54 protein-coding genes and 2 pseudogenes (2 of these 56 cut by a window edge) are annotated in these 55550 nt (G+C 56.5%); 35 read left to right on the top strand and 21 right to left on the bottom strand.

Annotated elements, in window-relative coordinates:
* The 3 genes from ACYZUA_RS20340 to ACYZUA_RS20330 all read right to left on the bottom strand — a co-directional run.
* Positions 1-326, bottom strand: partial view of a DUF488 domain-containing protein gene (locus ACYZUA_RS20340; RefSeq protein ID WP_461960346.1) — the 5' portion only. It extends 61 nt beyond the left edge of the window; the window shows 326 of its 387 coding nt (coding positions 1-326); it begins with the start codon at positions 324-326; the stop codon falls past the left edge of the window.
* A gap of 15 nt (positions 327-341) precedes the next feature.
* Positions 342-1061, bottom strand: a complete 720-nt coding sequence (gene pcsA / locus ACYZUA_RS20335; RefSeq protein WP_056741835.1) for a phosphatidylcholine synthase — start codon at positions 1059-1061, stop codon at positions 342-344.
* Between the two features lie 202 nt (positions 1062-1263).
* Positions 1264-1689, bottom strand: a complete 426-nt coding sequence (locus ACYZUA_RS20330) for a GNAT family N-acetyltransferase (RefSeq protein ID WP_461960345.1) — start codon at positions 1687-1689, stop codon at positions 1264-1266.
* A 170-nt stretch (positions 1690-1859) separates the two neighbouring features.
* Here ACYZUA_RS20330 and ACYZUA_RS20325 point away from each other — a divergent pair, with 170 nt between their 5' ends.
* The gene (locus ACYZUA_RS20325; protein WP_461960344.1) at positions 1860-2585 is read left to right on the top strand and encodes a tellurite resistance TerB family protein; all 726 of its coding nucleotides are present in this window, start codon (positions 1860-1862) and stop codon (positions 2583-2585) included.
* 42 nt (positions 2586-2627) lie between these two features.
* Here the strand turns inward: ACYZUA_RS20325 and ACYZUA_RS20320 are convergent, their stop codons facing one another.
* Positions 2628-3080, bottom strand: coding sequence for a cupin domain-containing protein (locus ACYZUA_RS20320; protein ID WP_461960343.1), 453 nt, complete (start codon positions 3078-3080; stop codon positions 2628-2630).
* A gap of 194 nt (positions 3081-3274) precedes the next feature.
* Here ACYZUA_RS20320 and ACYZUA_RS20315 point away from each other — a divergent pair, with 194 nt between their 5' ends.
* The 3 genes from ACYZUA_RS20315 to ligD are packed head-to-tail and all read left to right on the top strand — an operon-like array spanning position 3275 to position 8254.
* Complete coding sequence (locus ACYZUA_RS20315; protein WP_461960342.1) at positions 3275-4657, top strand: iron-containing redox enzyme family protein; 1383 nt, start codon at positions 3275-3277, stop codon at positions 4655-4657.
* A 10-nt stretch (positions 4658-4667) separates the two neighbouring features.
* A complete protein-coding gene (locus ACYZUA_RS20310; protein ID WP_461960341.1) occupies positions 4668-5666 on the top strand; it encodes a methyltransferase in 999 nt (332 codons plus the stop codon).
* Positions 5663-8254: a DNA ligase D gene (gene ligD, locus ACYZUA_RS20305; protein ID WP_461960340.1), complete on the top strand. Its 2592-nt coding sequence runs from the start codon at positions 5663-5665 to the stop codon at positions 8252-8254. Before ACYZUA_RS20310 ends, ligD begins: the two co-directional genes overlap by 4 nt.
* A 93-nt stretch (positions 8255-8347) precedes the next feature.
* Here ligD and ACYZUA_RS20300 read toward each other — a convergent pair whose 3' ends face one another.
* The 3 genes from ACYZUA_RS20300 to ACYZUA_RS20290 form a co-directional block, all read right to left on the bottom strand.
* Positions 8348-9022, bottom strand: coding sequence for a DUF3313 domain-containing protein (locus ACYZUA_RS20300; RefSeq protein ID WP_461960339.1), 675 nt, complete (start codon positions 9020-9022; stop codon positions 8348-8350).
* A 49-nt stretch (positions 9023-9071) separates the two neighbouring features.
* A complete protein-coding gene (locus tag ACYZUA_RS20295) occupies positions 9072-10340 on the bottom strand; it encodes an OmpP1/FadL family transporter (RefSeq protein WP_461960338.1) in 1269 nt (422 codons plus the stop codon).
* 360 nt (positions 10341-10700) lie between these two features.
* Positions 10701-11102, bottom strand: coding sequence for a hypothetical protein (locus ACYZUA_RS20290; RefSeq protein ID WP_461960337.1), 402 nt, complete (start codon positions 11100-11102; stop codon positions 10701-10703).
* A gap of 118 nt (positions 11103-11220) precedes the next feature.
* Between ACYZUA_RS20290 and ACYZUA_RS20285 the strand changes: the two genes are divergently transcribed.
* From ACYZUA_RS20285 to ACYZUA_RS20260, 6 genes and pseudogenes are all read left to right on the top strand, one after another.
* Positions 11221-11991 carry a DUF2092 domain-containing protein gene (locus ACYZUA_RS20285; protein ID WP_461960336.1) on the top strand — a complete coding sequence of 257 codons (771 nt, stop codon included), beginning with the start codon at positions 11221-11223 and terminating at the stop codon, positions 11989-11991.
* A gap of 1 nt (position 11992) precedes the next feature.
* Positions 11993-12586, top strand: coding sequence for a hypothetical protein (locus ACYZUA_RS20280; protein WP_461960335.1), 594 nt, complete (start codon positions 11993-11995; stop codon positions 12584-12586).
* 45 nt (positions 12587-12631) lie between these two features.
* The gene (locus ACYZUA_RS20275) at positions 12632-13024 is read left to right on the top strand and encodes a GFA family protein (RefSeq protein WP_461960334.1); all 393 of its coding nucleotides are present in this window, start codon (positions 12632-12634) and stop codon (positions 13022-13024) included.
* Between the two features lie 33 nt (positions 13025-13057).
* Positions 13058-13516 (top strand): metallophosphoesterase family protein, encoded by a 459-nt coding sequence (locus ACYZUA_RS20270; RefSeq protein ID WP_461964057.1) that lies wholly within the window; start codon positions 13058-13060, stop codon positions 13514-13516.
* Between the two features lie 83 nt (positions 13517-13599).
* Complete coding sequence (locus tag ACYZUA_RS20265; protein ID WP_461960333.1) at positions 13600-13980, top strand: RidA family protein; 381 nt, start codon at positions 13600-13602, stop codon at positions 13978-13980.
* Positions 13981-14214: 234 nt separating this feature from the next.
* Positions 14215-14873, top strand: a pseudogene (locus tag ACYZUA_RS20260) (GMC oxidoreductase); the annotation flags it as partial.
* A gap of 92 nt (positions 14874-14965) precedes the next feature.
* Here ACYZUA_RS20260 and ACYZUA_RS20255 read toward each other — a convergent pair.
* Entirely contained in the window at positions 14966-17251 is a 2286-nt protein-coding gene (locus tag ACYZUA_RS20255; RefSeq protein ID WP_461960332.1) for an Orn/Lys/Arg family decarboxylase, read from the bottom strand.
* A 2-nt stretch (positions 17252-17253) separates the two neighbouring features.
* Positions 17254-18657 carry a putrescine-ornithine antiporter gene (gene potE / locus ACYZUA_RS20250; RefSeq protein ID WP_461960331.1) on the bottom strand — a complete coding sequence of 468 codons (1404 nt, stop codon included), beginning with the start codon at positions 18655-18657 and terminating at the stop codon, positions 17254-17256.
* 184 nt (positions 18658-18841) lie between these two features.
* Here potE and ACYZUA_RS20245 point away from each other — a divergent pair, with 184 nt between their 5' ends.
* Positions 18842-19171 carry a hypothetical protein gene (locus ACYZUA_RS20245; RefSeq protein ID WP_008146735.1) on the top strand — a complete coding sequence of 110 codons (330 nt, stop codon included), beginning with the start codon at positions 18842-18844 and terminating at the stop codon, positions 19169-19171.
* Between the two features lie 101 nt (positions 19172-19272).
* Here ACYZUA_RS20245 and ACYZUA_RS20240 read toward each other — a convergent pair whose 3' ends face one another.
* Complete coding sequence (locus tag ACYZUA_RS20240; RefSeq protein ID WP_461960330.1) at positions 19273-19989, bottom strand: glycosyltransferase family 25 protein; 717 nt, start codon at positions 19987-19989, stop codon at positions 19273-19275.
* A 198-nt stretch (positions 19990-20187) separates the two neighbouring features.
* Between ACYZUA_RS20240 and ACYZUA_RS20235 the strand changes: the two genes are divergently transcribed.
* The 6 genes from ACYZUA_RS20235 to ACYZUA_RS20210 all read left to right on the top strand — a co-directional run bounded on the left by ACYZUA_RS20235 (position 20188) and on the right by ACYZUA_RS20210 (position 26209).
* Complete coding sequence (locus tag ACYZUA_RS20235; protein ID WP_008155786.1) at positions 20188-20841, top strand: peroxiredoxin; 654 nt, start codon at positions 20188-20190, stop codon at positions 20839-20841.
* 434 nt (positions 20842-21275) lie between these two features.
* Positions 21276-21758 (top strand): hypothetical protein, encoded by a 483-nt coding sequence (locus ACYZUA_RS20230; RefSeq protein WP_461960329.1) that lies wholly within the window; start codon positions 21276-21278, stop codon positions 21756-21758.
* 371 nt (positions 21759-22129) lie between these two features.
* Positions 22130-22687, top strand: a complete 558-nt coding sequence (locus ACYZUA_RS20225) for a polysaccharide biosynthesis/export family protein (protein ID WP_461960328.1) — start codon at positions 22130-22132, stop codon at positions 22685-22687.
* Positions 22688-22773: 86 nt separating this feature from the next.
* Complete coding sequence (locus ACYZUA_RS20220; RefSeq protein ID WP_461960327.1) at positions 22774-23829, top strand: hypothetical protein; 1056 nt, start codon at positions 22774-22776, stop codon at positions 23827-23829.
* Between the two features lie 20 nt (positions 23830-23849).
* Entirely contained in the window at positions 23850-25409 is a 1560-nt protein-coding gene (locus ACYZUA_RS20215; RefSeq protein WP_461960326.1) for a GumC family protein, read from the top strand.
* A 68-nt stretch (positions 25410-25477) separates the two neighbouring features.
* Positions 25478-26209, top strand: coding sequence for a CpsD/CapB family tyrosine-protein kinase (locus tag ACYZUA_RS20210; RefSeq protein ID WP_256667305.1), 732 nt, complete (start codon positions 25478-25480; stop codon positions 26207-26209).
* A 44-nt stretch (positions 26210-26253) separates the two neighbouring features.
* Here the strand turns inward: ACYZUA_RS20210 and galE are convergent, their stop codons facing one another.
* Positions 26254-27231 carry a UDP-glucose 4-epimerase GalE gene (gene galE, locus ACYZUA_RS20205; RefSeq protein WP_461960325.1) on the bottom strand — a complete coding sequence of 326 codons (978 nt, stop codon included), beginning with the start codon at positions 27229-27231 and terminating at the stop codon, positions 26254-26256.
* Between the two features lie 231 nt (positions 27232-27462).
* Between galE and ACYZUA_RS20200 the strand changes: the two genes are divergently transcribed.
* Entirely contained in the window at positions 27463-29091 is a 1629-nt protein-coding gene (locus ACYZUA_RS20200) for a phosphoethanolamine transferase (RefSeq protein ID WP_461960324.1), read from the top strand.
* A 65-nt stretch (positions 29092-29156) separates the two neighbouring features.
* On the opposite strand, the gene ACYZUA_RS20195 is transcribed toward ACYZUA_RS20200, so the two are convergent.
* Together ACYZUA_RS20195 and ACYZUA_RS20190 are read right to left on the bottom strand one after the other, a co-directional pair.
* The gene (locus ACYZUA_RS20195) at positions 29157-31775 is read right to left on the bottom strand and encodes a glycosyl hydrolase family 5 (RefSeq protein ID WP_461960323.1); all 2619 of its coding nucleotides are present in this window, start codon (positions 31773-31775) and stop codon (positions 29157-29159) included.
* Positions 31776-31780: 5 nt separating this feature from the next.
* On the bottom strand, positions 31781-33304 hold the full coding sequence (locus tag ACYZUA_RS20190) for an O-antigen ligase family protein (protein WP_461960322.1): 1524 nt from the start codon (positions 33302-33304) through the stop codon (positions 31781-31783).
* 95 nt (positions 33305-33399) lie between these two features.
* Here ACYZUA_RS20190 and ACYZUA_RS20185 point away from each other — a divergent pair, with 95 nt between their 5' ends.
* The 11 genes from ACYZUA_RS20185 (at position 33400) to ACYZUA_RS20135 (ending at position 43989) form a co-directional block, all read left to right on the top strand.
* Positions 33400-34779 (top strand): oligosaccharide flippase family protein, encoded by a 1380-nt coding sequence (locus tag ACYZUA_RS20185; protein ID WP_461960321.1) that lies wholly within the window; start codon positions 33400-33402, stop codon positions 34777-34779.
* Between the two features lie 136 nt (positions 34780-34915).
* Positions 34916-35110: a hypothetical protein gene (locus tag ACYZUA_RS20180; RefSeq protein ID WP_347804475.1), complete on the top strand. Its 195-nt coding sequence runs from the start codon at positions 34916-34918 to the stop codon at positions 35108-35110.
* Positions 35107-36576: an FAD-dependent oxidoreductase gene (locus ACYZUA_RS20175; protein WP_461960320.1), complete on the top strand. Its 1470-nt coding sequence runs from the start codon at positions 35107-35109 to the stop codon at positions 36574-36576. The genes ACYZUA_RS20180 and ACYZUA_RS20175 overlap by 4 nt, the downstream gene beginning before the upstream one ends.
* A gap of 132 nt (positions 36577-36708) precedes the next feature.
* Positions 36709-37326, top strand: a complete 618-nt coding sequence (locus tag ACYZUA_RS20170; RefSeq protein ID WP_461960319.1) for an acyltransferase — start codon at positions 36709-36711, stop codon at positions 37324-37326.
* Positions 37319-38275: a glycosyltransferase family 2 protein gene (locus ACYZUA_RS20165; RefSeq protein WP_461960318.1), complete on the top strand. Its 957-nt coding sequence runs from the start codon at positions 37319-37321 to the stop codon at positions 38273-38275. Before ACYZUA_RS20170 ends, ACYZUA_RS20165 begins: the two co-directional genes overlap by 8 nt.
* Before the next feature lie 8 nt (positions 38276-38283).
* Complete coding sequence (locus ACYZUA_RS20160) at positions 38284-38808, top strand: serine O-acetyltransferase (protein ID WP_461960317.1); 525 nt, start codon at positions 38284-38286, stop codon at positions 38806-38808.
* 43 nt (positions 38809-38851) lie between these two features.
* Positions 38852-39829 carry a glycosyltransferase family 2 protein gene (locus tag ACYZUA_RS20155; protein ID WP_461960316.1) on the top strand — a complete coding sequence of 326 codons (978 nt, stop codon included), beginning with the start codon at positions 38852-38854 and terminating at the stop codon, positions 39827-39829.
* A 7-nt stretch (positions 39830-39836) separates the two neighbouring features.
* On the top strand, positions 39837-40772 hold the full coding sequence (locus tag ACYZUA_RS20150; protein WP_461960315.1) for a DUF535 family protein: 936 nt from the start codon (positions 39837-39839) through the stop codon (positions 40770-40772).
* A 75-nt stretch (positions 40773-40847) separates the two neighbouring features.
* The gene (locus ACYZUA_RS20145; protein ID WP_461960314.1) at positions 40848-42050 is read left to right on the top strand and encodes a glycosyltransferase; all 1203 of its coding nucleotides are present in this window, start codon (positions 40848-40850) and stop codon (positions 42048-42050) included.
* Positions 42047-43234 (top strand): glycosyltransferase family 2 protein, encoded by a 1188-nt coding sequence (locus tag ACYZUA_RS20140; RefSeq protein WP_461960313.1) that lies wholly within the window; start codon positions 42047-42049, stop codon positions 43232-43234. The genes ACYZUA_RS20145 and ACYZUA_RS20140 overlap by 4 nt, the downstream gene beginning before the upstream one ends.
* Positions 43234-43989 carry a WecB/TagA/CpsF family glycosyltransferase gene (locus ACYZUA_RS20135; RefSeq protein ID WP_461960312.1) on the top strand — a complete coding sequence of 252 codons (756 nt, stop codon included), beginning with the start codon at positions 43234-43236 and terminating at the stop codon, positions 43987-43989. Before ACYZUA_RS20140 ends, ACYZUA_RS20135 begins: the two co-directional genes overlap by 1 nt.
* Before the next feature lie 40 nt (positions 43990-44029).
* Here ACYZUA_RS20135 and ACYZUA_RS20130 read toward each other — a convergent pair whose 3' ends face one another.
* From ACYZUA_RS20130 to ACYZUA_RS20110, 5 genes and pseudogenes are all read right to left on the bottom strand, one after another.
* Positions 44030-45454, bottom strand: a complete 1425-nt coding sequence (locus ACYZUA_RS20130; RefSeq protein ID WP_461960311.1) for an undecaprenyl-phosphate glucose phosphotransferase — start codon at positions 45452-45454, stop codon at positions 44030-44032.
* Between the two features lie 445 nt (positions 45455-45899).
* A complete protein-coding gene (locus tag ACYZUA_RS20125) occupies positions 45900-47084 on the bottom strand; it encodes an acetyl-CoA C-acyltransferase family protein (protein WP_461960310.1) in 1185 nt (394 codons plus the stop codon).
* 374 nt (positions 47085-47458) lie between these two features.
* Positions 47459-47587 carry a hypothetical protein gene (locus ACYZUA_RS20120; RefSeq protein ID WP_461960309.1) on the bottom strand — a complete coding sequence of 43 codons (129 nt, stop codon included), beginning with the start codon at positions 47585-47587 and terminating at the stop codon, positions 47459-47461.
* A gap of 108 nt (positions 47588-47695) precedes the next feature.
* The gene (locus tag ACYZUA_RS20115) at positions 47696-47953 is read right to left on the bottom strand and encodes a DUF2790 domain-containing protein (protein WP_461960308.1); all 258 of its coding nucleotides are present in this window, start codon (positions 47951-47953) and stop codon (positions 47696-47698) included.
* Between the two features lie 64 nt (positions 47954-48017).
* Positions 48018-48116 (bottom strand): annotated as a pseudogene (locus ACYZUA_RS20110) (alpha/beta hydrolase); the annotation flags it as partial.
* A gap of 80 nt (positions 48117-48196) precedes the next feature.
* Between ACYZUA_RS20110 and ACYZUA_RS20105 the strand changes: the two are divergent.
* Positions 48197-48415: a hypothetical protein gene (locus tag ACYZUA_RS20105; protein ID WP_461960307.1), complete on the top strand. Its 219-nt coding sequence runs from the start codon at positions 48197-48199 to the stop codon at positions 48413-48415.
* 17 nt (positions 48416-48432) lie between these two features.
* On the opposite strand, the gene ACYZUA_RS20100 is transcribed toward ACYZUA_RS20105, so the two are convergent.
* Positions 48433-49335, bottom strand: coding sequence for a LysR substrate-binding domain-containing protein (locus ACYZUA_RS20100; RefSeq protein WP_461960306.1), 903 nt, complete (start codon positions 49333-49335; stop codon positions 48433-48435).
* A 149-nt stretch (positions 49336-49484) separates the two neighbouring features.
* Between ACYZUA_RS20100 and ACYZUA_RS20095 the strand changes: the two genes are divergently transcribed.
* Positions 49485-50786 carry an NAD(P)/FAD-dependent oxidoreductase gene (locus ACYZUA_RS20095; RefSeq protein ID WP_461960305.1) on the top strand — a complete coding sequence of 434 codons (1302 nt, stop codon included), beginning with the start codon at positions 49485-49487 and terminating at the stop codon, positions 50784-50786.
* A 51-nt stretch (positions 50787-50837) separates the two neighbouring features.
* Complete coding sequence (locus ACYZUA_RS20090; protein WP_461960304.1) at positions 50838-51926, top strand: polyamine ABC transporter substrate-binding protein; 1089 nt, start codon at positions 50838-50840, stop codon at positions 51924-51926.
* A gap of 3 nt (positions 51927-51929) precedes the next feature.
* Here the strand turns inward: ACYZUA_RS20090 and ACYZUA_RS20085 are convergent, their stop codons facing one another.
* Positions 51930-52412 (bottom strand): DUF6644 family protein, encoded by a 483-nt coding sequence (locus ACYZUA_RS20085; RefSeq protein ID WP_461960303.1) that lies wholly within the window; start codon positions 52410-52412, stop codon positions 51930-51932.
* On the bottom strand, positions 52412-52762 hold the full coding sequence (locus ACYZUA_RS20080) for a DUF6152 family protein (RefSeq protein WP_461960302.1): 351 nt from the start codon (positions 52760-52762) through the stop codon (positions 52412-52414). Before ACYZUA_RS20080 ends, ACYZUA_RS20085 begins: the two co-directional genes overlap by 1 nt.
* Before the next feature lie 309 nt (positions 52763-53071).
* On the opposite strand from ACYZUA_RS20080, the gene ACYZUA_RS20075 reads away from it, so the two are divergent.
* The 3 genes in view from ACYZUA_RS20075 to ACYZUA_RS20065 are tightly spaced (at most 24 nt apart) and all read left to right on the top strand, a layout consistent with a single transcriptional unit that may run on beyond the window.
* Positions 53072-54043 carry a tripartite tricarboxylate transporter substrate binding protein gene (locus ACYZUA_RS20075; RefSeq protein ID WP_461960301.1) on the top strand — a complete coding sequence of 324 codons (972 nt, stop codon included), beginning with the start codon at positions 53072-53074 and terminating at the stop codon, positions 54041-54043.
* Positions 54040-54534, top strand: a complete 495-nt coding sequence (locus tag ACYZUA_RS20070; RefSeq protein ID WP_461960300.1) for a tripartite tricarboxylate transporter TctB family protein — start codon at positions 54040-54042, stop codon at positions 54532-54534. Before ACYZUA_RS20075 ends, ACYZUA_RS20070 begins: the two co-directional genes overlap by 4 nt.
* Positions 54535-54558: 24 nt before the next feature.
* Positions 54559-55550, top strand: the 5' portion of a protein-coding gene (locus ACYZUA_RS20065) for a tripartite tricarboxylate transporter permease (protein WP_461960299.1). It continues 517 nt past the right edge of the window; the window shows 992 of its 1509 coding nt (coding positions 1-992); it begins with the start codon at positions 54559-54561; its stop codon lies off the right edge, out of view.

The following is a 55550-nucleotide window of genomic DNA, read 5'->3' as shown; positions in this document are numbered from 1 at the left end:
GCTTCATCTTCGCAATAACAGCCAATTGTCAGTGACGTTTGATGGGACAACGCCGCCAACAAATCGAGTAATTGGCTGGGCGCCGGATGGTTCATTTCGATCTTGAACTTGCGCTTGAAGGCTTCCCACGCCTTGGCGTCTTCCGCCGCTTTGGCTTCTGCGACCAGTTCTGCACTGGGAGACAGCAGCGGCCGCCACACGTCATAAAAATCACGACTGGCGAACTCGGCTTTCGGCACGCCACGCGGCGGACGACGCACCGTGCCCAGGCGCAAGCCTTCATTGGCTGTGCGCGGTGAACCGAGGCGCACGATATGGATGGGCATGCTCGATGTGTTCCCTTATCCCCGCGAGTTTTCGAACCACTCCAGCGCCGTGCGCCAGATGCAGATCCCCAGGAAGTAAGCCGACATCAGTAGCCAAAGCCCCATCACCAGCGGGTTGATCACCGGATGGTTGACCACCAGCGAGAGGCTGCACAGCAGCCAGATGGCCGTAACCGCAATGTTGATCGGCATGAACTTGCGCACGCGGAACGGGTGGAGGAACTTCATCCGGGTCACGGTCAACAGCGCCAGGCCGATAATGGTGAGAAAAGTGATCCACGGCGATGGGGCGATGATGTACAGGCACAGAGCGACCACGTTCCAGGCGGCGGGGAAGCCCTGGAAATAGTTGTCCTTGCTCTTCATGTTGACGTTGCAGAAGCAAAACAGCGACGAGACCAGAATCAGCGAAACGGACAGCAGCAGCGTGTAGTCCGGCAAGGGGATGTAACGATAAATGAACAGTGCGGGGATAAACACATATGTCAGGTAGTCGATGACCAGATCGAGGATCGAGCCATCGAAACTTGGCAGTACCGACTGGACATTGACCTTGCGTGCCAACGCGCCATCCAGCCCATCGACGATCAGGGCGACGCCCAGCCACAGCAGGCAGTTTGTGGCCTGGTTTTCCAGCAGGGCGAGGGTCGCGAGGAAGGCAGTGACCACGCCGGTGGCGGTAAAACCATGGGCGCCCCAAGCTTTGAGCCTGGCGATGTGTAGGGTCGATATCACGGGGGCGTTCTCCAAAAAGTGAAGCAAGCCAGTTATCACCCCTTCAATTGGGGGTGTCGGCAAACCAAGTCAGGTTGCATGTATCGACCGGGAATCCGGGGATAAGGTTCACCCTCCGTAAATCTTAGCTGGGCCGGCGCAGGGCGATACGTTTTACTCAAGCGCAGCGATCGGCGGATTGATCGGCTGCAGACAGGCTCATTCACAGCGCCTTGCTCATGAACACCCGACTCGTGCCTGGCGGGTCGCAAGGCACTTCCCCGAAGCGCTGCCAGCCGTGCTTTTCGTAGAACTGCGGGGCCTGGAAACTGAGGGTATAGAGCACCGCCGAGCGGCAACCGCGACGACGGCCTTCGTCCTCGTACGCTTTAAGCAGTCGAGAACCAAGCCCGGAGCCACGCAGTGACTCGGGCAAGTAGAACAAATCAAGAAACAGCAGACCGAGCGACGTACGCCCGGTAATACCGCCCAGCACCTGATGGGTATCCGGATCGCGGACCGTGACCGCCAGCGACTGGCGGTCGTTGTTCCCGGTCATCTGATCATTGAAGGCACTCAGCCCGGCGCTGAGTACGCGCTCGACTTCAGGTTCGATGACGTCGCTGACGGCAATCAGGTGGCGGTCCATGTGTTCGTTGATCCTGTGGGCATCGGGTTTGCGCGGGTAGAACTCTCGCAGCCGATGGCCACAGGGTCAAGGGCGATAAGGGGTTCACGTCAGCCAAACGGTGGTGGCGCATTTGCCGGCGAGGACTATCGTTGCCTGACTGGATAACTCCACTCGATGAGGACATCGTCATGAACACCAGCGATCTGCTCGAACAATTACTAAAGGGCCGCCAAGGCTCAATGTCGCAACAGGGTGGCAGTGGCGCGTCGGCACAAGGTGGCCTCGGCGGTCTCGGGGGATTGCTCGGCGGCCTGTTGGGCGGTGGTGCCCGTTCAAGCGCCGGGGGCGGTGGCCTGGGTGGTTTGCTTGGTGGTCTGCTGGGCGGTGGCTCAACCATGGGCGGTTCGACCCAGACCCGCTCGGGTGGCGGCACCCATTACGCGGCGCTGGCCTCCTTGGGCATGATGGCATTCCAGGCCTATCAAGCCTGGCAACGCAGCCAGGCCTCGGCGCCGCAACAGGCACCGCGCACGGTCGACCTGTTGTCCGGCCCGGAAGTCGAGGACCACAGCCGTGCGATTCTTCGTGCATTGATAGCGGCGGCGAAGGCCGATGGCCGGATAGATGATGCCGAGAAGCAGATGATCAGCACCGAAATCGGCCGCCACACCGATGACCCAGAGCTCCAGCAATGGCTGGATGACGAAGTTGCACGGCCACTGGACGCCGCCGATGTGGCGCAGTCGGCCACGGATTCCGGCATGGCAGCGGAGATGTACCTGGCCAGTGTGATGCTGGTGGACGATCAGCAGGACGCCGAACGCAGCTATCTGGATGAACTGGCTGCGGCGCTGAGTATCGATCCGGAGTTGCAAGTGCATCTGGAACAACAGGCCAAAGGTGGCATGGCCTGAAAACGGCCCTGCGAAGGCCGTTTTTTTTCGTTAGTCTGGCCTCTACAGGGGGGCTGGGGCTTTCGGCACCAGAAACGTAACGCCGAAGCTCTCGGCGATTGCCAGGATCCGTGGCAAATCCTGCGGCACTTTGAGCTGATCCACCGCGGCAAAGAACTGACCACCGCGCGGGTCAGACACCACACCGATCATCTTCGCCGTCGCACTGATGTTCTTGTAAGCATGAACAGTCCCAGCGGGAATATGCACATAACCACCAGGGAGAACGGTGGTGGCCTTGCCCGCAACCGTCACTTCCACCTGCCCGTCGATGACGTAGAACGCTTCGTCCCAAGGGTGAAGGTGCGGAGGCGGTCCGCCGCCTTGCACGCCTTCCTGGATGTGCATTTCAAAAGGCTTGCTCAGATCCCCACCCGCGAGAATGGTGATGGACTCACCCACGACATTGACCGGGTCGGGGGTTCTTTCGGGCTCGATGACATGAACCGTTCGCATGATTGCTCTCCGAAGGATGAGTCCACACCCGCTGAGTATATTCACTTGACCTGCCGCCGGGTGCCGCGCCACAAGCCCGTCTGTCCGGGCGATTTCAACGTCGATGGAATTTTCTTCCGGGGGTGTCGCTCTGCTGATGAAGAGACGTGCTGATTGAGCGTCCTGCCACTGGCCTCAGACCGAGAGACACGCCTATGACTGCCCTGACACGACTTGAACCCCAGCCGGCCGACGAACGCGCGACCCTGACCGCCGGCAGCCTAAAACCTGTCTACGAACAGTTATTGCTGAGCGACGATATCGAACACCAGCATGCACTCGGCCAATCCTTTCTCGAGGCTCAACTTGCGCAAGCAATGAGCCTGCCTGAGGAGATGCCGCGAGACCTGTCGGCACTGCCAACCTTTGTCGAACAGCACTGCGCCGACGTGGCACGCCAATACGCCGATTACCTGCAACAGCGCAAGGACGGCGGGCCACGGCAGTTCTTCACCAACAAGGCGCACGCGTTGTATTTCCTGCAAGCCGTTGCCCCGACCAAACTGGTGGACGGCGCTTGGCTGTATGGCCTGCTGCGCCACTGGCATGACCCGCGTTTCGAAGGCCTGATTTGCACTTACCTGGAAGAGCTGGGCGACGGCAACCCGGCGCAAAATCATGTGGTGATTTACCGCAAGCTGCTCGCTGAGCATGGCTTGCTGGACAACGCGTTTATCCCGGACCAGCGTTACCTGCAAGGCGCGGTGCAATTGGCGCTGGGTTATTGCAGCGACGATTTTTTACCGGAAGTGATCGGCTACAACCTCGGTTACGAACAACTGCCGCTGCACTTGCTGATCAGCGCCTATGAACTCAGCGAGCTGGGCATCGACCCGTATTACTTCACCCTGCACGTGACCATCGACAATGCCAGCACCGGTCACGCGCAAAAGGCTGTGCAGTCGGTGCTGCAATTGTTGCCGGTGGAAGCCGACCGTGAAGACTTTCTGCGCAGGGTGGCGCTGGGTTATCGGCTCAACGATCTGGGGCAGGGCAGTCGCGCGATTATCGAATCATTCGACTTGTACGGCGAGTTATTGAGCATGCTCGAGCGCAAGCGCCCGTTTGGTCAGCACATGCATTCCGACTACTGCCGGTTTGAAGGCAAGACCGTCAATCAATGGCTGTCGTCGCCAGAGCTGCCAGGCTTCCTCAGCGCCATGGAAAACAAGGGCTGGATCAAGCGTCACCAGGACCCGCAAGCCAGCCGTTTCTGGCAGTTGGTCGAGGGCGACGGCGCGTCCATGTTCGGGGTGTTCAGCCCCTACGAAAAACAGCTGCTGCACGACTGGATCGCCGGAGACTGGCGACCTGAGCGATCGCCGGCCGTGGTTCGACGCGGCAACCGTGCCGCGACCGAACCGCCAGTGCCCGTCAATGACCCGGATGTCCAAAGCCTGCACGCTACACTTAAAGGGCTTGCCGCCGACGAGCAAATGCAGGTGTTGATTCCGTGGATGTCTGCCCATCGGCACGCCCACCCCGCTGGCCTGATGGCCACGCGACGGTTCATCGAACTCAAATCCGGTTTTCGATAGGGAGCCCTCCATGAATCAGGAAGAACACCTTGGCGCCGCCGATCTGGCGTTGTTGCAACTGGGGCGCCGCTTGCAGGCCGACGGTTACCGTTTCATCACGCCAACGCCGCTGACCCATCAGCGGGTCAATGATCGCGTCTTCGGGCAAAGCGCCCGGACCCTGCGCGAAGTATTCGGTTGGTCGCGGTGGTTTGAGCCCGGTCTGTTGTCAGTGGATGAGCAGCGGCAGCTGCAGCAGGCAGGCGTCCTCGAGGAATGCAATGGTCGACTGAAAAGTCAGGTGCGCTGGTCAAGCCTCGATGACCTGTTGTTCGTGCATTCGGGTTACCCCACTGATGCCGCTGACGCGGTGTTCTTCGGCCCCGACACCTACCGTTTTGCCAGGCTGATTCATACCCATCTGCAACAGAGCTTCGCGCCGATCAGGCGCGCCGTGGACATCGGCTGCGGCGCTGGCGTCGGAGCGATTGTGATTGCCCGCGCGCGCCGTGAGGCCGAAGTGCTGGCCGTGGACATCAACCCTTTGGCGTTACGCATGACGGCGGTCAACGTCGCGCTCGCCGAGGTGGCTAACGTCAGCATCGAGGCCAGCGATGTGCTGCAAGACGTCGACGGCCATTTCGACTTGATCGTCGCCAATCCGCCCTACATGGCCGACCCGGCCGAGCGCGCTTACCGGCATGGCGGCGGGGCGCTGGGCGCGCAGTTGTCGTTGCGCATTGTCGAGCAAGCCCTGTATCGGTTGGCCCCCGGTGGCTCCCTGGTGCTGTACACCGGCGTGGCGATGATCGATGGCGTCGACCCATTTCTGGATGCGGTGACTCCGTATCTGGAATCGTCGATGTTCGGCTGGACTTACCACGAACTTGACCCCGATGTGTTCGGTGAAGAACTGTTGACCCCTGGCTACCAGCGGGTGGAACGCATTGCCGTCGTCGCCCTGATTGTCACGCGGGTCGGCCCGGGCATCGGGGGCGCCGTAACCTCCTCGTCAGCCGGTGCGCCATGAACAAGAGCCTGGACGATTACAACCGCATGCGCGATTTCTCGGCGACCTCTGAACCGGCCGCCGGCAAACGTTCGGGCAAGAAAACCGCGAAAGACCATGCCTTGCAGTTCTGCATTCAGAAGCACGACGCCTCGCGCCTGCATTACGACTTTCGCCTGGAGCTCGATGGCGCGCTGAAAAGTTGGGCCGTGCCCAAAGGCCCGTCACTGGACCCCAAGGTCAAGCGCCTGGCGGTACACGTCGAGGACCATCCGATTGATTACGCCACCTTCGAGGGCAGCATTCCCGAAGGGCATTACGGCGCCGGCGACGTAATTGTCTGGGACCGTGGGGTGTGGATTCCTCAGGACGATCCGGCCGAGGCTTACGCCAAGGGCAAGCTCAAATTCGAGCTGAAAGGCGAGAAGCTCGGCGGCCTGTGGAACCTGGTGCGCACGCACATGCCGGGCAAGCAGGAGCAATGGTTTCTGATCAAGCATCAGGACGGCGCGGCCAAACCCGAAAGCGATTACGACGTGGTCGCCGCCGAGCCCGACAGCGTACTCAGTGACCGCATCATCGTTGCCAAAAAGCCCAAAGCCGCTGCCAAACCCAAACCCGTCAAAAAACCCGCCGCCCCGGCGCGCAAGGAAAAATCGGCGCCATTGACGGGCGCCCGCAAAGCCAAATTGCCGGAGCTGCTCAAACCGGAACTGGCGACGCTGGTCGAAAAGGCGCCGGGCGGCGAGTGGAGCTATGAGATCAAGTTCGACGGCTATCGGATCATGGCCCGCATCGACCACGACGAAGTCAAACTCTTCACCCGCAACGGCCACGACTGGACCCACAAACTGCCCAGACAAGCCGAAGCATTGGCGGCGCTAGGCCTCGAATCGGCCTGGCTCGACGGGGAAATGGTGGTCGCCGACGAGCAGGGCGTGCCGGACTTCCAGGCCTTGCAAAACGCCTTTGACTCGGGCCGCAGCGGCAACATCGTCTACTACCTGTTCGACATGCCTTACCTCAACGGTGTGGACCTGCGCGAGGTGCCTGTCGAGGAGCGAAGGGTGGCGCTGTCGACCGTGCTCAATCCCAACAAAGACCCGCTGCTGCGCTTCTCCGATGCCTTTAGCGAAGAACCGGAAGCGCTGCTCAACAGCGCCTGCCAAATGCAGATGGAAGGGCTGATCGGCAAGCGTCTGGGTTCGCCTTACGTGTCGCGGCGCAGCAGCGACTGGATCAAACTCAAGTGCAAGCATCGGCAGGAATTTGTGATCGTCGGTTTCACCGACCCGAAAGGTTCGCGCAATGCCTTCGGTGCGCTGCTGCTGGGGTTGCATGACCGCGACAGCGGTGAGTTGCGTTACGCGGGCAAGGTCGGCACCGGGTTCAACGAGACGACGCTCAAGCGCATCTACGAGCAACTGAAACCGTTGCAGGCCAAAAAGACTTCAGTGGTCAACCCGCCGAGCGGTTTTGACGCCAAGGGTGTGCACTGGCTCAAGCCCACGCTGCTGGCTGAGGTCGCTTATGCCGAAATGACCAAAGAAGGTTCAGTCCGTCATGCGGTGTTCCATGGCCTGCGTGACGACAAACCTGCCGAAGACATTACCGAGGAGCGTCCGAAAACCGTGAAGACTTCAGGCGCGAAAAAAACCACTGCCGAAAAACCTTCCATCCCTGCGAAAAAGAAAGCCGCGCCCGCGCCCTCACAAATCGGCGTGGGCGAGGGCAAGGTGCGCATCACTCACCCGGACCGGGTGATCGACGCCAGCAGCGGTACCACCAAAGTGCAACTGGCGGAGTATTACGCCAGCGTCGCCGAATGGATTTTGCCCGAGCTCAAGGACCGGCCCGTGGCGTTGGTGCGCGCACCGGACGGCATCGCCGGCGAACTGTTTTTCCAGAAGAACGCCGAGCGCCTGGCCATTCCGGGGATCACCACCCTGGACAAGGCACTCACCGGCCAACCGGTGATGATCATCAACAACGCCGAAACCCTGATCGGCGCCGTGCAGATGAGCACCGTCGAGTTACACACCTGGAACGCCACCTCGGACAACCTCGACCAACCCGACCGCTTCGTCCTCGACCTCGACCCGGACCCGGCGCTGCCTTGGAAAAGCATGGTCGAGGCGACTCAACTGACCCTGTCGGTACTCGATGAATTGGGGCTCAAGGCGTTCCTCAAGACCAGCGGCGGCAAAGGGATTCACCTGGTGGTACCGCTGACCCGCAAGCTGGGTTGGGATGAAGTGAAAGACTTCAGCCACGCGATCGTCAGCCACATGGCCAAGTTGCTGCCGGAGCGTTTTTCCGCGGTGTCAGGACCGAAGAACCGGGTCGGGCGGATCTTCATCGATTACCTGCGCAACGGTCTCGGTGCCACGACCATTTGCGCCTACGCCGTGCGCACCCGTGAAGGGCTGCCGGTGTCGGTACCGATCTTTCGCGAAGAGGTGGCCGAGCTCAAGGGCGGCAATCAGTGGAACATCCACACCCTGCATGAACGTCTGGCTGAGGTCGGTGATGAGCCTTGGAAGGACCTGAAGAAAACCCGGCAGTCGATCACCGCCGAGATGCGGCGGCGGGTCGGGATGAAAAAATAGCGATACACACCCTTGTAGGAGCACGGCTGCCGGCGATGGCGCTCTCAAGGGCGCCATCGCCGGCAAGCCGTGCTCCTACAAAAAGCAATCGGACTATTTGATAAATGCCTGTAGGTCACTGGTCAGCTTGTCGATCGCCACTTTGAAATCCTTGGTGGTGATCTTCTGGCTCTCGTTCGACAGTTGGCTGCCAAATACCTTGCGCACCACTTTGGCGACAGTTTGATTGGTTTTTGCGTCGATGAACTCGGCCTCGATGAACAGGTTGGTGTCCTGGTCCCGATGACCGGTGGCGGCCTGTGTCGCTCCGACTACAGCCGCGATCGGCACCACTTCGTACCACTTCATGCCTTCGTTGGAGGCACTCACTCCGGTGATTGCTGCACGCAGGATCAGGGGTTTTGACCCGGCCGGCGCTGCGCTCGCATTCGATACCACCCGATATTTCTGGCCCAGCACGCCTTTGGCCTTGCTGGTCATGTAGCTCTGCAACTCGTCCAGGGTTTGCTGGTTAACCCGCTCAGTAGGCTTGGGCGCCGGGTAGAGCTCCAGCTTGTTGAAGGCCACGGTGTCATAGGCTTCTGGATTCCAGGAAGGGCTCACCCAGCGCATGGCTTTCTCGCCACTGGTGGTCGTCACTTCTTCCAGGTTGTTGTAGTTGGAAAGGAAACCGGAATACTGCTCACGCTCGGTGACTTTCGAGGTGCAACCGCCGAGCAGCAGGCTGGCCAGCGCAGCGCCAATAAACAGTTTTCGGGACACGTTCATAGTGGTGTTTGCTCCATGGATTAATTCGTTTTTTTTCAGTAGCAGGGCATCAGAAGCGCCAGGTCATGTTGCCGGTCAAGGCCTGAATCCAGGCATTGTCGAACTGACCGGAAGTTCGAATGCCAGACGCGGATTTGGTCTGGTCCACTGGCATATCGCCCAACCAGACCATGGCCCAGCTGACATTAATGTCCGTAATCTCGTTCAGAGCATAGGTGGCTCCGGCCGCAATGCGCCAGGATTCTCCCATGGGGACGGTAAAAGTTCGGTTTCCGTCCGAAACGGCGCTGCTGTCGTACGCCACGCCGACGTTCCACAGCAGTTGTGGCGTAGCCTGATACTGCGCGCCGAGCGCCAGTTGCCAAGTGTCTTTGAAACGGGCGTCGACCGTCGTCGATCGAGCGCCAAACGCGGTGGTGTCGACTTGCATCGCGATCTCACCGAACTCTGACCAGTCCTGCCAGTTGACCGAGGCCAGCAGCGCCCATTGCGGGTCGAGTTGCTGGAACAGACTCAGTGTTGCCGTTTGCGGCACGGTCATGTCGAGTTGGGTGTTCAGGCCGTCCAGGCGCTCAAGCGCGGGCCCGTCGCCTTTGATGTCAAGCCCGTCCTCGAACTCCAGATCGACCTTGCTGGTATAGGCCAGGCCAATGCGGGTGCCGGGTTGTGGGGCATAGATCACACCCACATTCGCGCCGAACCCCCAATCGTTGTCTTTGTACTTGAACTGGCCGTCGCTGCGGTCGGTGAAGCCGAAAGGCGAGCGGTCGATCGCGGTTTGCGCTTGCAAAATGCCGTACATGGCTTTCACGCCAACGCCCACCGACCATTGCTCGTTAAAGCGATAAGCCACGCTAGGCAGGAAAGACAAACCGGCGAGGCTGGCGTTCTGCGCGAAGTAACGCCCGGACCAGTCGTTGTCGTAATTGACCGCCAGGCCAAAGTCAGCGTACTGGCCGAAGCCAATGCTCCAGTGGTCGTCGAATTGATGGCTGACGAAGAAGCTGCCGCCGGGAATCGGGTCGAGGGCGTTGCCACTGCCAGTGCCGGTGCCATTGGTGTTTGAGTCGCGATCGAAACTAAGGTCGCCGTAGAGCACCTGCAAACCACCGGTGATCTGTGTGCCAGGCAGATAACTAATGCCGGCCGGGTTACTGGCGATGGTCGAGGGGCCTTGAGCACGGGCCGCGGCACCGGCGTTGGCCAGGCCGGCGTTATCGGTGCCGATTTCGTAGAGCATGATGCCGCCGGCATAAGCGTGCTGACTGCACAGGGCACACAGGGTAATGGCGGGCAGGGCGGATGTTTTTAACTGCATGGGTCACCTCGGCAAATGTCCTTCCCGAACGCAGGTGGCCAGCAACGACCACCCCTAAGCTCGACTGCTCCTGCGCACTAGCGTTAGTACCTGAGACGAGCCAGCCGACCGCCTACGAAAAAATTGGAGCCCTCCGCGAAGAGCGTAGGTACGAATCGTGAAATATCCAGCCATTTGTTTTTCGGCCGCAGACCTTTGTTTCATGGGTTTTATAGCTGGGTCGCGGATTCGGATGATTGCTAACACTTCAACCAGACGAATGCCTCAATCCGTGCCTGGACCGGCCAGAGGGAATGTGTTGTTCGAGGTGCGGGAAGGCATGGAGCGGCGAGCGTGGCTCGTCGCTTCATCAACTATTGCTCACGCATCGCGCAACAGGTCGTTGGCGTTGAGCAGTTCGTAGGCAATCTCCGGGCGTTTCTCCAGCGCGCGACGAATCGCGGCCGGGATCGACTGACGGGTTTTGCGGCATAGCCCCGGTTGTTCGCCGAGGTTGATACCGATACCGCGCATGGTGCGTACTTCGTTGAAACTGGGGACGATGTCTACGCGGATGCCCAACTGCTCGTACATCCGCTGTTGCAGACGCTCGAGGTCACTCAGGCTCTGGAGGTTTTCCAGCCGTTCGACCAAGCGCTTTTCTTCCGAACGGGTCAGAAACAGGATGCGCACATCCGCCCCCGGAGTTTCCAGCAACGGTTCACGCCCGCAGTCGCAGGCGCCGGGCGGGCAGGGTTGGCGAATCGGAGGCGTGGTGGTCATGGGGTTCAATCATAGAGTGCTGCAATCGGGTTTGCCCATAGGGTTTTGAGCCCTTCTGGCGAATGGGGCACGCCGGGTCTAGGCTTAGGAGTCGTGCAAAGGCCAAGGAGCGGGATCAATGAAAGCCAACGCGAGTGTTTTCTGCCTGTTGTTCACCCTTGCGTTGGCCCCGGGCGCTCGTGCCGAGGATCCGTCAACCCCGGATGTCACCCCGACGATCAACCCGCAAGTGGTCGATAAACTCATCGATATGGGCAACCACCTACGCAGTCTGCCGACGTTTCAGGTAGACGCCGACGTGTCCCGGGATACCGTTCTGGAGTCTGGCCAGAAGATCAAGACCGAAGCCTCTACTGTCTTGAAAGTGGTGGGTCGCGATCGAATGTATGCCAAGACGGAAGGCGATGTTCGAACGCGAGAGTTCTTCTACAACGGCAAGAAACTGACCCAGTATTCACCGTTTCTCAAGTACTACACCACTGTGGATGCACCGCCTGACGTCTCCGACACGCTGCACTTGATAGAAAACCATTACGGGATTCAGGTGCCCATGGAGGACCTGTTTCTGTTTGGCAGCGATCAGGCACAGATCGATGCGCTGAAAGAGGCGCTGTATGTCGGACCGTCGACGATCAAGGGGCAACTGTGTGATCACCTGGCCTTTCGGCAGGAGGGTGTTGACTGGCAGTTGTGGATCACCCGATCCGACAAGCCGTTGCCATGCAAACTGGTGATCACTACCACCGATGAGCCGGGTTTTCCGGAATACAGCGCGGTGTATCGCTGGAACCTGAAGCCGGGCATCAAGGACTCGATCTTCACCTTCGCACCGCGTAAGGGCGATGTGGCGATTCCTTTGAAGAAAGTCAGTGATCAGGGAGGGGAATGACATGAACAGGACGATGTCGTGGAGCCTGTTGTTATCGCTCGTAACCACCTCGGTACTGACGCTGAGCCTGGTCGCTTATGTAGACGCCCGACCCCAGCGCGCCCAAGGGCATGCCAGGGCATCGGTCAATCGTGCGCCACCGCCCTCGGCCCAAAGGGCTCAGCGCATCAACACCGGCAATACCGCGCAACGCGCTACCAACGTCAACGCGGGCAATCGGGTTAATGCCGGTAACAGAGTCAACTCTGGCAATCGGACCACTACCGGCAACACGGTCGGCAACCGAACCAATGTCAACAACAGCACCCGTAACGTCAACATCGACAATAGCCGCGACGTGGACATCGACGTAGACGGGCGTGGCCGCTATGGCTACGACGATCACTACCATCCGATCGCCGCGGCGGCGGTCGTCACCGCAACAGTCGCGGTGACCGCGGCAGTGGTCGGATCGATCTTTACACCAGCACAATTGCCGCCCAGTTGCGTGCAAGTCATCCAGTACAACACGGCTTACATGCAGTGCGGCTCAACCTGGTATCAACCGCAGTATCAGGGCAGCGATGTGACTTATGTCGTGGTTAATGCGCCTTGAGTCGGGGATCACATGCCGACTGCTTGATTTTAGAGGAGACGCAGCATGCAGCGATTCACGGGTGGTTGCCTGTGCGGCAACGTCCGAATTGAGGCGTCGGGACTCCCGTATCGGGTCGGCCTTTGTCATTGTCTCGACTGCCGTAAACATCATGGGGCGCTTTTTCATGCTTCCGCGATATTCCCCCAGAGTGCGGTGACGATCGAAGGCGAAACACGCGACTACGCCGGGCGGTTTTTCTGTCCCCGCTGCGGCTCATCCATTTTTTCGCGCACCGACGACGAAATCGAAGTGAACCTGGGGTCCCTGGATGCCCCTGACCAACTGATGCCAACTTACGAAAGCTGGATCGTGCGTCGCGAGTCCTGGTTGCCGCCGTTTCCGCTCGCGAGACGATACGCGCGCGACCGTGATGCCTCGGGTCGCTTTGAGGAGTAGGTTCCGATGCTTGAACCGGGTCTGGAGCGCTGCATGAAAGTGGGCGTGATTTCCGATACCCATGGCTTGCTCCGCGCCGAAGCCCTTGCTGCACTGCAGGGCTGTGAACGGATTATTCACGCAGGCGACATTGGCAACCCCGAAATCCTCGATCAACTGGCGTCAATAGCCCCGCTGCACGTGGTCCGCGGGAACAATGACCTGGACGCCCCTTGGGCAGAAAATCTCGCCGACTGCCTATGTTTCGACCTGAACGGATGGCAGACCTTGCTGGTACATGACAGTGCCGATGTCCCGGCCGTGCTTGATGCAGGCATAAAACTGGTGATCACCGGCCACTCGCACAAGCCCCGCATAGAATGGCGCGGCGAACAGCTCTACCTCAATCCCGGCAGCGCGGGACGCCGGCGCTTCAAGCTACCGGTGACGCTGGCTCTGCTTGAGGTGTTTGAGACCTCAATTGAGCCGCGTCTGGTCTCGCTAGTGGAATGAGCTACCAACCTGGGCGTTCCACACTGAGTTTTCCAGCCGCTATATACTCGACAGCCCCTTACCCCCTCAAGCAAGAGACACCTATGGCAAACCACGACCTCACCTTTCTCCCCGATCCTGATCCGGATTCCATCTCCTCGGATGTCGCCGGTTTCGGCGGCCTGCTGGTCTCCACTCAGATCCCCACCCGCGCCGACGGCAGCTTGGAACTGGGCGACATCACCTTGCAGAGCGAGTGCACGCTGCAGGCGCTCAAGGTTGCGCTGGAGCACGCCGGCAGTTCCATGGACCGGGTTCTGCATCTGACCATCTACCTCACCGACATGGCCGACCGCGCCGCCTTCAACGAGGTCTACCAGCGCTTCTTCGCCAAGCCCTGGCCGGTTCGGGCCGCCGTGGGCGTGGCCTCCCTGGCGGTCAAAGGCATGCGCGTGGAAGTCACCGCGATGGCGGCCAAGGGCTGAGTCCGCGGATTTATCCGGCGGTCCCGCTCAACGAGCGGGCACCACCGTGGATGGTGGGGAAAGACACCTCCTGAGGATGCGCGAAGGCGTTGACAACGATTCGCTCGGTGCGCCGCTCCAGGACCGGCAGCAAGCGATGAGCCAGTGGCATGGCGACGCACGGCGGGAGGCTTTCAAGGGGAATCGAATCCAGCAGTAAGGAGGGACGGTGTTGAACAGCGTGAGGTCTATGTCGGTTTCATCCGCTCGGACAAGGGCCTGCGCTGGCCGGACATTCAGTTCCACTTTCTGCCCGCAGCCATGCGTTACGACGGCAACAAACCGATAAGGGCCACGGCTTCATGGTGCTCACCGGGCCGAACAAACCGAAGAGTCGCGGTTATGTTCGGGTGCGCTCCGCTGACCCTTACGAGCATCCAGAGATTCAATTCAACTACCTGCAACGCGAAGAAGACCGCGAAGGCTTCCGCCGCTGCATCCGCCTACTCCGGGAGATCATCGGCCAACCGGCGATGGACCGCTTCCGCGACGGCGAGATTGCGCCCGGGCCGCAGGTGAACACCGACGAAGAAATCGACGCCTTCGTGCGTGCAAACCTGGAAAGCACCTACCATCCTTGCGGCTCGTGCCGCATGGGCGAGGACGAGATGGCAGTGGTTGATTCCGAGCTGCGTGTTCGGGGCATCGCGGGGTTGCGGGTGATCGACTCGTCGGTGTTCCCGACCGAGCCAAACGGCAACCTCAATGCACCGACCATCATGCTGGCCGAGCGGGCTTCCGATCTGGTTCGTGGGCGCACCATGCTGCCGGCGTCCGATGCGCCCGTCGGGCTAGTCCAGGATTGGGAAACCAGCCAGCGATCATCGTTGCCGGGGCGCAATGTGAGGGTTTAAACCCGACGGGTTAATCGATCAGGAGAAGACATGTAAAACGGGCGCCTTCAGGGCGCCCGTTTTTTTTCTTCGCAGCAGGTACAGGCGCTAGCTCATTTCAACACAAGCAAGCTATAAACCCCGCCCTCGCTTTCGATCCCGTGGGTGTCATGGGTGAAACCCGGGAAGGATTTGTCGAAGGCTTCCAGCGCCTTGAGATAGGCCAGCAACGGCCCATCCGCAGCCCCGGCGTTTTCACCCGGCATCAGCAGTGGAATGCCCGGTGGATACGGCACGATCCCGGTGGCGGCGATGCGTCCGGCGGCTTCTTCGAGTGTCACCCGTTCGATTTCGTTTCTGACCAGTTTTTCATAGGCCTCCACCGGGCTGAATTCGGCTCGCGGCAGTGTGCCGAACGCCTGGGCCATGTTGGCGGTGGTTTTGTGTTTCTTCATGGCGGCGAAGATTTCGTCGGCCAGGTCCTTGAGGCCCATGCCGGCGTAACGAGTCTGGTTGGCGGCCAGCAGATCCGGCAGGCACAGTTCCAGTTCGACGTTGTCGTCATAGTCGCGTTTGAAGTCGAGCAGGGCATTGAGCAAGGTGCCCCATTTGCCCTTGGTGATGCCGATGGAGAACAGGAAGAGGATGGTGAAGTCGGTGGTTTTCTCGACCACGATGCCCTGACGTCCCAGGTAGGCCGTGAGCACACAGGCCGGGATGCCCGAGTCGAGCAGCTTGCCGTCGTCGCCCATGCCGGGGCTGAGCACCGAGACCTTGATCGGGTCGAGCATGCAGTAGCCTTCTTCGATGTCACCGAAGCCGTGCCATACCGCGTTGGGGTGCAGTACCCAGCAGTTCGGCTCGGTTTTCAACAGCACCGGGTCGACTTCATGGAACGGCACAGTGGCCGCGCCAACCTGCACGGTCGGCGGCTGCCAGCAGGTAAAGAACCAGTCATCCTTGCTCAACATCTCGTTGTGCATGCGCGAGACGACCTGGCGGAAACTGATGGCTTCTTCGATCGATTCGGTGGTGAGGATTTGCCCGCTGGGCGCTTCCATCATCGCCGAGCTGACGTCGCACGAAGCCATGATTGCGTAGTTTGGCGAAGTCGAGGCGTGCATCATGTACGACTCGTTGAAGCGCCCGTGTTCGATCGGGTTGCGGCCGTTACGTACGTGAATCATCGAGGCCTGGGACAGGGCGGCCAGCAACTTGTGGGTCGACTGGGTGGCGAACACGGTCGGCTTCGAGTCGTCGTGATCGTCCGGGCTGCCGTGCATGGCGTGACGCTCGCGGTACAGCGGGTTGAAACGCGCATAACCGTACCAGGCTTCATCGAAATGCAGACGATCGACGCTTTGCCCCAGCAACTCTTCGACGCGGGTGACATTGTAAGTCAGGCCGTCGTAGGTGGAGTTGGTAATGATGGCGTGGACGGGTGTCGGGTCGATGCCTTGCTTGACCAGCGGGTTGCTGGCGATAGCGGCTTTCACGCCGTCGCTGCTCAGGGTTTGCGGCAGGATCGGGCCGATGATGCCGTAGCGGTTGCGGGTTGGCACCAGATAGGTCGGAATCGCGCCGGACAGGGTCATCGCATGCTCGGCGGATTTGTGGCAGTTGCGGTCGCACAGGGCGATCTGATTGCGCGTGACGCTGGCCATGAGGATGACGCGGTTGGACATCGACGAGCCGTTGGTGACGTAGTAGGTGCGATGGGCGCCGAACACCTTGGCGGCGTAGCGCTCGCCCTGGCCGATGGGGCCGCTGTGATCGAGCAGCGAACCGAGTTCACCGACTGAAATCGACAGGTCCGAACGCAGCAGGTTCTCGCCAAAAAACTCGTAGAAGGCGCGCCCCGCGGTGCTCTTCAAAAACGCCGTGCCACCGGCATGGCCGGGGGTGTGCCACGAGTACTCATAAGTCCGGGCAAACTTCACCAGCGCACCGAACATGGGAGGGAGTGCGGCTTGGCGATAACGTTCGATGGCCGCCAGGATGCGTCCGCTGAGGAAGCGGCTGGTGTCCTCGGGCAACCAGATGAAGTCATCGGCGTGCTGCATGACCACCAGCGGAATGTTCGACGCGGTACTGCGGTCGCTGATCAGGAAGACCGGCACCCGGGTGTTGCGCTCACGCAGGCTGACCAGCAATTTGATGCATTCCTCGTGGCCTTCGCTTTTGTCCATTTCCCAGCTGAGCAGCACGCATTGAATGGCGGGGTCCGAACACAGGATCGACGTGGCGTCGCTCAAGGTTTCCGACGCCAGCACCCGGACGGCGCGTTCCTCCACATCGTTGATCAACTGATGCAGGGCGCGACCAAAGACGGTGCGTTTGTCCGGCGGGCTGCTGACCAACAGCGTGAGCATCCCGAGCGTCTGTCTATATTCCGTCATGATTAAGCCTCCACTGCGACTGCTTGCAAGTTATTGACCGGCACCGGCTTGCCCGTGATGTGCTGAGCGCTGACGGTCTGTGTCGGTACGCTGTTATTGAGCGCTTCGAGACGGATCAGGCGATTGTTGACGAAGCCGAACAGCGTGTATCCGAAGATGGTCGCCACGCCGCCGAGCATCAATGCCTGCGCGCCCGAACTGTACAGCGCCAGGTAGCTGTAAGCCGCCGCCACCCACGCAATGATGTTGGTTGTCAGCGCCGCGCCTGCCGGAACGTTGGAGACCTTTTGAATGGTCATCAACGCGGCCATGGAGAGGATATAGGGCACCAGGTTGGTGACCACCGCGAGGTTGACGAGTGTGTCGAACTGCTTGCTCAGGTCAGGGCTGATGGTGAGAAAAGCCAGTGCCGTCTGCACTGCCAGCAGCACCAGCATGCCGACAATCGGGGTTCCGGCCTTGTTGGATTTGGCGAAGATCGACAGGAAGTAACCGGTGTCAGCGGAGCTTTTGTAAACCTGAGCGATGGTGAATTGCCAACCCAGCAGCGAACCGATGCACGCCATTACCATCGCGGCCATCACAATATCGCCGACCAGAGGGGTGAACATCTTGGCAAAGACCAGCCCAAACGGCGCTGTGGAGGAGGCCAGTTCCGGGTTATCGACGATACCGGCGATGACGTTGGTGGAGACGATGTAGATCACCGCCGCGCCGAGTGTGCCGCCGAGCACTGCAATGGGTACGTTCCGCTCCGGATTTTCCACGGCATCGGTGTTGGCGCACGCCGACTCCAGGCCGAGGAACGCCCACAAGGTGATCGCCACCGATGCACCTGCAGCTTCGAACGCGCCCATGTTGTGGGGGTTCCAGCCGGCGGCGTAGACACTGCTGTCGAACCAGAACCAGCCAATGGTGGACACCAGCACCACTGGCGCAATGACACCCCAAACCGTAATCGCACCGATCCGGCCGGTAATCCGCGCACCACCGAAGTTGGCGAACGTGGTGATCCACAACAGGGCAATGGTCGCCAGACCCACTTGCAGTGAGCCCAGTTCAACATGGAACAGTTCCTGGATATAGCCGACCGCCGTAATACTGATCGCCACGTTGGCAATCAACAGCGAGAGGCCGTAGGTGTAGTTCGTGATGTAGTTGCCTGCCTTGCCGAAGGTGTATTCGGCATAGCCGCCCATGCCCCCGGTCTTTCGGCTGAGCATCCCGCAGCGCGCAAAGGCATAGGCCAGCGCCAGGGAGCCAGTGGCCGTGATCAGCCAGGAAAGGATGGAAATACCGCCAACCTCGGCAAGTTTTGTGGGGAGCAGCACAATCCCGGAGCCCAACATGTTGACGGCTGTCAACATCGTCAGTTGCCCCACTGTCATTTTCTTTGCGGCTGACATTCCGTTGCCTCATTCGTTGGCGGGAGAGAGTGTTAGCTATAGCAAAAGATTGAAATGTCGCAAGAAACGTCCGTAAGACATGGAGAAACCAAGCTATAGCGCATTTAAGGCATTTTGCTGGCCCCGAAGTCTGAAAGTTTTGACCAAAATCAATTTATTTTCAGATAGTTAGGATCGAATGCAAATGCGGAATGTGATGGTTGCGCTGATTTCGTTAGGCCTGGCGAGCGTTGCCGCCTCTGTCCAGGCCAAAGAGCTGGCATCGAATGATCGTTACATTTGCAGCTGGGGCGCAGGTACTGCGGCGAGAGCCCAGGAACTCAAGCTGTCCGGGGTTTCACTGTATGCAGCGCGGCAGAAGTTACATACCTACAAGTTCAGCAAGCCGTGGATGCACATGATGGCGATGGGCATTACCGAGCAGACCTATGACAGTCATTCGCGGATGAAGCCCGCAGCCCTGCGCGAGAGCTTTTATGAGGAATGCGTCCGGTACAAATTGGCGCGCAAATGAGGAGGGAGGTCCGCCACAATCACCCGGACGCGGCTCCTGCGCCGTGCCGGGTTGGTTACGTCAGGCATTGGATACTTCGTACCTTCCCTGAAGAGCGAAAACTATCGAGTTCTTCTCAGGTTTTTTGCCTTTAATCTCCTGAGCATACCCATTACCGGCCGCAGGAGAGGCACCCTGTCAAAGATCGAAAGCTCATGCAGATCCGTCCGCGAGGGCCTTTGATAGCCGCAATTCCAGGTGAAATAGTAAGCCAGAATTTCTTTATTCTTATGAATAAGTGTATTGAGAGCAGCGTCATAATGCATCGGACCTCCGTCAGGATGTCCCGGTGGCCGCTCCAGAATCTGGAATAAAAAATCCCTCAACTTCCCAAAGCATTTCCCGTTTACTGCATAGAAGTGGGCCAGATGTATTGGCCGGTCAACTGTTTTCCAAGCGGGCAAGTTTGAATTTTCTTCAAACGGATGCCCAAAATAGACGATGTCCCACTCCATGCCTTCCAGAGACTCGATCGCCTCTTTCCCATATTCAGAAATATGTCTGGAAAACTGTATGTCGTCCTCCAGAATCAAGATGTTTTTCAAGTTCAGGCGCATTGCCTCTTCCAGCACCCCCAGATGACTTAAAAAGCAGCCTCTGACCCCGACGCTCGGGAAGCCATTTCCCTCACTGGGCGTAACAGCCTCAAAAAATCCTATCTTTTCATCATCAATGTGAAAGCCGTTGCGAGTGAATTCTTCTACTGTTTCTAAACGGCGATCCTTTCTTGACGAGATATTGATGATTCTTACTCGATCAAAATATTCGATCACATTCATCTGTCAGGTCCTTAGCGCAGACAATCAAGGCAGTTGGATTGGCCAGATTGCAGTATAGGCAGCATTTTCGGAGGAAGTTTTAGTCGCGTAAATCGGCGCGTGGCAGCTCTTCGGCGGGTTGCAAAGCGAAGTCTTCAAGGTCTCCTATACTGGATCGTTCCGAGAGTTTCCCTACCCTTCACAGCGAGGAGAACGCACATGACCATTCGTATTGGTGACGAAGCACCGGATTTCACCGCCGAAACCACCGAAGGCACGCTCCATTTTCACGAATGGATTGGCGACAAGTGGGCCATCCTGTTCTCACATCCGAAGGACTTCACCCCGGTCTGCACCACTGAACTCGGTTATATGGCCGGGCTCAAGCCGGAGTTCGACAAACGCAACACCAAGATTGTCGGTCTCAGCGTCGACCCGGTCGGTAACCATCAGACCTGGGCCAAAGACATCGAAGAAACCCAGGGCCATGCGGTCAACTACCCCATGATTGGCGACGAGAATCTGGTGGTGGCCAAGCTCTACGACATGATTCACCCGAACGCCAGTGGCGGCGCTCGTACTGCCGTGGACAACGCCACGGTGCGTTCAGTGTTCATTGTCGGCCCGGATAAGAAGATCAAGGCGATGCTGGTCTACCCGATGAGTGCCGGGCGCAATTTCGATGAAGTGTTACGGCTGCTCGATGCTATTCAGCTGAACGCCAAGCACACGGTTGCCACGCCGGTGAACTGGCGTCCGGGCGAGGACGTGATCATTCCTACGTCTGTATCCGACGACGACGCAAGGAAGAAGTATCCGGATGGCTTCAAGACGGTGAAACCTTATTTACGTACGGTGGCGCAACCGAAGTAAGGGTCAGTCATTCATCCTGTCTTCAATCGCGATGCCTTTTACGCGCATTGAATTGATTTGTTCAGCGCGGGTGCCAGGGAGGTTGAGCATGGTTCCCTGGCGCAACGCCGAGACGTCTACAGGGCTGGGAATGCACGGGGAGCCTACCTGCCATGCCGTCTTCATGCGTCAAAAACTCTCCGCCGCCGGCTACTTTGGCCGGCATCCTGATACGGGTTGACGCCATGCATGAAGCTATTTCACATGGATAGAGTTCACCGGACTGGCGTGCTGATTGTGTCGTTATTTTGACGTCATCCGCCCTAAAAATAAATTTCGATTTATTATTGTGACGAGCCATTGACGTAATGGCGATGTGCTTATAGGCTCAATTTAGCCGATAAAGATTCCTTCAACCGACAAAAGAATAACCCCCTGCGCAAGGAGGCGGTGTTATGCGCTCAACACTTGTCATTAAATTTGTGTTGTTGTCTGTGATCCTTAATGGTGCTGCCGTTGCTAGTGCTCAAGCGACCAGTTTGGACATAAGCGGCGCATGCGAAGAGTTAGGGCCGCAACTTTGTATGGCTCTCAAAGAGCACACGGGTGGCGCACTGCTTACTTTTGGTAAGGGCCTTGGCTTGCCTTCATTGATAACTGATATATACGTCGATGATGCTCATTCTGCAAAAGTTGACAGTGTCACTCCTCATACTGACTCTGGCGTAGATGCCTCCGTCAATTCTTCTTCGCGTGACGGATTAATGGCGGCGGTTGACAATAAGAAATTCAAGATTGATTCATCTCTCCAGGATAAAAGTCTGGTGGGGGTATCTGAAATCAACCAACCCAATGCAGTACCGCTTTCTGCGGCAGCCTGGTTATTTTCTTCCGCGTTGTTAGGTTTTATTGTGGTCGCCAACCGACGGAAGATATAGGTGGTGGTTGTTAGATTTTCGGCAATAAGTGGTTTGAAATAGTTGATACCTGTTAGTTGCGCTAGCAAACGTAGCCATCGTCGGTTGACAGTGTCGTAGTTGAGCCAGCTCAAGCGGAAATGGTGTAATTAATATTGGCACGTAATACATCGGGGGCAGGTTGCTTGCCCCAAGCCATTGTTAAATAAAACGATTTTGCGGTTTTGCTCTAACGTTCCGGTTTCGGTGTGTTGCATTGGCGGAATTGACCGCCCAGACGCTCAAGGGGAATGCTGTTTAGGCCTTTCTTTGGCGTGAAATAGGCTAGAGTGATTTGACTTGGTTTTTTTGTTCTAGACTCCTTGCATGGCTACTAAGACGGAGGGATCCCGATGTTCCGTTCATTGATACCTGTGCTGTGTGCGCTGGCCGTTTGGCCCAGCATTTCCAATGCCGTCGAAAAGGACGGGGCTTACCGGCTGAATCCGGGAGATAACCTTTCTGTTTCCGTATGGGGCGAAGACAAGCTCAATCGGGATGTACGCGTACTTCCCAATGGCAGCATTACCTTCCCGCTGGTAGGGCGAGTCGATGTTGAGGGGCTTGATACCGCCACTGTCGAGCAGCAAATCGCTGCCAAGCTTGAGAAATTCATACCTGATCCTCAGGTGAGCGTTGTTGTCACCGGCACCGAAGGTAATCTCGTCTACGTCCAGGGCAAAGTGCTGAAACCCGGCACCGTGCATATGTCAGGTCAAACGTCAGTGCTGCAGGTAATAAGCGTGGCGGGCGGGCTCGACAAATTCGCTGATAAAGACGACATTAAGGTCGTGCGGCTCAATGGGTCTAAACAAGAGATCCTGCGCGTCGACTACAGCCAGTTGATGTCAGGGAAAGACATGACCACCAATTTTCTACTTAAAGCCGGCGATACGCTGGTCGTGCCTTAGCCTTGCGCGAGGCACTAAGGATTATCTTGCTTGGATATCGAACTACTGGGGTTGCGACGGCAATCCTGGCTTTGTCGTGTTCGGACATGGCCTATGCCGCTACTTGGCAATCAGCAATAGCAGTGCCTTCGACAGTCGAGTACGACAGCAACCCATTGCTGCTCACGAGTGATGAGAAGGGGGTGACCCGTACTATCATCGCCCCCGATTACAGCCTCGTGGGTACTTCCGGACAGGATGAGTTCCAGTTCGGTCTCGGTGTAAATATCGTGCGTTCGTCGGATACGTCGATCGTTTCGGATCGTGAAGATCCCAGACTAAGACTAGGGTGGCAGCGCGAGACCGAAACAGGTGCTTTTGGACTCACGGCGAGGTATGAGGAAAACTCTACGCTTTCCACAGTGGTTCAGGAAACCGGCGTAGTTGCCTCCGATGGCACGCAAAAGATGTATTTGGTGGGTGGCAACTGGAGCACTGCTCTCAGCGAGCGAAGTACCCTGGTTAACGAGACTGACTACACTCATGTCACTTACGATGTTGATTCACTGACCGACTATGACGAGCTGGCGACCCGCTTCAGCTGGAACTATGCATGGAGTGAGGAAGTCGAGCTGTTCACCCGTTTTGGCGTGAGGCGCTATGAGCCGGAGGAGGGGTCTGAGGTGGCTTCCTCCAACAGCTACACCCCCACGGTCGGCTTGAATGTCGAATTCTCCGAGCGGCTTAGGGGGACGGCCTACGCGGGTCTCAACCAAGTCTCCGGCACCGGTAGCGGCCCCAAAGGCCAGGGCGGTTTACTGTTGCAATATGCCGGTGAGCGTATTGATACCAGCATCGACGCCAGTCGTAGCACTCTCGCCAGCGGGGACGGTGGTTTCGTCGAGGTTGATGCCCTGAGGGGGACATGGAGCTATGCCGTCGACGAGACCCGACGCACCGGTTTCGATGTCTCCTGGCAAGACGCCAAAGGCCGGACGCCGAATACCCTGCAAAATTACAGTGCCTGGTTTAGCCAAGAACTCTCGCCTTTTTGGATTGCACGCCTATCCTACACATACAAACAACGCCAGCAAGATGGCTTGCCGGATGCCACTGCAAACGTCGTCGGGTTGACGCTGACCTATAGTTATCCCGGTCTCTGACATTCAGCTGTGTGAGAAATATGGCCTCTGAATACGAAATGTCGTTCAACGACTACCTAGCTATCATCAAGCACCACGCCCTGCTGTTGATCGTGAGTTTCGTGGTCATACTCGGCGTGTGCATAGCGGTAGCGATCTCCCTTCCGCCGACCTATGAGTCATCCGGCACGATTCTGGTGGAGTCTCAACAGATTTCGCCAGACCTGGTGGCGGCCAACAACAATACCTTTGCCGATGAGCGCATCGAAGTCATTCGCCAGCGCGTGATGACCCGTGAGCATCTGGAAGGGATCATCGACAAATACAATCTTTTTGCTTCGCAAAGTCGGCAGCTGAGCGTTAGCGAAAAGATCGAAGAAATGCGCACTGCGATTGTGGTTTCCCTCGTCAGTGCTGTCGTCAAGGGGCGCGGAGAGGTAACGATTGCTTTCCGTCTTTCCTTTGAGCACAGAGAGCCAGAGATTGCGAACAAAGTTGCCAAGGAGCTGGTGACGCTATTTCTGGATGAAAACATCAAGCAGCGCACCGAGCGCGCCAGTGAAACGACAGAGTTCCTGACGCAGGAAGCGGACAAACTCAGGGTGGAACTGGAAGCTCTTGAGAACCGGTTGGCGGACTTCAAGCAGGCACACAGCAACGCGCTGCCCGAGCATCAAGAGCTGCGCATGAATATGTTGACGCGCGCCGAAACCGAGCTCAAAGAGATCGACCGTGACTACAAAACTGCCCGTGAGGAATTGCGCTTCAATGAGTTGGAACTTTCCGCCGCGAATGCCGGGCTAGCGACCAGGCCTGGAGCACCCGGTGCGGCAGTCGATAAACCACAGGATCTGGCTAGCCTCAAAGCGGAGTACATCCGGTTGCAGGCGCTGTATACACCAGCCCACCCTGACGTGCGTGCCGTCAAACGCAAAATTGCTGCACTTCAGGCTGGCAAAGGTGCTGGTGCAGGGGCTTCGGTCGATCTGGACGTTGCCAGGGCTCAGGCGCGGATCTCCGCAGCAGAAGCACGTATCAAGTCACTGGCCGATCAAAAGCAGCAAATACTCGGAAAAATAGCCGAGTACGAGTCACAAATTATTGAGACGCCGCAAATCGAGCGCGGCTTGGTTACGGTGATGCGTGACCATGACAATGCTCGTAAAAAATATGAGGAGATTCGCACGAAGGAAATGAGTGCGAAAATTTCCGAAAGCCTGGAGCAGGAAAACAAAGCCGAGCGTTTTGTTCTTCTGGAGTCGCCGCTGATGCCCGAAAAGCCGGTACGGCCGAACCGTAAAAAAGTGGTTGCCATGGGTTTCTTGCTTGCCCCGGTGGGGGCTGGCGCGCTGGTGATGCTCCTCGAGATGATGAGTCAGCGTGTGCGCGGTGCCCAGGCTTTGGCCAGCGTGCTGGGTAGACGCGTATTGGTTTCCATTCCCTACATTCACACCAAGGCTGAACTGGCACGCCGCAGGAAGGGGCGAACGCTATTGATCATCTGTGGAGCCGTGACAATCGCGATCTTTCTGGTGCTCCTGCACTTCCTCTACATGCCTCTGGATCTTCTGATGTTTAAAGCTCTGGGCCGGTTTGCATAAGGAATATAGCCATGGAAATATTCAATTCCGATACCGAAAAAGCCGAGCAACAGACCTCGTCAAAAGCCATGACGCCGACCGCGCAGTCTACAGGTCTGAATGCACTCAGTTATGTGCAAACCAAGGTTGTACCTTTGCGACCAGATCACCTTGAGCGCAACCGCATTGTGGCTTACAACAAAAATTCGAATATGGGCGGGGCATTCGATCTACTGCGTACACAAGTGCTAAAAATCATGGAAGAAAATGGCTGGCGCACGCTCGCCATTACCTCGCCTACTCCGGGGGCGGGCAAGACGGTGTTGGCTATAAACCTGGCCATGAGTATCGCGCATCACACGACCAAGACGGCGTTACTGGTGGACTTCGACTTGCGTCGTCCGAAGGTGGGTGAGTATCTGGGTCTGCCGATGGATAAATCGCTTAATGAATTGTTGGCGGATGAAGCTGAACTGCAAGAAGTACTGGTCAATCCGACGTTGCCGCGCTTTGTGGTCCTGCCGACGCGTGAGCCGATTCCTCTTTCCACCGAGGTGTTGTCATCGCCTGCAGTGAGCCATTTGATTGCTGACCTGCGCGAGCGCTACAACTCACGCATCGTGATTTTCGACTTGCCGCCCTTGTTGAGTTCGGATGATGTGATTAACGTCCTGCCCAGGTTCGACTGCGTCCTGCTCGTTGTTGCTAATGGATTGAACAGCAAGAAAGAGATCGAGGAAAGCCTGCATCATCTTGGGACAGCCAATCTGATTGGCACGGTGTTGAACAAAGCCGAGCCCGAAAACCGCTCTTACTACTAGAGCATCACTCGCAGGAGATCGACGCTATTGGCTAGCGCCGAGGGTCAGTGCCAAGGGTACTTCTGCTCCCAGCTCCAGGCATGCGCCACTATCTGTTCAAGTGAGCCAAATTGCGGTTGCCAGCCAAGTAATGTGTTGGCCCTGCCGGGATCGGCCACAAGGCGTGGTGGATCGCCCGCGCGACGTGGCGCTTCGCTGACAGAGATAGCCTGGCCCGTCACATAGCGCGCGGTATCTATCACTTGCTGTACTGAGAAACCTTGACCGTTACCGAGGTTGAACGCCGTGCTTGCACCCCCTGCCAGCAGGTAATCCACGGCAAGCGCGTGAGCGGCAACGAGGTCGACAACGTGGACGTAGTCACGAATGCAAGTGCCGTCAGGCGTGTCGTAATCACGGCCAAAGACGGTGATGGTCGCACGCCGTCCGGAGGCTGCTTGCAGGATCAGGGGCAGCAGGTGGGTTTCCGGTTCATGGCGTTCACCTAACTGTCCTTCAGGGTCTGCTCCGGCGGCGTTGAAGTAGCGCAGGCAAACCGATTTCAGCCCGTATGCGCAGTCGAAATCTTCAAGCATCTGCTCCACCATCCACTTGCTGCGTCCATAAGGGTTGATCGCCGCCTTGGGATGCTCCTCGTCGATTGGTACATACACCGGGTCACCGTAGACGGCGGCGGTCGAGGAAAAAATGAAGTTTTTAACCCCGGCGCGAACCATCGCCTGGAGCAGCGTCAGGGTGGCAGCGAAATTGTTCTGGTAGTACTTGGCAGGTTCAGCGACGGATTCGCCCACCTGTATAAAGGAGGCGAAGTGGAACACGGCATCGAAGCGGTGTCCCGCAAACAGGGCATCCAGCGCCTGTTCGTCGGCTATGTCCAGTTCTACCAATGTCCCGCCCCTCAACGCACTGCGATAACCCGTTGAGAAATTGTCTGCCACCACAAGATCGTGACCTGCACTCAGTAGCTGCTTCACCATGTGCGAGCCGATATAACCCGCGCCACCCACCACCAAAAATTTCATCCTGATCTCCGACTATTGCTGTGCAAGCAGAGGCTGCAACATCAGTGCGATCCGACCTGACCATTACATTAAAGGACAAGTTCGACTTTTCGCTACAAGCTTGCTGGCAATAGCCGAGACTCGCTACGCTTGGAGCGCCAAAGGAGAGAATTTTCGAACGAGACACAGTGAGCGCGCCAATCGGAGCTACTCTTTGAGGAGGTTTGGGCATTCTGCGGGAATAATTATCAAATGAAAAACTCTGCCGGATTTAGCATAAAAGCAGAATGGCCAAATTTAGTATTGTGGTCATTCCTGCTATCACCGTTGATTGTCAGGACGCTAACAAACTATCAATACTCTAAAATTGATTTGTTGGTCTTTTACACCCTTGGTATGTCGGTGTTATGGCTGTTGGCAATTAGATTTATTTCATCCAATCAATTCAAGGTTCACCTTGTTCTACTACCGTTCTATTTAGTAGCAGCCATTGATCTGTTTTTGGTTTTGAATTTCAATTCGAGATTAACAGCTGCCTATATATTTATTGGCTTGACAAATCATCAGGAGGTCGGCGAATTTCTACCGACCTATTGGCAGCCCATCAGTATTGTTTTGGTGATTTTCATATTTTGCTATGGGCTTGGGTTAATAGGCCTGCATAAGCGCGAATTATATAAAAACAAAGGTGTTTTTGTTTTGGTTGTTAGCGCCTTGCTAGTGGGGTATGGGGCGTATTTCTATAAAACCGTCAAGCTTAATTCTTTCGGGAAATCTGCAGTCATGGATCTCCTTGCAAAAGATCAAAGTACGCCAGTAGGCTATTTATCGCAAATGGCCCTTACTGCAAACTTGTATTCGGGGACGGAGGAACTTATCAAACGCCGCCGGGAGTCTGACGTAAAAATAACCAGCATCTCGAATCAATCAAATATAGAAACCATTGTTTTTGTGATCGGTGAGTCATCACGGCCGCACAACTGGTCCCTCTACGGTTACAACAAGGAAACAACCCCGAATCTCGGTAAGCAGGCGGGGGTTTTCAAATTCAATCAGATCTGCACGACAGCCCCCTATACCTCGTTCGCGGTCCCTTCAATGCTGAGCCTTGAGCCTATATCGGATTGGGAGGCCATTGCGTCAACCAAATCATTGGTGAGTATTTATCGCACAGCCGGGTACATGACCTATTGGTTGTCCGTACAGGAGGTTGATAGTTTTGGCGGAATAATTCCACAAATAGCTGCAGAGGCACAATATCGTCAGTATTTTGAGAGAAGTTATGATGGTGCATTGATTGCGGAATATGAAAAAATACTAAATAAAGGCAATACAGAAAGGAAAGCCATATTCATTCATGTCAAGGGGAGTCATTTCGAGTATTCACGCCGATACCCAGAGCAATTCGATAAGTTCAAGCCGTCAACAGACAGCTTCAAAGACAAAATTACCGCCGAATATGATAATAGTATTTTATATACAGACTGGCTATTAAGCATGCTTATTGATCAGTTGAAGGCAAGCAAAAAACCATCCGTCTTGTTTTATTCATCGGATCATGGTGAAAACATGATGGATGATAGTAGAGGACTACTGGGGCATGGAATTGGCAATAAATACGATCTCCCGGTTTCGGCATTTATCTGGGCATCCGATAATATTTCAAACGAGCAATCGCTCAAGCTTCTAAAGTTGAAGGAAAGAGAAAGTCAGAAAATCAGCATATCCTCCTTGCCGCATACTCTTTTAAATATCACCGGGGTTTTCACGAACAAGTATAAAAGTGCGGATGATTTATTAAGTGATGATTTTGTATCGTCGAAATGTCCACATCTTCTCGGCTCAGGCTATGTTCCATCGTTTGATTTTGACGCCCTTTGAATAGCCCTCGCGGAACAACACCGCCAAGGTGTTGTTCCATCTTGTTGAGGTCGGCTGCGCATCGCCTAAGGTTGTGCTTGCGTGACGTCTTTTTTCAAGAACAACCAGTTCGACGCCTGCAAGCCGTCGAACTTGATTGTATAGCGGCCATCAAGGTAGGTCGCGGGCAGCTTCCTCATCTGCCTTTGAATGCCGTGGGTGAACAGTGTCAAGCCTTGCGGCGCCTGGATGGTTAGCGTGCCCTCGAGGGGTTCAACATAAAAAGGTATTTTGTCGCCGTCCTGGGGGATGGCACGGGTGCCTAACGAAATCATTAAGTCCTGCGATCGGCCCAAAGGCGTGTCGTCCAGACTTTGTACCACCACACTGGCGTTGGCGGTCTTCACTTGAACCTTAATGTTGCCAATGCTGATCGATTCGCCGCCGATCCAGCCGGTAGCGGCCTGGGTGCGCGGCGTATTGATGGTGTAAACACCTTGTTTCCAATTGCGCTTTAGCTCTCCCGTGTCGGTCGTGGACTCGCTGGCGTTGGCGTCCAGCAGCGACTGGTCAGGGTCATGAAATTGCTGTGCATTGCCTGGGATAGCGCTTTGTTGCAACCAAGGTAATTCCGGCGTCTGTGGCATCGCGATTTCCAGCTTGCCTTTCTCCATGGCTGTGCGCAGGAAAGCAGAGCTGGCCGGTGTGATCATTCGGTTGAACAGGGTGGCTGGCGTCGGCGCGAAGACGTAGGTCGTTGTTGCTTCGTGAACGTCTGCGCGGCGATAAAGCAAGGCGGCGGCGGGCAGGGTGGCCAGCATTGCAGGGTCGTTATAGGCGTGCCAGTTGTTGGCACTCATCCCTTGGCCCCCGAATGGCTCCTGGCTGTAGGCATATTGCATCAGTGCATCCCAGCCTTGGTGACTGGCGGTGCCGGCGATATAGAGTGGCAGCGAGTGACGGTCTGGAATCGGGAAGGGCTCATTGTTCCATTCGGTGACGGTCAAGGGTTTGCCGATGACCTGGCCGGCGGCAATCCAATTCACTATGCCGTCGCTGTAGAGCGGGTTTTTCTCTATCTGCCCCGAGCCCCCGTAGCTATGGACGTCGATTACGTCGCCGGCAGTAAGGGCCGGCAGGGAGTTCAGACCATTGCGGCCCCAGCTACTGGTCGTGGCGATGGGGACTTTCACGCCTATTCCACGCAGGTGCTGAATCATGTCGATGTTGAAACGCCGCTCCAGATCGTTAAGGAACAGCTTGGAAGGGCCTGGCTCCCAGGAGCGCCAGGTCTGGTTTGCAGACAGGTTGTGCAGTTTGGCAAAGGCCTCGGCCTCCGCCATATAAATGCGGTTGTGCTTGGGCAGATTCTTGTCTGGCAGCAGGGCGTTGCCGAAGTGGTTGGTGACGTCGTTTTCGTTGGTGATCAGTACGGCGGCGATCGCCGGGTCGTCTTTGTAGGCGAGGCCGGTATAGCTGTTTACATGGGTCATGTAGGCTTCGGTAAAGCGCTTCATGGCTTTTTGAATGGTGAGATTCACATAGGAATAGCCCTTGAGATAGGTAAAATTCTGCGCTTCTTTTGGCAATTCATCGAAGCCATAAATGTTGTCGTTTTCAGTAAAGACTCGCTGGACGTGCATGTCGAGCCACACATAAATGCCTTCGTCTTTCAGGCACTTGATCCACCAGTCGATTTTTTTCTGCGATTCCGGGCTCAGTTGCTGGGTGCTGCGCGTAACCCTGCCGTCGCCAAAGATGTTCGGCAAGACCCATGGCGAGTCATGGTGGTGCAGCCGTACAAGATTGAAGCCCAGTGCCGACAGGCGTTTGGCCTGCTGCTTGATTGCATCGTCTGGCGTGAGGAACAGCGTGTAGGCCGAAAGGTTGGTGCCCCAGAAACGCGCCGTAGTGTTGTCGGCAAATAGCAATTGCTCGCCGGATGCTTTGATGAAGCCGCGCTTGCCTGCAGGTTTTTCCTGAGCGTTGAGAAAGGACAAGTCGACCGGCGAGGTTTTCAAATCGAGCTTGTCAGTCGGCCAGCTCTTTGGGTCCGACAGCCCGAAGCGCTCGGTAGTGGTCGGGCCGACCGCTACATCGCCCGAAACGCTCAAGGTGGCTGTGAAATCCTGACGACCAGTTTTGATTGTGTCCTTGTAGAAAAAAGCGCGGATCTCGGATTTGCTGCCCGGTTCAAAGTACACACCCGCCAGTGCGGGCTCGAAGCGCATTTCGATGCGTCGACCTTGTGCATTGCCCCAGGACCAGCCGCGGTTGTCGGGTAGCAAAGTGGGCTCGCCCATTTCTCCAGCGAAAAGAGCGGGGTCGAATTCGAAGACGATGCCACCACCTGAAACGCCAGACTTCCCGCTGTGTGCATCCAGGGCAAAGTTCCAGATCAGCTTTTGCTCGTTTTGCTTCTGAATCTGCGCAGTCAAGTCGAAATCCAGCGCTTTGTTTTTACCAGCAAGGGAGTATCGATAAGGGGTGTTTACCTTGAATTCAGTGTGCAAATACGTCCATTCCCAGTTGCGCCCGAAGAACGAGAATGTCGTAGCAACTACCGGACTGCCACCACGCATCAGCGTTGGCAGGCCGTTGCGCTCATCCACACTGACGACCCAGTCCGACGCCCAGGTACGAAACGGCCAAATAGCAAACAACAGCAGGAGCAGTATCTGGGGGCGGCGCAACAACTGGATCATGGGTTCTACCTGAGTTGGAGATGGGCACTCGCCGTGACAGCCGTCGAGGTGAGCTTGAACCTGCGTGCCATCTGAGCGTAGGCCACGCCCAGTCCAGCCACCGACCAATACACCACGGGGATTACCGTAATACTGCTAACGGTAACGATGGTGATCAGGATCCCGGCCAGTGTCGCCAGAAGTGCACGTCCGAGTCGGCGTGCCTCATCGTCTTCGTTGGGGAACGAATGCATCCCCTTGCGGATGCCCTGCAACACACTGACGAAAAAAACCACGAAAAGCGTTAAGCCAACCAAACCGAACGACAGCGCTATGCCGATATAGGTGTTCACGATATCGATGATCCCCTGGCCCTGAATCATGGATTGCATTTCCGGTGTGCTGCGGAAATTGAAAGAACCCAGCCAAGGGTTGCGCTGAATAACGATCACGGCGTTATCAATCAAGCGCTGCCGATAGGTGATGTTTTCGACTTCCACCGTGCCGATAAACGGTAGCAGATCAAGCACTTTTTGCCCGCCCGGCACGACGGCCAGCAAGGGCAGGGCGAGCACTCCGGCGGCTCCCAGCAGCATCAGGCGTTTGATCGCTTTACGGCCAGTGCCGATGAACACGACGATCATGACGGCTGCACCGATCCAGGGGCCACGCGACAGCGGTGCGTACAGACCACCGGCGAGCAACAGTGCGCCGAGGCTGCGCTGCAATTTGCTACGTACCTCCTCCTGCAAGTACAGGTAAAAGCCGATGGCCACGCTGATGACGAAGCCCAGCGCAATGGCCTGACCGGTAGTGGCGCTGGCGCGTAATGAGCCACCACGGCTCAAGTAGCCGGGATCCCATTGCATGCCCATGGCGTAGACAACCGCGCTGTACAGCTGCCAGTGCTTGGCATATTCGAAGAGACCTATAAGCGACAGCACCATGGCGGCGAGTACAAAACCGAACAGAGCGTCCTTGAAGTCGCTGAGGTTCTTCAGCGCCCGGCTGGCAACGTAGTAAGGCAAAAAAACTTCGATGAACAGGTAGAGCATTTGGCGCAAGGTGTCGGTGACGGTTGTTTCACGCAGGAAAAGCAGACTCGTCAGCAGGAGGTAGGCGGCTAACAGTTTGTCAGGCCAGGTGCGCCCGAAAGGGACCGTGTCGGCGCGTTTGCGCAGAACCAAAAAAGCCGGAAGCAACACACACAGTGCCAGCACACGAATATGGTTAAGGGCAAAAAAATAGTTGACCAGGCCGAAGCCCGGAATCTCCGCCGTGGCCGGCGGGATGAGAAACAGCAGAAGGAAAAATAGCGCCACGGGATTGCGTTCGCGAATTCGTGCGAAGGTCAAAACGATCGCGGCAATGCCTGCGTACACCCAGAAGCTGTGCGACACAAATGCCAGAAGCGTCAATACGAACCACAGATTGCGCCGACGAGTGAAATTACGGTCGGGAATCAGGTCTGCTGCTGGTCGACGTGCCATGGCAAATACGATGCCAGTGAGGACCAGAATGACGATTAACGCTCGGAAGTGCTCAGGCATGTTTGATTGGACTTATTGATTGATGAGCGACGGCTAGTGGAATGGCCAAACGCGACTATAGTTCCTTTTGAGCCATTGAGTCCGGGGATGATGTTATGTCGTTAGCTGATTTTTCACCATCGATGGGCCTTCGTAAGCGAGCGATCTCTGCCGGGGCATGGAATCTGGGGGCGCTGGTTACGTCTCAAGCTTTTCGCTTGGGCGGCAACCTGATAATGGCTCGTCTGCTGATGCCGGAGATGTTCGGCATCATGATGATCGCCATCACCGTTTCGCTGATTCTGCACATGCTTTCCGATGTCGGCTTGCGCCAGAACATCATCCAGAGTCCGCGTGGCGACGATCCGGTATTTCTCAATACCATCTGGACCGTGCAGATCGTGCGTGGCTTTATCCTTTTTGCTTTGACACTTCTCCTCGCGGCGCTGGCCTGGTATGCACAGATCCTCAATCTGTGGTCGACCCATTCCACCTACGCCGCACCCGAGTTGCCGCTGGTATTGGCCGTGACCGGTTTCTCGGCAATCATCGTTGGTTTTCAGTCGACCAAAATCGACCTGGCAGTGCGCGCTTTCCAGCAAAAGAAAGTGGTGCTCACCGAGTTTGCGTCTCAGGTCGTCGGGCTGGTGGTCATGCTGGCCATCGGTTACTTCACCAGGTCCATCTGGTCGCTGGTGATTGCAGGTCTGGTCCAATCGATGGTCAGCACGCTGCTGGGGCATTTCTGGTTTGAGGGCCCTTCTAACCGTCTACGGTGGGAGCGTACTGCGCTCGATGAATTAGTCGGCTTCGGCCGTTGGATATTGTTGTCGTCGGCAGTGGGCGTATTGGCCATGTACGGTGATCGTATCTGGTTCGGCGGCAGCATGACGACCAGCGAACTGGGCGTTTACTCCATTGCCGTGCTGATTTTGGGAGCTGTTCAGCTTGCGCTGCAAAAGATAGCCGGTGCCGTTGCCTTGCCGGCCTTCAGTGAGGCTTCAAGAACTAATGACACCGTGCGGCTCCACGCTTTGTACCACCGCTTGAAATTGATGATCGATCTTGCCTGCCTGTTTCTCTGTGGACTGTTCCTGACCGGCAGTCCACTGCTCATCAGCATTTTGTACGATGAGCGTTACGCTCAGGCCGGCAACATGATGGCCATTCTTTCGCTCTCTTTTTTCACCATGCGCTACATGCTGGCGAATCAGGTCTGGATTGCCTTGGGACTCACCAAGTACCAGGCCATGGATAACATTATTCGCGTGGTCTCGTTGTGGGTGCTGCTGCCCCTGCTGCTGGCAATTGGCGGGGTCGAATATGCGATTTGGGGCGCTGCCCTGTACACGTTTCCTACGCTTATCCTGGTTTTTTATGTCAATTGTCGTCTGGGGCTATTCAGTCTCAAGCGTGAACTGGTAGTGCTGCCAATGCTGGGGGTGGGGGCTTTGTGTGGGGAATTATTGACTGATCTTGCTAAATGGCTGATTTGATCTATTTCTCTTGATGTTTCCAAAGCTGTGGCACCGCGCCGTCATTGAGGTGTTGATAGCGGTTGCCAAAAAAAATGTGACCTTGATGTGCAGTTGAAATTTCCAACGTGATCTCGGTGTCGTGGAGCTTTGAATCATGAGAGAAACTGATTTGAATACCTCTGTGATGGGGCGCAGAGGCTTCCTCCAGGCTTCTGTTCTGTTGAGTATTGGCGGTCTCACATTCGGCTTTTCCAAAGCCGTTGCCCGGCCCTCTGCTGCTAAATCCGAGTTTGTTGTCATCAACGGATGGGTGCTACCTGCCCAGCATTTTCGGCAAACACACGCATGATCAAAGACTACCAATCGCAGAAAGAACTCCGCGACCACTATGACGTCTGCATCATCGGCGGGGGGCCGGCCGGCATTACGCTGGCCTTGCGTTTAGCCGGTAATGGTCGGCGTGTGTTGCTTGTCGAGGGTGGCGGGCACGAGTATTCGTCAGCCTCGCAGAACCTCTACAAGGTCTCATCATCAGGCCTCGAGATGTACGCTCATGAAACACGCCTGCGTTATCTTGGCGGGACCTCCAATCATTGGGCCGGGCGATGCCGTCCATTCGAAAAGTCGGACTTTACCGTGGGCCCTCCGGTGCCCCTGCCGGGTTGGCCCATCACGTTTTCCGAGATCGAGCGCAATCTGTCGGCGGCCATGGATATTGTCGATCTTCCACCGCACTCCGGATTCAAGGCTATCAATGCGACTTTGGACGGCACCGACTTTGACGCTGATCGTTTCCTGCTGAGCCCGCCGACGCGATTTGCACAAAAATATGCCAAGGAACTTAATGAGACCGAGGGGCTGGATGTCTTCATCCATTGCAATTGCGTCGATCTTGAGTTCGACAGCAAGACCGGCCGTATAGCAACGATAGTCGTCTCGGACTACCAGTTGCGTCGAGAGCGAGTCACGGCAAAACAATTCATTCTGGCGACAGGCGCGATCGAGAATGCCAGGCAGCTGCTCAGCAGCGAGTCTCTGGCAGCTGGCGGTATCGTAAGCAAGGATGGTTTCGTCGGTAGATGTTTCATGGAGCACCTGAACGTCGAAATGGGAAACTTCATCCTGAAAGACGAGCAGGGTGCAGAGGCTCGGCAGGAGTTCTTCACGACCGATGCATTCGTGATGGAGCACAAGTCAGGTAAAGGGAATGTGACGGCCACGCTTGTAGCTGAAGTGAAATCTTATGGGCGAATGTCTGCCATCAAGAGCTTTTTCGAGAACCTCATTTGCGAAGTGGGTGCGGAGCGCAAGGTTGAATTTATTGCCAAGTTCGATTGCCCTGGTGATGGGGTGCTTGGCACGCTGATCGAGCAGTTTCCCAACCCCGATAGCCGCATCTCATTGCTCGACGAGCGAGATGCGTTAGGGATGAGGAAGGTCAAGATTCATTGGGAGCTAACGCCTGCAGACAGGGAAACCGTCAAGTCCATAGGGCTCGAAGTGGCAAAGTGTTTTGCCGACACAGGGCTGGGCTTCGTCAAGTTGGAAGAATATGTGTATGACGTCGATTTGCCACTGATGCTCAATCCCCATGCTCATCATATGGGGACCACGCGGATGGCGACTTCGCCTGAGTTTGGCGTGGTCGACGAGAACTGCAAAGTGTTTGGTGTCGAGAATCTTTACGTTGCCGGTAGCAGTGTTTTCTCTACAGGCGGTGCCTGTAACCCCACGATGCCCCTTTTGCAACTTGCTCTAAGGCTGGCAGAGCATCTTGACCATCAGATGGGGCCCGGGGTGGGCAGGTACACATGAAGGGGAGCATGTGTGGATGATTTGAGTGTTGGATTTTAGGAAGCGTCTACTCTTAGGGAAGTGGTATAGAAGAATCAGGGTGTATCTAACCTTGGCACAGATGTCTATCGCTGAATCGATGAGGCTGACAGGATGATTGGTCTACTGAAACGTACGATTGCTTATATTGCAAAAACAACGGGGTATGGGACCCCCCTCTATAAAAAATTCTGTAAACCAGACGGGTATGAATGGGCTAAACATATGGTTCGGTGGGGAGGACTGCACTCCATCGGTCAAGGCGTATGGATCAATCCTGCTGCCAACATACCTGACCCTTCACTAGTACGACTCGGAAATAATGTAGGTTTATCTTGTTGCACGCTGTTCGGCCACGATGGAGTAGTCGGCATGCTCGAGGTGGTCTTTGATAGAAAACTTGATTCTGTCGGTCCTGTCGATATTCTTGATAATTGTTTTATCGGCTATGGCGCTATGATCTTGCCGCGTGTGACTGTTGGCCCTAATTCGATTGTCGCAGCCGGTGCTGTAGTCGTAAAAGATGTTCCGCCTGGGGTGGTGGTTGCGGGTAATCCAGCCAAGGTTATTTGTACGCTGGAAGAGGTGTTGGCGAAAGTCGAAGAGCGTAGTGCCACTTATCCGTGGATTGACCTTATCAAGCAGCGCAGTGGTGTGTACGACCCGGCACTTGAGCCGATGCTTATAAAAATGAGAGCGGAATACTTTTTTGGCGTGCAACCCAATGGTTAGTGCTCCCCTTGATGTGTTGGTAGTTAATTACAATACAGCGGAGCTGTTGCAACCGATGTTCAATGCGTTACGCCAGTCGAATAGTGTGGATCGCACCCGCTATTTGGTGGTGGATAATGCCTCTGTCGATAATTCGCTGGAATGTCTGGCAACTATTTGTCCAGAGGCATTGCAACTGGCCAATGAAAATAATGTTGGCTTTGGGCGTGCCAATAATCAATTGGTTGAACACCTGCAGGGCAAGTATGCGTTGCTCCTCAATACCGATGCCTTTGTGGCTGCGGATACACTGAGCAAGACGCTCGACTACATGGAAACTCATCTTGATTGCGGTGTTCTCGGCGTTCGGTTGGTTGGACGAGAGGGCGATTTACAGCCCTCCTGTCGCTATTTTCCAACGCCGTTGAATGTCTTCCTTTCGCATACAGGGCTTGACCGTTTTTTCCCTGTGGTGAAAAGAGTCGACGACATGGCCTGGGATCATGCTTCGGTGCGTGAGTGCGACTGGGTGCCCGGGTGCTATTACCTGATCCGTCGTGAAGTCATCGACCAGGTTGGCTTGTTCGATCCGCGCTACTTCCTTTACTTCGAGGAGATAGATCACTGCAAGCGCGTTAAACAGGCTGGCTGGAAGGTCGTTTACTACCCGCATACCACGGTGGTGCATATCGGTGGTGAAAGTGCCAAGTCTGTTGACAAACTCAATACGGATAGTCGTCAGTTACCCATGTTACAAATCGAAAGTGAGCTTTTGTACTTTCGCAAGCACCACGGTTTGCCTGGTTTGGCCTCACATATGCTACTGGTGAGTCTGGCTGATCTGATTGTGGCGCTCAAGGCGCTATTGAAGGGCCGCGGTCGGGCCGCTTTAGGGGCGTGTTGGCAGCATACTCGTGTGACCTGGGCGTTGCTGCGTGATACCAAATTCGCTAGCCAACCAACACGGTAGAGCCAGTTATGTTCGAAAACATACGTGCGGATTTACGTGCATACGCCGGAGATTGGGGGGCTCAGGGGTTTTGGGTGATGGTGATTTATCGCTTTGGGCGCTGGCGTTACGGTGTGCGACCGGCACTGTTACGCAAGTTGTTCTCCTTTTTATACAAAGTGCTCTTCAAACTGGTGCAGATCGTCACGGGTATCGAGTTGCCGTGTGAGGTAGTGGTCGGGCGCAACTTCGTCATCGATCATTTCGGCGGAATCGTGATCAGTGGCTATGCGCAGTTCGGCGACGATTGCCGTATTCGCAATGGCGTTGTCGTGGGCCTCAAGAATGTGAGTGAGCCAATTGCTCCGGTGATGGGAAACAATGTTGATATCGGGGCAGGGGCCAAGGTGCTGGGCAATATCCGCATTGGTAACAATGTCGTGATAGGTGCCAATGCTGTAGTGCTGACCGATGTACCGGACGATTCGGTGGCAGTGGGCGTTCCTGCGACCATCAAGAAAAGGAAGTATGCAGAATCGAGGGAGTTCTCATGAACCACCCGATGGATTACTTCAATTGCGTCGCTGAGTGAGCGCCATGGCTATGGGGATAGGTGTCGTTGTTATCGGTCGCAACGAAGGCCTACGGCTTGAGCGTTGTCTGACTTCCCTCGTCGGCTCGGCGCAGAAGGTTGTTTATGTCGACTCTGGATCAACGGACGGTTCAGTGCAGATGGCACTGAGGCTTGGGGTCGAGGTGGTCGAGTTGGACATGACGATCCCCTTTACGGCTGCGCGTGCGCGCAATGAAGGATTTGCCTGCATGCAACGCTTGTTGCCGGCGATGCGTTATGTGCAGTTCGTCGACGGTGATTGTGAGGTTATCGGCGGTTGGCTGCCCCGGGCGCAGGCCTTTCTTGATACACATCCTGACATCGCGGTGGTCTGTGGACGGCGCCGTGAACGTTTTCCGCAGCACTCTGTTTACAACTTACTGTGTGATTTCGAATGGGATACGCCGGTAGGTGAGGCCAAGGCATGTGGTGGCGATGCGCTGATGCGGGCTGACGCCTTCGCCGAAGCGTCCGGGTTTCGACCGGGCCTTATTGCCGGGGAAGAGCCTGAATTGTGCGTACGTCTGCGCGGCAATGGTTGGAAGATCTGGCGTCTGGGCGAGGAAATGACCTTGCACGATGCAACCATGACCCGGTTCGGCCAATGGTGGCAGCGTACCCTGCGCGGTGGTTATGCCTTTGCCGAGGGCGCATTTTTACATGGCGCCGCACCGGAGCAGCATTGGTTGCGTGAGTCGCGCCGTGTCTGGTTCTGGGGATTGGGTGTCCCGTTGGCGACTGTTATCGCGAGTTTGGTGTTGGGAGGGTTTGGGCTGCTTTTGCTGCTGATCTATCCATTGCAGGTCGTGCGCCTCGCCCGCGGGGGCGATAGATCCACGCGCGAAAACTGGCTGCGGGCTTTCTTTCTCGTGCTGGGGAAGTTTCCCGAGATGCTCGGTCAAGTCAAGTTTCTACTGAACAGATTCGGCGCCGGCAAGACCGCGTTGATCGAATACAAGTGAGACTGATATGAATAATTGGGTGATATTAAAAAGCGTGTTTTTTTTACATGCCGGGTATTCCTTAAGAGCATTGAATAATAAATTTAAAATGTTGGTTCTGGTTGCAAAAAACTGGTCCGAGCTAAAGTTGTTTTGCGGGCGTATGTCGAACGCCTTGGGTCAGTCAGGTGTTGAGAAGTTAGGCGGGGATTGTGTTGGCGTTGTTCATTGGCCATACATCAGTAAAAGCTGGAGTCCCAAGAATAAACTTAGTGTTTTAGCCTCGCACTACGAAGTGGTGACCAAAAGCTGTCCGCAGCTATTATTGTTGGGGCGAAGTGACAGCTTGCTGCTGAGTGATTTGTCGGAGTTTGCGGCTGGCTGTTCCCTGGTGCTGGATCGTCCCTTCTGGTTTATGCGCGAAGGGGAGCTGGTGCTGAACTTGTTTCAGGGGGATCTGCGCATTGCATCAATAGCCTTCACCTTGTGTCGCACGGACACTGAGTTATGTATTTTTATCGGCGCCGTACAAGGGATACATAAAGGCGTTGAGAGTGAGTTGTCGTTGAGTATCTACAGGGACCTGACAAAAGACTTTGAAGGCCTTCGGCCAAGAAGCTTTCTGATCGAAGTGATTAAATACATTGCCATCAATATCGGTGTTGAAAAGATTTATGCGGTAGGGGATGGGTATCGCCACCATCGTCATCCGTATTTTGGCGCTCACAAAGCTCTGGAACTGGCGGCAAATTATGATGTGATCTGGTTAGAGCATGGAGCGACGCCATCAGAGCGCGAAGATTTTTTTGAGATTCCCATGATGCTGTCCAGGAAGCCGCTCGACAGTATTGCTTCAAAAAAACGAGCCATGTACCGCAGGCGCTATGAGCTGCTGGACGACACCTTTAAAAAGATAGATGGCGTGTTGATAGGCAGTTATAGCAGCAGCCGTGTGGCTAGTTGACGTTCCTGATACCTGTACTACTGCGGGATTACTTGCAGTAATAATCCACCGCAATGACAACTAAGTCTGGTTCCTATGCGCATCGCTTATTTCATCAATCAATACCCCAAGGTCAGCCATAGCTTCATTCGTCGCGAGATTTTGGCGTTGGAGCGACAGGGTTTTGTGGTGCAGCGCATTGCCCTGCGTGGTTGGGATGCCGAATTGGTGGATGCCGAGGACGTGTCCGAACGCGATAAAACCCAGTATGTGCTGCAGGGCGGAGTCAAAGAGCTGTTAGTGCCTGTGCTTCAGGTACTGCGCGCCCAGCCCCGACGTTTTTTTTCGGCGCTGTGGCTGGCGCTACGCATGGGCCGGCGTGCCGATCGCCCCTGGCCCTATCATTTGGTTTATTTGTCCGAGGCGTGTCGCGTGCTGTTGTGGTTGCAGGCGTTCGGTGCCGAGCATGTCCATGCACATTTTGGCACCAACTCAACCGAGGTGGTGATGCTGGCCAATGTACTCGGTGGGCCGGCGTACAGTTTTACCGTGCACGGGCCGGAAGAATTCGACAAACCGCAGTTTATTCACTTGGGCGAGAAAGTTCGGCGCGCTGCCTTTGTCGCTGCTATCAGTTCTTATGGGCGCAGCCAGCTGTTTCGCTGGGTGGCTTATGCGCACTGGGCGAGGGTAAAGGTGGTGCATTGTGGGCTGGAGCGGGCGTTTCACGATGTGCCGGCCGTTGCCGTGCCATCCACGCCGCGGTTGGTTTGTGTCGGTCGTTTGTGTGAGCAGAAGGGTCAGCTTTTGCTGCTTGAGGCCGCCCGCATTCTGGCGGCACAAGACGTGGAGTTCGCAATAGTACTGGCCGGTGATGGAGAAATGCGCGCGGAAATCGAAACCCTTATTGCACAGCATGGCTTGCAGGCGCGAGTGCGAATTACCGGCTGGATCAGCAGCGATCAGGTGCGGGCGGAGATTCTTGCGGCGCGGGCCTTGGTGTTGCCGAGCTTCGCCGAGGGATTGCCGGTGGTCATCATGGAAGCCATGGCGTTGCGCCGACCCGTGCTGACGAGCTATGTGGCGGGCATTCCCGAGTTAGTGCGACAGGGTGAGAACGGTTGGTTGTTTCCCGCTGGAGCGGTGGATGAGTTGGCGGCGGCACTGGCGGACTGTCTCGCGCAACCTGTCGAGGTGTTACAGCGGATGGGCGAGGCGGCTTATCAAAGAGTGCTTGAGCGACACGACATCGATATCGAAGCGGCCAAGTTGGCTAATTTGTTTAGGGCGCAAGCATGATCACATTACTTGGTTGGCTGTTCAGCTCACTGCTGTTACTCATTCTGCTGCCGGTGTTGGTGCTGTTTGTGCAGGTTTTGATGGCCTGCCTGCCTGCACGGTCGCGCTCGTCGGCGCAAGGATCGCGACCGCGGGTGGCGGTGTTGATACCGGCACACAATGAATCCTCGATCATCGTCTCGTCGTTAAATAGCATTCGACCGCAGTTGCATTTGGGGGATCGCCTATTGGTGGTGGCGGATAACTGTTCTGACGACACGGCGGCGCTGGCCCGCAAGGCGGGCGCCGAGGTGGTGGAGCGCAGCAATGATCAGCAGCGTGGCAAGGGTTATGCGCTGGACTGTGGGGTGCGTCATTTGGCGAGCGATGCGCCGGACGTCATGATTGTTATTGATGCGGATTGCCAGGTGGCCGAGGGTTCAATTGAGCGTTTGGCAATCTGTTGCATCGACTCAGGGCGGCCAGCCCAAGCACTTAATTTAATGCTTGCTCCAGCAGGTGCCGGGCTGAAAGTGCGGCTTGCCGAGTTTGCCTGGTGTGTGAAGAATCGGGTACGGCCGCAGGGTTGGACCCGACTTGGTTTGCCCTGTCAGCTAATGGGCACCGGAATGGCTTTCGTCTGGCGGGATCTGACGTTAATCAATTTAGCCAGTGGCCACATCGTTGAAGATTTGAAGATGGGCCTGGATTTATGCCGAAGCGGCAAACCGCCAGTGTTTTGTCCCGATGCGTTGGTGACCAGTTACTTTCCGCGCAGCGATGAAGGCTTAACTTCCCAGCGTACGCGCTGGGAACATGGTCATCTGGGAGTGATCCTTGGGGATACGCCAAAGTTGCTGGTGGAATCCATTGGCCAGCGTAACGGGAGTCTGCTGGCGATGACGCTGGATTTGATGGTCCCTCCATTGGCCTTGTTGACGTTGGCCTTGGCGGCGGCATTTGGCCTGTCATGGTTGGTATTTTTGCTGTCGGGAGCGTTGGCGCCAGCAATGATAGCTTCTTCCGGGATGGCAATATTGGGTGTGACTGTCTTGCTGGCATGGAGCCAGTTTGGTCGCGGGATTATTTCTTTTTCAGCCTTGTTGTATGCGCCGTTTTACGCGGTGAAGAAAATCCCTCTGTATCTCAGGTTTTTGCTTAAGCGCCAGGTTGAATGGGTGCGTTCGAAGCGAGATGACAGTTAATGCGTGCTTTATCCTGGCAGCACAGCTGGCAAACGATTACCCGGAAGCTCAGGGTGGTCAGCGATGCTGATGACGAGCAGGCCTTGATTGATGCGTTATCCAGACCTGACGTGACGACAGTGCTCGGGTTCGCCAATGCCCATGCCATGAATCTGGTGGCGGCCAATACCGACTACTTTGACGCGCTGCTGGCTGCTGACGTGTTGTTACGGGACGGCTCCGGTATGGCCATCCTGTTTCGTCGACTCGGCCTGCAGCCGGGGCTAAACATGAATGGCACCGATTTCATTCCCAAACTGCTGGCCGCGTTCAAGGGCCGGCGCGTGGCTTTCTGGGGTACTGAAGAGCCCTTTCTAACTAACGCGGTGCAGCGTAGCGAAGCGCTATTTGCGGTCAACGTAGTGTCTGCTCACCATGGTTTCGCGCCGGTGGATGCCTACATGAATCTTGCCCGGCAGTTTCAGCCGGAACTGGTTGTGTTGGGTATGGGCATGCCCAAGCAAGAAGCCGTTGCTGCCAGGTTAGCCGTCAGCGGCGTGCCCTGTCTGGTCGTGTGCGGAGGGGCGATTCTGGATTTTCTCGGCGGCAAGGTGACTCGTGCTCCGCAATGGGTGCGTCGACTCGGTTGTGAGTGGGTGTTCAGGCTACTGGGCGAGCCAAAGCGATTATTCAGACGCTATATAGTGGGTAATCCGATGTTCTTGTTGCGCACATTAATCTACAGGGACAAAGGTAAGGTGACGTGTTCAAAATAGAGGACGGATTGCGTCAGTGTCGTCATTAGGATTCACCGCACTAATAGGCATGCTTGCCGGAGAAGGCAAACACCGTTCGTACAAGAATGACGAAATCAAGCCATAGCGACCAGTTGTTGATGTATTCAATGTCCGAGTCAACACGCCGGATCATCTGATCTATATCCCTCGTTTCACCACGATAGCCACGTACCTGGGCCAGGCCTGTGATGCCCGGCTTAATGTTGTGACGCGCAAAGTAGCCAGAGACATCGGGCGAGTACTGCACATCGTGTTGAATAGCGTGCGGGCGAGGCCCCACCAGAGACATTTCCCCCATCAAAACGTTGAACAACTGCGGTAGTTCATCGAGGCTGGTCCGCCGAATAAAGGCGCCAACCCTGGTCATGCGCGGATCATTCTTTTGCGCCTGCTTGACGACGCCGTCTTCCGGCTGATGGACGACCATGCTTCTGAACTTCCAGATCCGGAAAGCTTCTCCACTCCACCCCATGCGCTGCTGACGAAAGAATATGGGGCCGGGGCTATCGAGTTTGATGGCAATGGCGACGGCTACCAGGACTGGTGCTGCAAAAACCAGAATGAGAAAGGCCAGGACTTTGTCTTCAAGATTCTTCAGAAACAGACGCATCCCCATCAGCGGAGTTTCAGACAAGGTGAGCACGGGAATGCCGGCAATCTCGCGAACACTGTGGTTGATCAGGCGCAACGAGAAAATGTCAGGCACCCAGTTAACAGAGATGTGTTTATCGAACAGCCTTAAATAAACATCCTGGATGACCTCTGAGCCACCCAGAGGGGTCACGAAATAGACGGTACGAATGGCGTGTTTAACAACTAGCTCATCAAGGTCGGAGATATCGCCCAGTATCGACAGACGTTGCGCGCCTTCCAGACTTTCCTTTCCCCGATCATCGTCCGCGCCGATCAACACGCAGCCGACTATGCGCTCACCGAGCCAGGGATTATTGCTGATTTTCTTGTGAAGATAGCTGGCCAGTTCGCCCGAGCCAATGATGAGCGAGTTTTCCAATTGAGTCGGGTGGGCCAAAAACTTCTTCTGCATCTCGCGTGTCGCGAGGTGCAAAAGCAACTGAGCAAAATATCCAAGAACAAATAACTGCCCAACCAATAAACGTGAGTACTGTTCGCTTTGCTTGGTAAGAAAGGCCATGGCAACGAGAAAGCCAAACGTGGCAGTCCACGCTTTCAGAAGCTTGAAGGCTTTGACGGTAAAAACAACATTGCTGCGGTAAATCGCATAGTGGTCGTACACGACGGCCAACGCCCCCAGCAGCAACAGGAGCAGGATGACATAGGACTGCGATATGAAGCCGATATGATAATTGATCAAAAACCACGCAACGCCGGTCACCGCAACACAATCGAGACCAGCCTGAATAACGATACTGGTACTGCTTCTTCGCTGGAGAACGGAACGGGTGCTGTTGGGCTCAAATATCATATTTAGACCTCATGTCTGCTGCCCCTCGCGCTCGATGATGACGCGATTCAGTTCATGCTGCCCTCGCTTGAGAGCGTGTCGTCACCGTGATTAGCCACCCAACCTTCGAAAATTGCAGGCTTTGGGAGTATCTGGCGACGCGTGCTATCACTTTACCAGTAGTGTGAAATCATTCACTGAGTCTGGGTAGTTCTGGGTAGTTTAGTAGAACCTTCGGGCTTGAAAAAAATGAAACCCATCGAGATACCGACCGGCCTGTAGCGGGGACCGTCCGCGGTGTCTGCGGCAAGGTCGTGCCTGGTCAGCAATCGGGATTTGGGCGCGAGTGTGGTCGCGAAGTGATCGAGGCTTACATCGAACTGAAATCGGCGTGCATTGCGCACAGATTCCATCGCGGTAAAACGAGACGGCGCCCACTGTGGGGCGCCGTCTTCGTTTGGGCCGATCAGACGCGTTCGAACAACACGGCGATGCCTTGGCCGCCGCCGATGCACATGGTTGCCAGGGCATAACGGCCCTGCACACGGTGCAGTTCATGAATGGCCTTGGTGGCGATAATCGCACCGGTCGCGCCCACCGGGTGGCCCAGAGAAATCCCCGAACCGTTCGGGTTGACCTTCTCCGGGTCGAAGCCCAGTTCCTGCGCCACGGCACACGCCTGGGCTGCGAATGCTTCGTTGGACTCGATGACATCGAGGTCGGCAACGCTCAGGCCGGCGCGTTTGAGGACAAGGCGGGTGGCGGGAATTGGTCCCAACCCCATCAGCTCTGGTTCCACACCGGCATGGGCATAAGCGACCAGTCGGGCCATCGGTTTGAGGCCTTGATCGAGAACCATCTGACCCGTGGCGAGGATCAGTGCACCGGCACCGTCATTGAGGCCCGACGCGTTGCCGGCGGTGACGCTACCGTCTTTTTTGAAGGCTGGTTTCATCTTGCCCAATTGCTCGGCATTGACCTCGGCGCGGACATGCTCGTCCGTCGCAAACGTCACGGTACCTTTGCGGGACGCCACTTCGATCGGCACGATCTGGTCGGTGAATCGCCCTTCAGCAATCGCCCGGGCTGCGCGTTGCTGACTGAGCAGCGCCAACTCATCCTGTGCCTGTCGAGTGATGCCATAGCGCTCGGCGATGTTTTCCGCCGTAATGCCCATGTGGTAACCGCCAAACGGGTCTTGCAGAGCGCCAAGCACGTAGTCGATGGCTTGCATGTCACCCATGCGTGCGCCCCAGCGCGCCTGCGGCAATATATAGGCCCCGCGGCTCATGGATTCGACGCCACCTGCCAGCGCAGCGCCTGCATCCCCCAACATCAAACTTTGTGCGGCACTGACAATGGCCTGCAAACCAGAACCGCAGAGGCGGTTGACGTTGAAGGCGGGCGTCTCTTTCGGCAGGCCGGCATTCATCGCCACGGCACGAGAGATGTAGGCGTCACGTGCTTCCGTCGGGATCACATGACCCATCACTACGTGACCGATGTGTTCAGGCGCCAGCCCTGAACGTTCAATGGCGGCGCGGCAAACGTCAGTGGCCAGTTGGATAGGTGACACATCTTTGAGCGAACCGCCAAAGGTGCCGATGGCCGAGCGGACGGCGCTGATAACAAAAATGTCGGATGGGTTCATTTGGGTTTCCCTGGAACAGTCCTGGTTTCATGTGTGCTTTTGCACTGTTATATGGGGGTGAGTCTAGACACAGTGATGATTTCGGCCTATGCCAAAACTGCTCAAGGGGGGTGGCGTTTTTGGCCATTTCAGTTGGAGTAGCTTTTTGATCCGTCCGATCCGGTCAAAAGTGCAGAAAAGGAAAAAGCCCGGTACACGTCGGTAATGTTGTTCACTTAAGCGCGGGCGTCCACATTTGTGGCGAGGGGATTTATCCCCGTTGGGCTGCGAAGCGGCCCCAGCGTCTTTTCAGACAGACTAAGTTGTCTGGATTACGACTGCTTCGCAGCCGAACGGGGATAAATCCCCTCGCCACAGGTTCTTGCTCAACTGCCTCATTCATCCAATTGCTGCGCCGGAAAAACAGCTCGAAGAAGGTGAGGCCCTCGCTGCTGCGAACGCTGCAGGCCATTGAGCGGGTAGTTACCGGTCTTCGGTTCGTCTTCGACTACGAGGATGTTCATGGGATTTGCCTGGTTCGATGTCAGCAACATACCTGTCGCAGCGGCGGGCTACAGAGGTCAGCCAGTGGCGCCAATTTAGCCCGATCATCGGTGACTAAAGCCGCTCGATCAATTGTCACCAATGCAATCCATGCCCTGGACCTGGTAATCCAGCACGTGCTTGCGACCCTGATGGTCGAGGTAGATCAGCTGCGCGGGGACGATGCCGCAATCTTGCGTGATGATATTGCTGGACAGGTCTTTGGCAATATCCAGGTGGACGAAGAAACCGGTCTTGTCGTGGATGACGGGTTCGGTGGTCTGGGTATCGGCAAACGCAAAACCCGTGGCGAGGAGAGCAGCAAAACCGAGGATTAACATTTTCATGATGATTCCCTCTATTCAGAGGCGGATTGAATGACAATTTTGAAACGAAACGGCGCCGAAGTGACGGTGGGTGACCGGCGGCGTCGAGAATCAGGTCAACGATTGCTTTGGCGTGGGAGATCAAAGGCAGGTGGCTCGACGGCAGCTCGATGGTGGTCGCGTTCCTGCCTGCCGTATGTCGGGAGCGAGGAACGCCACCCATGAAAAAACTTCAAAACGAAGACTGTCTTTGGGAGTTTGAGCATGAGTGATCAAAAGAGCGAAGCCCTGGCGGCCTGGTATCAGCTCCTGAAAGTGCCCGAAATCCGGATGGATGCCGAAGAGCAATATGACGCGTTGCTCAGGGCTGCTGATGAGATGGAGCGCACCGGACTCATCAACAGCGCTGAATGGCGCAGGCTGGTTCAAGAGGCGAGCGCTGCTTTTGCCAATGCGACAGAAGGGTTGGGGCGCGGAACGTAGTGGTCAATTCCTGATGGTCAAACTTCGCCTGTTGGCTGTTCGGCCTGTTGGGCGAACCATTGCATGATCAGCGAGCAGGCTGGATGAGCAGCGGCGGAAGGTTGCAGGTTCAAGGCGTAAATGCCGCGGGTCTTCAAGGGATGGCCGAACGGAACGACGAGCACACCGCGTTCGAGTGATTCGCCTGCCAGGGTCAGGTCAGTCATGGCGACCCCCAGCCCTCGCGCCGCTGCATCGAGCGCCAACTCGTCGAGGTTGAAGGGGATGTGGCGGTAGTCCTCGAGTGACTGTCCGCCATTGGCTTGTAGCCACCGGAACCAGTCATGTTTGTCCGCCGAGCGATGCAACAGCGGGAAACGCATGAGATCAGCCACCGACTCCAACGGCTGGGAGGTGCTGCCCAGGCTTGGGGCGCACACCGGCACCAGCGCCTCCTCGAACAACGTCAGGCAGTCACGATCGCCGGACGGCTCGGGCAGATAGAGGATGTAGGCGTCGCTGTCGATGGCCGGTTCCACCACTTCCGTGGCCACGGTTTCGATCGACAGCGAAACCTGCGGATGACTTCGATAGAACTCGCTCAACTTTGGCAGCAACCATCGAACCGCCAGCGACACATGCATGCGTATGCGGAAGGGTCGTTTTTGTGGTGTCAGCCGATCTTCAAGGGTTTTCAGTTGCGCCAGAATACTTCGGGCGGTCGCAAGCACCTGTTCGCCTTCCGGTGTCAGTCGAACACTGCGGCTATTCCTCACGAACATCGGCAAGTCGAAGTGGCTCTCCAACTGCTGGATTTTTCGGCTCACTGCGCTTTGGGTCAGGCACAGCTTTTGCGCCGCTTGCGTGAAGCTGCCCGAGCCTGCGACCTCGACCAGCGCCTGCAAGGCCTGGAGAGAAGGAACGTGGTGAATTTTATCCATGCGTTTTTTGAATAGCTCGATGATTTTATAACGTTGGTTGTATCACTACAGGCCTTATAGATTCTAGCTCTAGCCAGCGCCAACCGGAAATGCTCATGCGATGACGTCATGTGCGGTGCTTGCAGAACGACAGGCAGACGAGGTGATGCATGACCAATGTATGTGGCTGGATTGCGCAGGCGGGGAGTTCACCCGCTCGCGATGCTCTCAAAGGCACACAAAAAGCCGATTGGCTGATTGTCGGTGCCGGTATCACCGGGCTGTGCGCTGCGCACACACTCGCTGAAATGCACCCTCAGGCGCGGATCGTGATTGTCGACAGACAACGGGCCGCACAGGGCGCCTCGGCGCGCAATTCGGGCTTCGTGGTGGGGCACGAACATCCGGCCAAGGATGAGCTGATCGGCAACCCGGGGTTTGCCGGTTTTGAAGTCGATACCTCGATTTCCCGTGCCGCCAGTGACGAAGTGCGCCAGCGCATTGCCCGTCTCGGTATCGACTGTGAATTCAGGGAGTCGGGCTACTTCTTCGCCGTCAACGATCCCGGCAAGTTGACCGATGTGGAGGCCAAACTGGCAACGCTACGCGCTGTCGGCGCCTCTGCGCAGTTTCTGGAAGGTGAACCGCTGAGCAAAAAACTGGGCACCGCGCATTACCGGGCCGCGATCTGGTGCGGCAATGGCAACGCACTGCTGCAACCGGCGAAATACGTGAAAGGCCTGCTGGATACGCTGCCGGCCAACGTGACCCTGTTTGAGAGCACCGATATCACTGGCCTGGAGCGTTTGGGCAAAGGGCGGTTTGGCGCCAATGGCACCGATGGAAGCATCGAGGCCAGGCAAGTCCTGGTGTGCCTGAACGCGTTCATTCCGCGCTCCGGAATAGAAGACAGCGGGACGTTCCCGATGGAACTCAGCGCCAGCCTCACACGGCCGCTCAGCGACGCCGAGTTCAAGTCCATCGGCGCGGTTGAGCCTTGGGGCGTGCTGTCCACCCGGCCACTGGGCGCCACGGTGCGATTGACTCCGGACCGCCGGGTGATGATCCGCAACACGGCGGAATACCGTTCTCGGGATTTATCCAACAGTGAGCTGCTGCACCGTCGCAAACACCATGTGCTCGGCTTGCAGCGACGCTTCCCGTTCTTGAACGAGCAGGACATTCAATACACCTGGACCGGGCACTTGAGCGCTTCGCGCACTGGGCAACCCTATTTCGCCAAGGTCGACGAAGGTGTGTTTGCGGTGGCCGGCTGCAATGGTTCGGGCGTTGCACGCGGCACCTTGTGGGGACGCTTGCTCGCCGAACTGGCGTCGGGTGACAGCTCGCCCATCCTCGAATCGGTGATGCGCAGGGCCCAACCGGGCTGGCTGCCGCCGCGCCCCTTGCTCGATATCGGTGCCATGCTTCGAATGCGCGTGGAGGCGGTCAGGGCCAAAACAGAAATCTAGAACACCCGGCGATCAAACAATAAAAACTCAACAAACACTCGGTGATTGAACATGCGCGTCAATAACATTTCCCTGATGGTCGTGCTGTCGACGTTGTCGGCAGCCACTTACGCTGACGAAGTCGTCAATATTTCAAACTGGAACGGCTACATCGCCGACGACACCTTGACCACGTTCACCAAGGAGATGGGGATCAAGGCAACGTACGACATTCACGACAGCAACGAAGTGCTGGAATCCAAGCTGATGACCGGCAATACCGGCTATGACGTGGTGAGCCCTTCGAACCATTTTCTGTCCCGATTGATCAAAGCCGGGGCGGTGCAGAAACTCGATAAAAACCAGCTGCCCAACTGGAAAAACCTTGACCCGGCGCTGATGAAAAAACTCGAGGTCAATGACCCGGGCAACCAATACGGTTATCCGTACATGTGGGGCACGGCGGGTATTGGCTACAACGTCGAGAAGATCAAGGCGATCTTCGGCAACACCGATGTCACCCGTTCCTGGAATCTGTTTTTTGATGAAAACAACATCAAGAAGCTGAGCCAGTGCGGCGTAGCGATTATCGATAACCCTACGCAGATCCTGCCGATCACCCTGAATTACCTGGGGCTGCCGCCGCATAGTCACGATCCGGCGGATTACAAGAAAGCCGAGCAGGCGCTGCTCAAAATCAGACCTTACGTCCAGTATTTCCACGCCTCCAAGTACATCAGCGACCTGGCGAACGGCAATGTCTGCGCGGTGATCGGTTTCAATGGCGACATCGTGCAGGCGGCCGCCAGCGCCAAGGAAGCCAACAACGGCATCGACATCGCCTATTCGATTCCTGACGAAGGCTCGACGTTGTGGTTTGACATGGTGGTCATGCCCAAGAGCGCGCCGCACGAGAAGAATGGCTACGCCTACATGAACTACCTGCTGACACCTCAAGTCATTGCCAACATCAGCAACAGCATCCATTACGCCAACTCCAACCTTGCGGCGGATCAGTATGTTGTTCCGGCCGTGAAGCAGGACCTGGCGATTTACCCGCCGACACGTGTGTTGGACAAGTTGTTTACCGTCGAGGAACTCCCCGCAGCCATTGCAAGGTTGACGACTCGTCTGTGGACCAAGTTGAAGACCAATACCTGATGATCAGGTGTACGCCAACAGCCGACCGCAGAGAATGACGCTGACCCATAACCCAATCGAAAGCAGCGCCTGGATTTTTGCGATTCCAGGCGCCGCCGTGCCCGTGTTCCACTGGGTGACCGAGCGGTATGCCCCTACGTGGAAAAGAGCAGCATTGAGCCCGGCAGTAGCGATCAGGCTTAGCTTCAAGATGAAGATGTCATTCGATGCGAAGTCATGGGGATGGGCAGAAAACATCATCAGCCCGGCGGGCACGATCAATAGCAGGGCCAGGACGGACCAGGTCAGGAGGTGGCGAGCCAGGGCCGTCACCGCAATCTCTTTCGACAGCCCGAGCACCCGCAGATCGAACATCACGACAGAGCCGACCAGCACCGTAAACCCAATGATGTGAACCACCTCGACCATCGGATACAGCCACAGGTCGCCGCGCATGGCCGCGCCAAGTTGCGAGTCACCCACCCAGTCCAGCCAGCTGTCCTGCATCACCGCAACTCTGTGGTTTTGCCGTCGACCGTGATGCGTTCGGCGCGCATTTCATCGGGTTTGTTTCGATTCTGATAGCCGACCACGGTGGCCGTGTTACCCACACTCAGCATGTCCCGGGAAAGGCCGCGGTTTTCCATGCGCGAGGGCGGTGCCAGGACGACGTTCCAGGTTTTGTCTGGTGTTTTGAGACGCACGAAGCCGTGCGGATGGGAGTAACCGGATTCTTCTATCGTGCCGTTCAGCTGCAGGGGATTGCTGGAATCGTATTCACTCCAGCCGTGATGCGCGAACGCCGCCGTTGCAGCCAGTAACAGTGACAATCCAATGCTGCCGAGCATGCCTTTCATGACAAGCCTCCTGTTGCAGATCATTGATCAACGTGTGTCCTGACGAGTTTTCACCGCAGAGGGTTTTTAGAATAGTCCGACATTTTTCAGCACTGCGCCGAGCAAATGTTTCTGAAGAAGTAGATGTTTGAATATCAATAGTTTGCTTGGCCGGTTCATAGGCGAGTGACGATAGCGAATTGGTTAAATGCTGTCTCCCTAACCATGGCCTACGCTTATCCGCAGGCCAGTGTTCATTGAGCAGGGTTTGTTCGCCCTGTTCGGCGTTCACCCGGCACCTATAAAAACAATGCAATCGGGAGACAACTTATGTCCGCTTTGTTCCGTCGATTCAGCCACTGCATCGCAACGGCCGTTACCGCTGCTGCACTGGCGACACCAGCCTTTGCGCTGGACACCGTCAAGTTCATGGCTCCGGGTTCTGTGGGTGGCGGCTATGACCAGACCGCCAGGGTTCTCGGCAAGGCTTTAATCGAGGCCAACACGGCCAAATCCACCACCTTCGAGAACAAGGGCGGAGCAGGGGGGACGTTGGGGCTGGCGCAGTTCGCCAACAGCACCAAGGGCGATCCGAATGCGCTGCTGGTTGTCGGTGCGATCATGGTCACTGCCATTGAACAGAACAAACCGCAAATCACCTTGAAGGACGTAACGCCGATTGCCCGGCTGTTTACCGAATACAACGTGATTGCCGTCCGCAAGGAGTCCGAATTCAAAACCCTGGAGGACTTGCTGAAAGTCTTCAAGGACAAGCCGACCAGTATCTCCTGGGGCGGTGGCTCCAAGGGGTCGATCGATCACATCGGCATTGCCGAATTGGCCGCGAAAATGGGTGTGCCGGTCAACAAGGTGAATTACGTCGCCTTCGCGGGCGGGGGTGAAGTCGTTGCTCAGGCATTGGGCGGGCAGATCAAGGTGATCACCGGTGGTTATGCCGAGCTTGGCCAATACATCAGGAATGGCCAGTTCCGTGTACTCGCCATCGGCGCGCCAGAACGCGTTGAAGGCATCGATGCGCCGACCCTCAAGGAGAAAGGCTACGACGTGACCATCGGCAATTGGCGCGGTGTTTACGGTGCCGCGAACCTCACGCCCGAGCAGCGCAAAGAAGTGATCGACGCCGTCGTGGCCGCCACCAACAGCAAGGTCTGGAAAGACAATATCGACACCAACAAATGGTCACCCAACGTCCTGACCGGCGATGAGTTCGGCACATTCGTCGACGAAGAGCATGTGCGACTGCGGGCGATGCTGGTCGAGGTCGGGCTGGTTTCGAAATGACTCAGCCTCGCGCAATCGTGCCGGTGCAACTGGCGATCGGCGTCGGAGTGATTGCCATCAGCGCCGTGTTGGCGGTGGGCGCATTCCGGTTTCCTCCTGAGATGGGGTTCGTCATTTTGGGGGCCCACGTCTATCCGTACGCAGTCGCGGCGTTCCTGGGCATTGTCGGTCTGTTGCTGTGTTACCAGGCCGTCACCGGTGGTTTTCGCGAGCTGGCAGACCACAGCGACAAAGCTGCCCAAGCGCTGCCCGGCGGCAAATCCGGCGCAGCCTGGGTGACGGTGGGACTGGTGGGGGTGGCCGTGCTGATTAACCTCATCGGCTTCGTATTGGCCGCCGGGTTGCTGTTTGCCTGTTCGGCGCGGGGGTTTGGCAGTCGTCGTCCGGTGAAGGACCTCGCTATCGGCATTGCCTTGACCCTGCCGATTTACTGGCTGTTCAACGCCGGGCTAGGGGTTTCCCTGCCGCCCCTCGTCAATGCCTGGATCTGACCCGGGCCGAAGGAGGTAAACAAGGTGGAAACTCTCGCGAACCTGGCCATTGGTTTTTCCGCTGCGCTGACACCGATTAATTTGATGTGGGGCTTTATCGGCTGTTTGCTCGGCACCGCCATTGGTGTCTTGCCGGGTATTGGACCGGCGCTGACCGTTGCACTGCTGCTGCCGATTACCGCCAAGGTTGACCCTACGGGCGCCTTGATCATGTTCGCCGGCATCTATTACGGCGCGCAGTTTGGCGGCTCGACCACTTCCATCCTGCTCAATACGCCCGGTGAATCGTCCTCCATGGTCACGGCCCTGGAAGGCAATCTCATGGCGCGCAACGGCCGGGCAGGACCGGCCCTGGCAACGGCCGCGATAGGCTCATTTGTTGCCGGCACCATCGCGACGGTGTTCCTGACGTTGTTTGCCCCGATTGTTGCCACGCTGGCGCTCAAATTTGGTCCTGCCGAGTATTTCGCGATTCTGGTGCTGTCCTTCACGACGGTGTCTGCGGTACTCGGCGCTTCGATGCTGCGTGGTTTTGTCTCGCTCGGGATTGGACTGACCATCGGCTTGATCGGCCTGGACTCGACCTCGGGCATTGCCCGCTACACCCTGGCGGTGCCGGAGTTGGTGGATGGCATCGAAGTCGTGCTCGTCGCGGTCGGTTTGTTTGCCGTAGGTGAAGCCTTGTACAGCCTGCTGTATCAAAAAGAAGAAGCGTCCGGTCGGCACCGCTTGACCTCGTTGTGGATGTCGCGCTCTGACTGGAAACGCTCGGTCCCGGCCTGGCTACGGGGCACGTTGATCGGCTTTCCATTCGGGTCGATTCCGGCCGGTGGCGCTGAAATTCCGACGTTCCTGTCCTATTCGGCGGAACGCAAACTGAGCAAGTACCCGAAAGAGTTTGCGGGCAACAAGGGCGAAGGGGCGATCGAGGGCGTTGCCGGTCCCGAGGCGGCCAACAACGCGAGTGCGACGGGTTCTTTGGTGCCTTTGCTGACGCTCGGCATCCCGACGTCCGC

The organism is Pseudomonas sp. LS2P72, from assembly GCF_054897865.1.
The sequence above is the reverse complement of the archived record's forward strand: the minus strand, read 5'-3'. Positions and strand labels throughout refer to the sequence as shown.

Excerpts from the sequence above, each read along its gene's own strand:
- ACYZUA_RS20255 (WP_461960332.1), bottom strand. The coding sequence starts at position 17,251 with ATGACGGAATATAGACAGACGCTCGGGATGCTCACGCTGTTGGTCAGC.
- ACYZUA_RS20190 (WP_461960322.1), bottom strand. The coding sequence starts at position 33,304 with ATGCCTGAGCACTTCCGAGCGTTAATCGTCATTCTGGTCCTCACTGGC.
- ACYZUA_RS20225 (WP_461960328.1), top strand. The coding sequence starts at position 22,130 with ATGTTCCGTTCATTGATACCTGTGCTGTGTGCGCTGGCCGTTTGGCCC.
- ACYZUA_RS20080 (WP_461960302.1), bottom strand. The coding sequence starts at position 52,762 with ATGAAAGGCATGCTCGGCAGCATTGGATTGTCACTGTTACTGGCTGCA.
- ACYZUA_RS20070 (WP_461960300.1), top strand. The coding sequence starts at position 54,040 with ATGACTCAGCCTCGCGCAATCGTGCCGGTGCAACTGGCGATCGGCGTC.
- ACYZUA_RS20105 (WP_461960307.1), top strand. The coding sequence starts at position 48,197 with ATGAGTGATCAAAAGAGCGAAGCCCTGGCGGCCTGGTATCAGCTCCTG.
- ACYZUA_RS20130 (WP_461960311.1), bottom strand. The coding sequence starts at position 45,454 with ATGATATTTGAGCCCAACAGCACCCGTTCCGTTCTCCAGCGAAGAAGC.
- potE (WP_461960331.1), bottom strand. The coding sequence starts at position 18,657 with ATGTCAGCCGCAAAGAAAATGACAGTGGGGCAACTGACGATGTTGACA.
- ACYZUA_RS20245 (WP_008146735.1), top strand. The coding sequence starts at position 18,842 with ATGCGGAATGTGATGGTTGCGCTGATTTCGTTAGGCCTGGCGAGCGTT.
- galE (WP_461960325.1), bottom strand. The coding sequence starts at position 27,231 with ATGAAATTTTTGGTGGTGGGTGGCGCGGGTTATATCGGCTCGCACATG.
- ACYZUA_RS20175 (WP_461960320.1), top strand. The coding sequence starts at position 35,107 with ATGATCAAAGACTACCAATCGCAGAAAGAACTCCGCGACCACTATGAC.
- ACYZUA_RS20310 (WP_461960341.1), top strand. The coding sequence starts at position 4,668 with ATGAATCAGGAAGAACACCTTGGCGCCGCCGATCTGGCGTTGTTGCAA.
- ACYZUA_RS20290 (WP_461960337.1), bottom strand. The coding sequence starts at position 11,102 with ATGACCACCACGCCTCCGATTCGCCAACCCTGCCCGCCCGGCGCCTGC.
- ACYZUA_RS20220 (WP_461960327.1), top strand. The coding sequence starts at position 22,774 with ATGGCCTATGCCGCTACTTGGCAATCAGCAATAGCAGTGCCTTCGACA.
- ACYZUA_RS20150 (WP_461960315.1), top strand. The coding sequence starts at position 39,837 with ATGAATAATTGGGTGATATTAAAAAGCGTGTTTTTTTTACATGCCGGG.
- ACYZUA_RS20295 (WP_461960338.1), bottom strand. The coding sequence starts at position 10,340 with ATGCAGTTAAAAACATCCGCCCTGCCCGCCATTACCCTGTGTGCCCTG.
- ACYZUA_RS20230 (WP_461960329.1), top strand. The coding sequence starts at position 21,276 with ATGCGCTCAACACTTGTCATTAAATTTGTGTTGTTGTCTGTGATCCTT.
- ACYZUA_RS20170 (WP_461960319.1), top strand. The coding sequence starts at position 36,709 with ATGATTGGTCTACTGAAACGTACGATTGCTTATATTGCAAAAACAACG.
- ACYZUA_RS20135 (WP_461960312.1), top strand. The coding sequence starts at position 43,234 with ATGCGTGCTTTATCCTGGCAGCACAGCTGGCAAACGATTACCCGGAAG.
- ACYZUA_RS20275 (WP_461960334.1), top strand. The coding sequence starts at position 12,632 with ATGCAGCGATTCACGGGTGGTTGCCTGTGCGGCAACGTCCGAATTGAG.
- ACYZUA_RS20095 (WP_461960305.1), top strand. The coding sequence starts at position 49,485 with ATGACCAATGTATGTGGCTGGATTGCGCAGGCGGGGAGTTCACCCGCT.
- ACYZUA_RS20285 (WP_461960336.1), top strand. The coding sequence starts at position 11,221 with ATGAAAGCCAACGCGAGTGTTTTCTGCCTGTTGTTCACCCTTGCGTTG.
- ACYZUA_RS20100 (WP_461960306.1), bottom strand. The coding sequence starts at position 49,335 with ATGGATAAAATTCACCACGTTCCTTCTCTCCAGGCCTTGCAGGCGCTG.
- ligD (WP_461960340.1), top strand. The coding sequence starts at position 5,663 with ATGAACAAGAGCCTGGACGATTACAACCGCATGCGCGATTTCTCGGCG.
- ACYZUA_RS20240 (WP_461960330.1), bottom strand. The coding sequence starts at position 19,989 with ATGAATGTGATCGAATATTTTGATCGAGTAAGAATCATCAATATCTCG.
- ACYZUA_RS20120 (WP_461960309.1), bottom strand. The coding sequence starts at position 47,587 with ATGAACATCCTCGTAGTCGAAGACGAACCGAAGACCGGTAACTACCCG.
- ACYZUA_RS20280 (WP_461960335.1), top strand. The coding sequence starts at position 11,993 with ATGAACAGGACGATGTCGTGGAGCCTGTTGTTATCGCTCGTAACCACC.
- ACYZUA_RS20200 (WP_461960324.1), top strand. The coding sequence starts at position 27,463 with ATGAAAAACTCTGCCGGATTTAGCATAAAAGCAGAATGGCCAAATTTA.
- ACYZUA_RS20160 (WP_461960317.1), top strand. The coding sequence starts at position 38,284 with ATGTTCGAAAACATACGTGCGGATTTACGTGCATACGCCGGAGATTGG.
- ACYZUA_RS20155 (WP_461960316.1), top strand. The coding sequence starts at position 38,852 with ATGGCTATGGGGATAGGTGTCGTTGTTATCGGTCGCAACGAAGGCCTA.
- ACYZUA_RS20235 (WP_008155786.1), top strand. The coding sequence starts at position 20,188 with ATGACCATTCGTATTGGTGACGAAGCACCGGATTTCACCGCCGAAACC.
- ACYZUA_RS20300 (WP_461960339.1), bottom strand. The coding sequence starts at position 9,022 with ATGAACGTGTCCCGAAAACTGTTTATTGGCGCTGCGCTGGCCAGCCTG.
- ACYZUA_RS20075 (WP_461960301.1), top strand. The coding sequence starts at position 53,072 with ATGTCCGCTTTGTTCCGTCGATTCAGCCACTGCATCGCAACGGCCGTT.
- ACYZUA_RS20140 (WP_461960313.1), top strand. The coding sequence starts at position 42,047 with ATGATCACATTACTTGGTTGGCTGTTCAGCTCACTGCTGTTACTCATT.
- ACYZUA_RS20195 (WP_461960323.1), bottom strand. The coding sequence starts at position 31,775 with ATGATCCAGTTGTTGCGCCGCCCCCAGATACTGCTCCTGCTGTTGTTT.
- ACYZUA_RS20115 (WP_461960308.1), bottom strand. The coding sequence starts at position 47,953 with ATGAAAATGTTAATCCTCGGTTTTGCTGCTCTCCTCGCCACGGGTTTT.
- ACYZUA_RS20325 (WP_461960344.1), top strand. The coding sequence starts at position 1,860 with ATGAACACCAGCGATCTGCTCGAACAATTACTAAAGGGCCGCCAAGGC.
- ACYZUA_RS20315 (WP_461960342.1), top strand. The coding sequence starts at position 3,275 with ATGACTGCCCTGACACGACTTGAACCCCAGCCGGCCGACGAACGCGCG.
- ACYZUA_RS20125 (WP_461960310.1), bottom strand. The coding sequence starts at position 47,084 with ATGAACCCATCCGACATTTTTGTTATCAGCGCCGTCCGCTCGGCCATC.
- ACYZUA_RS20165 (WP_461960318.1), top strand. The coding sequence starts at position 37,319 with ATGGTTAGTGCTCCCCTTGATGTGTTGGTAGTTAATTACAATACAGCG.
- ACYZUA_RS20090 (WP_461960304.1), top strand. The coding sequence starts at position 50,838 with ATGCGCGTCAATAACATTTCCCTGATGGTCGTGCTGTCGACGTTGTCG.
- ACYZUA_RS20145 (WP_461960314.1), top strand. The coding sequence starts at position 40,848 with ATGCGCATCGCTTATTTCATCAATCAATACCCCAAGGTCAGCCATAGC.
- ACYZUA_RS20185 (WP_461960321.1), top strand. The coding sequence starts at position 33,400 with ATGTCGTTAGCTGATTTTTCACCATCGATGGGCCTTCGTAAGCGAGCG.
- ACYZUA_RS20265 (WP_461960333.1), top strand. The coding sequence starts at position 13,600 with ATGGCAAACCACGACCTCACCTTTCTCCCCGATCCTGATCCGGATTCC.
- ACYZUA_RS20215 (WP_461960326.1), top strand. The coding sequence starts at position 23,850 with ATGGCCTCTGAATACGAAATGTCGTTCAACGACTACCTAGCTATCATC.
- ACYZUA_RS20270 (WP_461964057.1), top strand. The coding sequence starts at position 13,058 with ATGAAAGTGGGCGTGATTTCCGATACCCATGGCTTGCTCCGCGCCGAA.
- ACYZUA_RS20210 (WP_256667305.1), top strand. The coding sequence starts at position 25,478 with ATGACGCCGACCGCGCAGTCTACAGGTCTGAATGCACTCAGTTATGTG.
- ACYZUA_RS20320 (WP_461960343.1), bottom strand. The coding sequence starts at position 3,080 with ATGCGAACGGTTCATGTCATCGAGCCCGAAAGAACCCCCGACCCGGTC.
- ACYZUA_RS20330 (WP_461960345.1), bottom strand. The coding sequence starts at position 1,689 with ATGGACCGCCACCTGATTGCCGTCAGCGACGTCATCGAACCTGAAGTC.
- ACYZUA_RS20085 (WP_461960303.1), bottom strand. The coding sequence starts at position 52,412 with ATGCAGGACAGCTGGCTGGACTGGGTGGGTGACTCGCAACTTGGCGCG.
- ACYZUA_RS20180 (WP_347804475.1), top strand. The coding sequence starts at position 34,916 with ATGAGAGAAACTGATTTGAATACCTCTGTGATGGGGCGCAGAGGCTTC.